General features: G+C 73.5%; 48 protein-coding genes and 1 tRNA gene. 29 read left to right on the top strand and 20 right to left on the bottom strand.

Annotated elements, in window-relative coordinates:
* Positions 1–283: 283 nt before the first annotated feature.
* Positions 284–1,099, top strand: coding sequence for a hypothetical protein (locus tag IE329_RS27020; protein ID WP_190213615.1), 816 nt, complete (start codon positions 284–286; stop codon positions 1,097–1,099).
* A gap of 66 nt (positions 1,100–1,165) precedes the next feature.
* On the opposite strand, the gene IE329_RS27015 is transcribed toward IE329_RS27020, so the two are convergent.
* Entirely contained in the window at positions 1,166–2,335 is a 1,170-nt protein-coding gene (locus IE329_RS27015; protein WP_190213594.1) for an NADH-quinone oxidoreductase subunit D, read from the bottom strand.
* Positions 2,332–3,345 (bottom strand): SAM-dependent methyltransferase, encoded by a 1,014-nt coding sequence (locus IE329_RS27010; protein ID WP_190213593.1) that lies wholly within the window; start codon positions 3,343–3,345, stop codon positions 2,332–2,334. Before IE329_RS27010 ends, IE329_RS27015 begins: the two co-directional genes overlap by 4 nt.
* A 118-nt stretch (positions 3,346–3,463) precedes the next feature.
* Between IE329_RS27010 and IE329_RS27005 the strand changes: the two genes are divergently transcribed.
* From IE329_RS27005 to IE329_RS26935, 16 genes are all read left to right on the top strand, one after another.
* Positions 3,464–4,681, top strand: a complete 1,218-nt coding sequence (locus IE329_RS27005; protein ID WP_229927787.1) for a sensor histidine kinase — start codon at positions 3,464–3,466, stop codon at positions 4,679–4,681.
* Between the two features lie 97 nt (positions 4,682–4,778).
* Entirely contained in the window at positions 4,779–5,468 is a 690-nt protein-coding gene (locus IE329_RS27000) for a response regulator (protein WP_190213592.1), read from the top strand.
* A gap of 165 nt (positions 5,469–5,633) precedes the next feature.
* Entirely contained in the window at positions 5,634–6,572 is a 939-nt protein-coding gene (locus tag IE329_RS26995; protein WP_190213591.1) for a Rossmann-like and DUF2520 domain-containing protein, read from the top strand.
* Positions 6,572–7,480, top strand: coding sequence for a pantoate--beta-alanine ligase (gene panC, locus IE329_RS26990; RefSeq protein ID WP_190213590.1), 909 nt, complete (start codon positions 6,572–6,574; stop codon positions 7,478–7,480). The genes IE329_RS26995 and panC overlap by 1 nt, the downstream gene beginning before the upstream one ends.
* A gap of 127 nt (positions 7,481–7,607) precedes the next feature.
* Entirely contained in the window at positions 7,608–8,087 is a 480-nt protein-coding gene (gene panD / locus IE329_RS26985) for an aspartate 1-decarboxylase (protein WP_190213589.1), read from the top strand.
* A gap of 17 nt (positions 8,088–8,104) precedes the next feature.
* Entirely contained in the window at positions 8,105–9,781 is a 1,677-nt protein-coding gene (locus IE329_RS26980) for an L-aspartate oxidase (protein ID WP_190213588.1), read from the top strand.
* Between the two features lie 3 nt (positions 9,782–9,784).
* Complete coding sequence (gene nadC / locus IE329_RS26975; protein WP_190213587.1) at positions 9,785–10,756, top strand: carboxylating nicotinate-nucleotide diphosphorylase; 972 nt, start codon at positions 9,785–9,787, stop codon at positions 10,754–10,756.
* A 39-nt stretch (positions 10,757–10,795) separates the two neighbouring features.
* On the top strand, positions 10,796–11,584 hold the full coding sequence (locus IE329_RS26970; RefSeq protein WP_073924463.1) for a type III pantothenate kinase: 789 nt from the start codon (positions 10,796–10,798) through the stop codon (positions 11,582–11,584).
* Positions 11,585–11,874: 290 nt separating this feature from the next.
* Positions 11,875–12,666 (top strand): hypothetical protein, encoded by a 792-nt coding sequence (locus IE329_RS26965; protein ID WP_190213586.1) that lies wholly within the window; start codon positions 11,875–11,877, stop codon positions 12,664–12,666.
* A 123-nt stretch (positions 12,667–12,789) separates the two neighbouring features.
* Complete coding sequence (gene lysX / locus IE329_RS26960) at positions 12,790–14,343, top strand: bifunctional lysylphosphatidylglycerol synthetase/lysine--tRNA ligase LysX (protein ID WP_190213585.1); 1,554 nt, start codon at positions 12,790–12,792, stop codon at positions 14,341–14,343.
* 4 nt (positions 14,344–14,347) lie between these two features.
* A complete protein-coding gene (locus IE329_RS41600) occupies positions 14,348–14,470 on the top strand; it encodes a hypothetical protein (RefSeq protein WP_266322869.1) in 123 nt (40 codons plus the stop codon).
* A gap of 131 nt (positions 14,471–14,601) precedes the next feature.
* Positions 14,602–15,141: a BlaI/MecI/CopY family transcriptional regulator gene (locus tag IE329_RS26955; RefSeq protein ID WP_190213584.1), complete on the top strand. Its 540-nt coding sequence runs from the start codon at positions 14,602–14,604 to the stop codon at positions 15,139–15,141.
* 59 nt (positions 15,142–15,200) lie between these two features.
* Complete coding sequence (locus IE329_RS26950; RefSeq protein ID WP_190213583.1) at positions 15,201–15,737, top strand: amino-acid N-acetyltransferase; 537 nt, start codon at positions 15,201–15,203, stop codon at positions 15,735–15,737.
* 93 nt (positions 15,738–15,830) lie between these two features.
* Entirely contained in the window at positions 15,831–16,184 is a 354-nt protein-coding gene (locus tag IE329_RS26945; protein WP_190213582.1) for a histone-like nucleoid-structuring protein Lsr2, read from the top strand.
* Positions 16,185–17,153: 969 nt separating this feature from the next.
* A complete protein-coding gene (locus IE329_RS26940) occupies positions 17,154–19,670 on the top strand; it encodes an ATP-dependent Clp protease ATP-binding subunit (RefSeq protein WP_190213581.1) in 2,517 nt (838 codons plus the stop codon).
* Positions 19,671–20,071: 401 nt separating this feature from the next.
* Positions 20,072–22,375, top strand: coding sequence for an immune inhibitor A domain-containing protein (locus tag IE329_RS26935; protein WP_190213613.1), 2,304 nt, complete (start codon positions 20,072–20,074; stop codon positions 22,373–22,375).
* Positions 22,376–22,922: 547 nt separating this feature from the next.
* On the opposite strand, the gene IE329_RS26930 is transcribed toward IE329_RS26935, so the two are convergent.
* A complete protein-coding gene (locus IE329_RS26930) occupies positions 22,923–24,068 on the bottom strand; it encodes a threonine aldolase family protein (protein ID WP_190213580.1) in 1,146 nt (381 codons plus the stop codon).
* Between the two features lie 708 nt (positions 24,069–24,776).
* On the opposite strand from IE329_RS26930, the gene IE329_RS40865 reads away from it, so the two are divergent.
* Positions 24,777–25,670, top strand: a complete 894-nt coding sequence (locus IE329_RS40865) for a M23 family metallopeptidase (protein WP_229927786.1) — start codon at positions 24,777–24,779, stop codon at positions 25,668–25,670.
* A 156-nt stretch (positions 25,671–25,826) separates the two neighbouring features.
* Here IE329_RS40865 and IE329_RS26920 read toward each other — a convergent pair whose 3' ends face one another.
* On the bottom strand, positions 25,827–26,504 hold the full coding sequence (locus IE329_RS26920; protein WP_190213579.1) for a TetR/AcrR family transcriptional regulator: 678 nt from the start codon (positions 26,502–26,504) through the stop codon (positions 25,827–25,829).
* A 185-nt stretch (positions 26,505–26,689) separates the two neighbouring features.
* Between IE329_RS26920 and IE329_RS26915 the strand changes: the two genes are divergently transcribed.
* Positions 26,690–28,318: an MDR family MFS transporter gene (locus tag IE329_RS26915; protein ID WP_190213578.1), complete on the top strand. Its 1,629-nt coding sequence runs from the start codon at positions 26,690–26,692 to the stop codon at positions 28,316–28,318.
* Positions 28,319–28,381: 63 nt separating this feature from the next.
* On the opposite strand, the gene IE329_RS26910 is transcribed toward IE329_RS26915, so the two are convergent.
* Positions 28,382–29,275 (bottom strand): A/G-specific adenine glycosylase, encoded by an 894-nt coding sequence (locus IE329_RS26910; protein ID WP_190213577.1) that lies wholly within the window; start codon positions 29,273–29,275, stop codon positions 28,382–28,384.
* A 315-nt stretch (positions 29,276–29,590) separates the two neighbouring features.
* On the opposite strand from IE329_RS26910, the gene IE329_RS26905 reads away from it, so the two are divergent.
* Positions 29,591–30,505, top strand: coding sequence for a hypothetical protein (locus IE329_RS26905; protein WP_190213576.1), 915 nt, complete (start codon positions 29,591–29,593; stop codon positions 30,503–30,505).
* An 86-nt stretch (positions 30,506–30,591) separates the two neighbouring features.
* Here IE329_RS26905 and disA read toward each other — a convergent pair whose 3' ends face one another.
* Together disA and radA are read right to left on the bottom strand one after the other, a co-directional pair.
* Positions 30,592–31,650, bottom strand: coding sequence for a DNA integrity scanning diadenylate cyclase DisA (gene disA / locus IE329_RS26900; RefSeq protein ID WP_190213611.1), 1,059 nt, complete (start codon positions 31,648–31,650; stop codon positions 30,592–30,594).
* Between the two features lie 179 nt (positions 31,651–31,829).
* Positions 31,830–33,380 (bottom strand): DNA repair protein RadA, encoded by a 1,551-nt coding sequence (gene radA / locus IE329_RS26895; protein ID WP_190213575.1) that lies wholly within the window; start codon positions 33,378–33,380, stop codon positions 31,830–31,832.
* A gap of 171 nt (positions 33,381–33,551) precedes the next feature.
* Between radA and IE329_RS26890 the strand changes: the two genes are divergently transcribed.
* Positions 33,552–35,705, top strand: coding sequence for a BACON domain-containing protein (locus IE329_RS26890; RefSeq protein WP_190213574.1), 2,154 nt, complete (start codon positions 33,552–33,554; stop codon positions 35,703–35,705).
* Between the two features lie 83 nt (positions 35,706–35,788).
* On the opposite strand, the gene IE329_RS26885 is transcribed toward IE329_RS26890, so the two are convergent.
* From IE329_RS26885 to IE329_RS26865, 5 genes are all read right to left on the bottom strand, one after another.
* Complete coding sequence (locus IE329_RS26885) at positions 35,789–37,123, bottom strand: DUF1254 domain-containing protein (RefSeq protein ID WP_190213573.1); 1,335 nt, start codon at positions 37,121–37,123, stop codon at positions 35,789–35,791.
* Between the two features lie 150 nt (positions 37,124–37,273).
* Complete coding sequence (locus IE329_RS26880; RefSeq protein WP_229927785.1) at positions 37,274–38,599, bottom strand: DUF1254 domain-containing protein; 1,326 nt, start codon at positions 38,597–38,599, stop codon at positions 37,274–37,276.
* A 418-nt stretch (positions 38,600–39,017) separates the two neighbouring features.
* Complete coding sequence (locus tag IE329_RS26875) at positions 39,018–39,776, bottom strand: bestrophin-like domain (protein WP_190213571.1); 759 nt, start codon at positions 39,774–39,776, stop codon at positions 39,018–39,020.
* Between the two features lie 311 nt (positions 39,777–40,087).
* Positions 40,088–41,137, bottom strand: coding sequence for a family 2 encapsulin nanocompartment cargo protein polyprenyl transferase (locus tag IE329_RS26870; protein ID WP_190213570.1), 1,050 nt, complete (start codon positions 41,135–41,137; stop codon positions 40,088–40,090).
* A 325-nt stretch (positions 41,138–41,462) separates the two neighbouring features.
* A complete protein-coding gene (locus IE329_RS26865; protein ID WP_190213569.1) occupies positions 41,463–42,890 on the bottom strand; it encodes a family 2B encapsulin nanocompartment shell protein in 1,428 nt (475 codons plus the stop codon).
* A gap of 557 nt (positions 42,891–43,447) precedes the next feature.
* On the opposite strand from IE329_RS26865, the gene IE329_RS26860 reads away from it, so the two are divergent.
* Positions 43,448–44,533: an ATP-grasp domain-containing protein gene (locus IE329_RS26860; RefSeq protein ID WP_190213568.1), complete on the top strand. Its 1,086-nt coding sequence runs from the start codon at positions 43,448–43,450 to the stop codon at positions 44,531–44,533.
* A gap of 58 nt (positions 44,534–44,591) precedes the next feature.
* Here the strand turns inward: IE329_RS26860 and IE329_RS26855 are convergent, their stop codons facing one another.
* From IE329_RS26855 to IE329_RS26835, 5 genes are all read right to left on the bottom strand, one after another.
* A complete protein-coding gene (locus IE329_RS26855; protein ID WP_190213567.1) occupies positions 44,592–45,155 on the bottom strand; it encodes a methylated-DNA--[protein]-cysteine S-methyltransferase in 564 nt (187 codons plus the stop codon).
* Positions 45,156–45,319: 164 nt separating this feature from the next.
* Complete coding sequence (locus IE329_RS26850; protein WP_190213566.1) at positions 45,320–45,553, bottom strand: hypothetical protein; 234 nt, start codon at positions 45,551–45,553, stop codon at positions 45,320–45,322.
* Positions 45,554–45,664: 111 nt separating this feature from the next.
* Entirely contained in the window at positions 45,665–46,795 is a 1,131-nt protein-coding gene (locus tag IE329_RS26845; RefSeq protein WP_190213565.1) for a hypothetical protein, read from the bottom strand.
* A gap of 30 nt (positions 46,796–46,825) precedes the next feature.
* Positions 46,826–47,602: a histone deacetylase gene (locus tag IE329_RS26840; protein WP_373311306.1), complete on the bottom strand. Its 777-nt coding sequence runs from the start codon at positions 47,600–47,602 to the stop codon at positions 46,826–46,828.
* Between the two features lie 14 nt (positions 47,603–47,616).
* On the bottom strand, positions 47,617–48,033 hold the full coding sequence (locus IE329_RS26835) for an SHOCT domain-containing protein (RefSeq protein WP_190213610.1): 417 nt from the start codon (positions 48,031–48,033) through the stop codon (positions 47,617–47,619).
* A gap of 305 nt (positions 48,034–48,338) precedes the next feature.
* Between IE329_RS26835 and IE329_RS26830 the strand changes: the two genes are divergently transcribed.
* The 3 genes from IE329_RS26830 (at position 48,339) to IE329_RS26820 (ending at position 51,320) form a co-directional block, all read left to right on the top strand.
* Positions 48,339–49,010: a GAP family protein gene (locus IE329_RS26830; protein ID WP_190213564.1), complete on the top strand. Its 672-nt coding sequence runs from the start codon at positions 48,339–48,341 to the stop codon at positions 49,008–49,010.
* Between the two features lie 106 nt (positions 49,011–49,116).
* Positions 49,117–50,838 carry a SulP family inorganic anion transporter gene (locus IE329_RS26825; protein ID WP_190213563.1) on the top strand — a complete coding sequence of 574 codons (1,722 nt, stop codon included), beginning with the start codon at positions 49,117–49,119 and terminating at the stop codon, positions 50,836–50,838.
* Between the two features lie 47 nt (positions 50,839–50,885).
* On the top strand, positions 50,886–51,320 hold the full coding sequence (locus IE329_RS26820) for a DUF7144 family membrane protein (RefSeq protein WP_190213562.1): 435 nt from the start codon (positions 50,886–50,888) through the stop codon (positions 51,318–51,320).
* Between the two features lie 179 nt (positions 51,321–51,499).
* Here IE329_RS26820 and IE329_RS26815 read toward each other — a convergent pair whose 3' ends face one another.
* Positions 51,500–51,991, bottom strand: coding sequence for an Lrp/AsnC family transcriptional regulator (locus IE329_RS26815; RefSeq protein ID WP_229927783.1), 492 nt, complete (start codon positions 51,989–51,991; stop codon positions 51,500–51,502).
* A 187-nt stretch (positions 51,992–52,178) separates the two neighbouring features.
* Between IE329_RS26815 and IE329_RS26810 the strand changes: the two genes are divergently transcribed.
* Positions 52,179–53,906 carry a PLP-dependent aminotransferase family protein gene (locus IE329_RS26810; protein ID WP_190213560.1) on the top strand — a complete coding sequence of 576 codons (1,728 nt, stop codon included), beginning with the start codon at positions 52,179–52,181 and terminating at the stop codon, positions 53,904–53,906.
* Positions 53,907–53,990: 84 nt separating this feature from the next.
* On the opposite strand, the gene IE329_RS26805 is transcribed toward IE329_RS26810, so the two are convergent.
* Together IE329_RS26805 and IE329_RS26800 are read right to left on the bottom strand one after the other, a co-directional pair.
* Positions 53,991–54,161, bottom strand: a complete 171-nt coding sequence (locus IE329_RS26805) for a hypothetical protein (RefSeq protein WP_190213559.1) — start codon at positions 54,159–54,161, stop codon at positions 53,991–53,993.
* 289 nt (positions 54,162–54,450) lie between these two features.
* Positions 54,451–54,524, bottom strand: a tRNA-Thr gene (locus IE329_RS26800).
* 284 nt (positions 54,525–54,808) lie between these two features.
* Here IE329_RS26800 and IE329_RS26795 point away from each other — a divergent pair.
* The 3 genes from IE329_RS26795 to IE329_RS26785 all read left to right on the top strand — a co-directional run bounded on the left by IE329_RS26795 (position 54,809) and on the right by IE329_RS26785 (position 57,467).
* Positions 54,809–55,900 carry an ABC transporter ATP-binding protein gene (locus IE329_RS26795; RefSeq protein ID WP_190213558.1) on the top strand — a complete coding sequence of 364 codons (1,092 nt, stop codon included), beginning with the start codon at positions 54,809–54,811 and terminating at the stop codon, positions 55,898–55,900.
* A gap of 240 nt (positions 55,901–56,140) precedes the next feature.
* A complete protein-coding gene (locus IE329_RS26790; protein WP_190213557.1) occupies positions 56,141–56,587 on the top strand; it encodes a hypothetical protein in 447 nt (148 codons plus the stop codon).
* A 97-nt stretch (positions 56,588–56,684) separates the two neighbouring features.
* A complete protein-coding gene (locus tag IE329_RS26785; protein ID WP_190213556.1) occupies positions 56,685–57,467 on the top strand; it encodes a nucleotidyltransferase family protein in 783 nt (260 codons plus the stop codon).
* Positions 57,468–57,671: the final 204 nt, after the last annotated feature.

Below are 57,671 nucleotides of genomic sequence, written 5' to 3'. Positions count from 1 at the left end.
TCCGGCGGCCGCCATCCTAGGGCGCCCGCCCCGGCCGCCGAGGGGCGCGGCGGCCTTTTCACCCCGCCTTCACGTCCGCCTTCACGTCCGCCGGCCGCCCGGCCCGGCCGGCGCTCCCCCGTCCGGCCGGTGAAATCGTGGCAAATGCCTCGGCCGGGAGCTGATCCGCACCCCCCGAAGGCTCTACCCTTGCCGAGTGGCAGCAGCAGAGACCTCGAAGAACGCCCCGCACGACTCCCCCGCCAAGTCCAAGAAGCCGAAGCCGGTCGCGGTCGATCTCGCGATGCCGACCCGGCGCCCGGAGGTGCCGCTCGACTTCCCGCGCGCCTGGGTGGAGTTCACCGACCCGGAGGACGACGAGCAGGTCTTCCGCTGCGACCTCACCTGGCTGACCTCCCGCTGGAGCTGCATCTTCGGCAAGGGCTGCCACGGCATCCGGCCGGGGCGCGGCGAGTCCGACGGCTGCTGCACGCTGGGCGCGCACTACTCGGACGAGGACGACGAGAAGCGGGTGGCCGGCCACGCCGCGCGGCTCACCCCGGAGACCTGGGAGCTGTTCGAGCACGGCACCGACGCCAAGGGCCGGATCAAGGTCGACGGCGGCATCACCATGTTCGACGAGGACGGCGACCGCCAGACCCGCCGGGTCGACGGCGCCTGCGTCTTCCTCAACCGCCCCGGCTTCCCCGGCGGCGAGGGCTGCGCCCTGCACACCCTGGCCCTGAAGGAGGGCAAGGAGCCGCTGGAGACCAAGCCGGACGTCTGCTGGCAGCTGCCCGTCCGCCGGACCTACGACTGGATCGACCGGCCGGACGACACCCGCTACCTCCAGGTCACCATCGGCGAGTACGACCGTCGCGGCTGGGGCCCGGGCGGCCACGACCTGCACTGGTGGTGCACCGGCAGCCCGGAGGCGCACAACGGCCCCGACCCGGTCTACGTCAGCTACCGCCCCGAGCTCACCGAGCTGATGGGCGCCGGGGCGTACAAGGTGCTGGCCGGCCTGTGCGAGGAGCGGATCGCCACCAAGGGCGACCGCAAGGTGGCGCCGCACCCGGCCGACCCGGCGCCCGCGCCGAAGAAGCCCAAGCACAAGTAGGCGCCCGGCCGAACGGCCGAACGGGCAGGTGACGGAGGGGCCGCTCCCCGGGGAGCGGCCCCTCCGTCACTTGTCGATGTCGCCGACCACGAAGAACATCGAGCCGAGGATCGCGACCATGTCGGCGACCAGGGTGCCGGGCAGCAGCTCGGTGAGCGCCTGGATGTTGTTGTACGAGGCCGAGCGGAGCTTCAGCCGCCAGGGCGTCTTGTCGCCGCGCGAGACCAGGTAGTAGCCGTTGATGCCGAGCGGGTTCTCGGTCCAGGCGTAGGTGGCGCCCTCCGGGGCCTTGAGCACCTTGGGCAGCCGCAGGTTGACCGGGCCGGGCGCCAGCGTGGCCAGCTTGTCCAGGCAGGCGTCGGCGAGGTCCAGCGAGTTGACGGTCTGCTCCAGCAGGCACTCGAAGCGGGCCAGGCAGTCGCCCTCCTCCCGGGTGACCACGGTCAGCACCCCGCGCAGCTCCTCGGAGCCGTACGCGAGGTAGGGCTCGTCGCGCCGCAGGTCGAGGTCGACGCCGCTGGCCCGGGCGATCGGGCCGCTCACCCCGTACGCGTGCACGTGCTCCTGGGAGAGCACGCCGACGCCGGCGGTGCGGGCCCGGAAGATCTCGTTGCCGAGCACCAGGTCCTCGAAGACCGGCAGCTGGGAGCGGACGGTGGCGACGGCCGCGCGGACCCGGCCGAGCCAGCCGGCCGGCAGGTCCTCCTTCAGGCCGCCGACCCGGTTGAACATGTAGTGCATCCGGCCGCCGGAGGCCTCCTCCAGCACGTGCTGGAGCTCCTCGCGGCCGTGGAAGGCGTGGAAGACCGGGGTGATCCCGCCGAGCTCCAGCGGGTACGAGCCGAGGAACATCAGGTGGTTCAGCACCCGGTTCAGCTCGGCCAGCATGGTGCGGATCCAGACCGCGCGCTCGGGCACCTCCATGCCGAGCATCCGCTCCACCGCGAGCACCACGCCGAGTTCGTTGGCGAACGCCGACAGCCAGTCGTGGCGGTTGGCGAGCATGATGATCTGGCGGTAGTCGCGGGCCTCGAAGAGCTTCTCGGCGCCCCGGTGCATGTAACCGATCACCGGCTCGGCGGAGACGATCCGCTCACCGTCCAGCACCAGCTTCAGGCGCAGCACGCCGTGCGTGGACGGGTGCTGCGGGCCGATGTTGAGCACCATGTCCGTGGTGCCCGGTTCGCCCGAAAAGTTTTCCGCACCCGCGCCGATGCCGACCGTGGTCTCCCTCATGGCACCAGAGTCTGCCATCCCGGCAGGCCCCCCAGGCTCTCCGGTACCGGGATGCGGACGGCCTGCGCCAGCCAGCCGAAGGCCCCCAGCCCCGCCGGGTCGGTCAGCTCGGCCGCCTCGCCCGCCCCGCCGAGCGCCCGCAGGTAGGCCGCCGGGTCGCTGGACGCCAGGGACAGCGGCGGCCGGGCGCCGCTCACGCCGAGGGCCCGCAGCGCCTCGCGCTGCGTCGTCCACAGGCTGTGGACACCGGGCACGGCCACCGCGTCCAGCGCCACGTGCGCGGTGACGTCGCAGGAGCCGTCCGGCACCGGGCTCACCTCCCGGCCGTCCCGGAACCCGGCGAGGGTGCCGAACGGCGGGCGCCGCCCGGCGGTGTGCGCGTAGTCCACCGCCACCGCCAGCCCGGCCGCCAGCGAGCCGACCGCGCCCGCCCAGGCCTCGTCCCGCGGTCCGCCCAGCTCGACGACGTCGCCCGGTTCGCGCACCGGCCACCAGCGCTCGGCCCAGCGGCGGTCGGCCTCGGAGACGGGGGCGCCCGGCCGCTGCTCCCCGCCGGCGGTGTCCACCTCGGTGTAGCGCAGCACGCCGTCCTCGCCGGCCTCGGCGAGGTCCAGCGGCACGTTGTCCAGCCACTCGTTGGCGAACAGCAGCCCGGTGACGCCGGCCGGCGGCCGGTCCGTCCACCGGACCTCGGCGGGCAGGCCCGGCGGCCGGGCCGCCAGCTCCACCCCGTACGGGCGCAGCCGCCCGGCCAGTCCGGCGGGCACCGCGGCCAGCACCCCGGCCAGCAGCTCGCCGCGCCCCGCGCCGACGTCGACGAAGGCCAGCTCCGCCGGGCGCCCGAGCGCCTCGTCCACCTCGCCGAGCAGCCGGGCCACCGCCCCGGCGTACAGCCCCGAGGCGTGCACGGACGTCCGGAAGTGGCCCGCCGGGCCCTCCGGCCTGCGGTAGAAGCCCTCCGCGCCGTACAGCGCCTCTTCCATGGCGGGCCGCCACCGCATCCAGGTCATAGGGGTCGACGCTACCGGGAGCCGGGCCCGGCCCGGGGTTCGTCTCCGACCTAGGGAGTAGAAGGGATCGCTCTCCCGGCGGACCTGGGAGCACTCCGCGACTGCCTAGGCTGGACACGTGCATCGACTCAACGCCTGGCTCCGCCGACACCCCATGGTGGCCGACTCCGCCTGGGCGCTGCTGTTGCTGCTGCTCGGCCTGCTGCCGGACGACAGCGAACACGGCTGGCGACTGGTCGTGCACTACCTGATCGCGGTCGCCGTCCCGCTGCTGATGGTGTTCCGGCGCCGCAACCCGGACCTCACCCTGGCGCTGGCGGTGGCCCTCGGGCTCGGCCAGATCGCACTGAACGTCAACCCCGCGGCCTCCAGCATCGGGTACCTGGTCTTCGCGTACACGGGAGCCGCCTTCGGCTCCACCTGGGCCTCCCGGCTCGCGCTCGGCGCCGGACTGGCCGCCGGCCCGCTGACCCTCTGGCGCTTCCCCACCGGCTCGGTGGACGACCAGGGCGAACCGATCGGGCCGCACTACAGCGTCCTGCAGAGCCTGCTGCTGGCCACCCTGATGTCCACCCCGTTCGTGCTCTGCTGGGCCTGGGGCCGGCTGACCCGGGTGCGCCGGGCGTACCTGGTCGAGCTGGAGGACCGGGCGGCCCGGCTGGAGCGCGAGCGGGACGCGCAGGCGAAGGTCGCGGTGGCGGCCGAGCGGGCCCGGATCGCCCGGGAGCTGCACGACGTGGTGGCGCACAACGTCTCGGTGATGATCGTCCAGGCGGACGGCGCCGCGTACGTGCTCGACAACTCGCCGCAGCAGGCCAAGGAGGCGCTCGGCACCATCGCCTCCACCGGCCGCCAGGCGCTGGTGGAGATGCGCCGGCTGCTCGGGGTGCTGCGCACGGCCGGCACCGCCGAGGAGTACATGCCGCAGCCCGGTGTGGAGGAGCTGCCGGAGCTGCTCGACCAGGTCCGCACGGCCGGCCTGCCGGTCGACTTCACCGCCTCGGGCGACTCCCGCGAGCTGCCCCGGGGCGTCGAGCTGACGGTCTACCGGATCGTCCAGGAGGCGCTGACCAACGTCCGCAAGCACGGTGGCCCGGACGCCCGGGCCAGGGTCGCGGTGGACTTCGGCGAGCGGGAGCTGGCCGTGCTGATCGAGGACGACGGCCGGGGCACCACCTCCGAGCAGCTCACCGGCGGCGGGACGGACGGTCTCGGGCATGGTCTGATCGGCATGCGGGAGCGGGTCGGGATGGTCAGCGGCAGTCTCGACGTCGGCCCCAGGCCCGGCGGCGGGTTCCGGATCCGCGCCGTCCTGCCGCTCAAGGCGGCCAAGTAGAGCCGGTGCGCCCCGTCCGGGCGTCCGTGTCACGGTCCGGGCGACGACGTCCGCGAACCAGTCCGAGCAAGAACCAGTCCGTGCAAGAGGGAGAGCCATGACCATCCGCGTGATGCTCGTCGACGACCAGGAGCTGCTGCGCACCGGCTTCCGGATGGTCCTGCAGTCGCAGGGCGACATCGAGATCACCGCGGAGGCCGGTGACGGCGCGCAGGCCCTGGAGGTGCTGCGGCACACCGAGGTGGACGTGATCCTGATGGATGTCCGGATGCCCCGGCTGGACGGCGTCCAGGCCACCCGGCGGATCTGCCTGTCCGCCGACGGCACGCCGCTGCCGGGCGCCCCGCACGTGCTCATCCTCACCACCTTCGACCTGGACGAGTACGCCTTCGCCGCGCTGAAGGCGGGGGCCAGCGGCTTCCTGCTCAAGGACGTCCCGCCGACCGAGCTGGTCGCGGCGATCCGTTCGGTCCACGCCGGTGACGCCGTGGTCGCGCCGACCACCACCCGCCGCATGATCGACCGCTTCGCGGAGGTGCTGCCCACGGTCGGCGCGGCCCCCGCCGCCAACACCCTGGCGCCGCTCACCGACCGCGAGCGGGAGGTCTTCCTGCTGGTCGCCCAGGGGCTGTCGAACAGCGAGATCGCCGCCCGGCTGGTGCTCTCCGAGGCCACCGTGAAGACCCATGTCGGCCGGATCCTGGCCAAGCTCGGCCTGCGCGACCGGGTGCAGGCCGTGGTGCTCGCGTACGAGGCCGGGCTGGTCCGGGCCGGCGCCGGGGAGTAGCGGGGGCCGGCCCGGCGGTCGGCTCCGGGCGGGCCCGGCGGACCGGTGCCGCGGACCGGTGCCGCGGGCCGCCCCGGCGGGCGGCTCCGGCGCGGCCGTAGAATGGCCCGGTACGTCTGGTACCCGCAGAGGACTGGAACGGAAAGTTAGGACGAACGCGAAGCCGTGAGCACGTCCAACCCCTTCGGAGCGCCCGAGCAGTCCGGCGGCCCGTCCGACCCCGGTGACCGTCCCGCCCGGCTCGCCGTCGGGGTGGTCGGCACCGGCCGCGTCGGGCCCGCGCTGGGCGCCGCCCTGCAACTGGCCGGCCACCGGGTGGTCGCCGCCTCCGGCGTCTCGGCCTCCTCCCGGCGCCGGGCCGGGGCCCTGCTGCCCGGGGTCCGCCTGGTGACGCCGCAGCAGGTGCTGGCCGCCGCCGACCTGGTGCTGCTGACCGTCCCCGACGACGCGCTCGCCGACCTGGTCCGGGGCCTGGCCACGACCGGGGCGGTGCGCCCCGGGCAGATCGTGGTGCACACCTCGGGCGCGCAGGGCGTGGCGGTCCTCGAACCGGCGACCAGGGCCGGTGCGCTGCCGCTGGCCCTGCACCCCGCGATGACCTTCACCGGGACGTCGGTGGACCTGGCCCGGCTGGCCGGCTGCCCGTTCGGGGTGACCGCCCCCGAGGAGCTGCGGCCGGTCGCCGAGGCCCTGGTGGTGGAGATGGGCGGCGAGCCCGAGTGGGTGCCCGAGGAGGTCCGCCCGGTCTACCACACGGCGCTGGCGCACGGGGCGAACCACCTGGTCACCCTGGTCGCGCAGGCGATGGAGCTGCTGCGCGGCGCCGGGGTGGCCGAGCCCGGCCGGCTGCTCGGCCCGCTGCTCGGCGCCGCCCTGGACAACAGTCTGCGGTCCGGCGACGCGGCCCTGACCGGCCCGGTCGCCCGGGGTGACGCGGGCACGCTCCGCCGTCACCTGGACCAGTTGCGTACGGTGTCCCCGGACATCGATCAGGCGTACCGCGCGATGGCCAGGGCCACGGCGCAGCGGGCGGTCCGAGGCGGATCGCTCAAGGAAGAGTCGGCGGCGGCGCTGCTGGACGTACTCAACGAGGAGAAGCACTGATGGCGGGCAAGAACCAGCGTGGCAGGCAGCCGGTCCGGGAGCCGAAGGTCCGCAAGGCGGCCCTCACCCACACGATCGCCGACTTCGAGCCCGCCTTCTGGCCGGACGAGCAGCCGGTGGACAACGCCGTCGTGATGACGATGGGCGCCCTGCACGAGGGCCACGCGGCGCTGATCCGGGCGGCCCGCAAGCAGGTCGGCGCGGACGGCCGGGTGGCCGTGACGGTCTTCGTGAACCCGCTGCAGTTCGGCGCCGGCGAGGACCTCGACCGCTACCCGCGCACGCTGGCCGCCGACGTCCGGCTGGCCGAGGAGAACGGCGCGGACGTGGTCTTCGCCCCGCTGGTCGAGGAGGTCTACCCGAACGGCGAGCCGCAGGTGCGGCTCACCGCGGGCCCGATGGGCGAGCGCTTCGAGGGCGCCACCCGCCCCGGCCACTTCGACGGCATGCTGACCGTGGTCGCCAAGCTGCTGCACATCACCGACCCGGACTTCGCCTTCTTCGGCGAGAAGGACGCCCAGCAGCTGGCGATCGTCCAGCGGATGGTCGCCGACCTGGACTTCGACGTCGAGGTGATCGGCGTGCCGACCGTCCGTGAGGAGGACGGCCTGGCCCGGTCCTCCCGCAACCGCTTCCTCGCCGAGGACGAGCGCGAGCGGGCCCTGGTGCTCTCCCGGGCCCTGTTCGCCGGCCGCGACGTGGCCGCCCAGGGCCCCAAGGCGGTCCGCGAGGCAGCCTCGGCCGTGATCGACGCCGCCGAAGGTGTCACCCTTGACTACCTCGCCCTGATCGACCCCGACGACTTCACCGAAGCGGCGGACGACTTCCAGGGCGAGGCGGTGCTGGCCGTGGCCGCGAAGGTGGGGACCACCCGCCTGATCGACAACGTCCGCATCATCGTCCGCTAGACCGCCGAACCGCCCGTCCCGCCAGACCGCCCGTCCCCAGGACACCGGTCCGCCAGGACGGGCACCCGCACCACCCGCACCACCTTCGACCCCTCAGGCATGCACTCACCTCTGGAGGCGTGACCCAGTGCTCCGCACCATGCTCAAGTCCAAGATCCACCGGGCCACCGTGACCCAGGCCGACCTGCACTACGTCGGCTCGGTCACGGTGGACGAGGACCTGCTCGACGCCGCCGACCTGCTCCCCGGCGAGCTGGTCCACATCGTCGACATCAACAACGGCGCCCGGCTGGAGACCTACACCATCGCGGGCCCGCGCGGCTCCGGCATCATCGGGATCAACGGCGCCGCCGCCCGGCTGGTCCACCCCGGCGACCTGGTGATCCTGATCGCCTACGGGCAGATGGACACCGCCGAGGCCAAGGGCTACGTGCCCAACGTGGTCTTCGTCGACGCCGACAACCGGATCACCGGCCTCGGCACCGACGCCGCCGAGGCCCGCGAGGGCAGCGGCCTGCTCAGGGGCGACCAGGCCCACGCCCCCGGGACGGTGGGCCGGCAGGCGTACGGTGGCCCCGACAACGCGGCCGCCACCGCCGCGCGCTGAAGGAGCAACTGAACGCCATGTCCGTCACGCACCGCCTCACCGCCCCCGCCCCCGGCTGGACGACCACCACCGACGTCGTCGTGGTCGGCTCCGGCGTGGCCGGCCTCACCGTCGCCCTCAACGTCCGCAAGGCCGGCCTGCGGGCGGTGGTGGTCACCAAGGCGATGCTGGACGACGGCTCCACCCGCTGGGCCCAGGGCGGCATCGCCGCCGCCCTGGGCGAGGGTGACACCCCCGAGCAGCACCTCGACGACACCCTGGTGGCCGGCGCCGGCCTCTGCGACGAGGAGGCCGTCCGCACCCTCGTCACCGAGGGCCCGGAGGCCGTCCGGCACCTGATCGCCACCGGCGCCGCCTTCGACCTCGACGAGGACGGCGAGATCCTGCTCACCCGCGAGGGCGGCCACCACCGGCGCCGGATCGCGCACGCCGGCGGCGACGCCACCGGCGCCGAGATATCGCGCGCCCTGGTCTCCGCGGTGCGCAGCGACCCGGGGCTGGAGCTGATCGAGCACGCCCTGGTGCTGGACCTGCTGACCGACGCCGAGGGCCACGCGGCCGGCCTGACCCTGCACGTGATGGGCGAGGGCCAGCGCGACGGCGTCGGCGCGATCCGGGCCCGCGCGGTGGTGCTCGCCACCGGCGGCATGGGCCAGGTCTTCTCCGCCAGCACCAACCCGGCGGTCTCCACCGGCGACGGCGTCGCGCTGGCCCTGCGGGCCGGGGCCGAGGTCACCGACCTGGAGTTCGTCCAGTTCCACCCGACCGTGCTCTGGCTGGGCCCGGAGGCCGAGGGCCAGCAGCCGCTGGTCTCCGAGGCCGTCCGCGGCGAGGGCGCCCACCTGGTCGACGCGGACGAGCACCGCTTCATGGTCGGGCAGCACGAGCTGAACGAGCTCGCCCCGCGCGACATCGTCGCCAAGGCGATCACCCGGCAGATGCAGCTCAAGGGCGCCGACCACATGTACCTGGACGGGCGGCACTTCGGCGCCGCCATGTGGGAGGAGCGCTTCCCGACCATCCTGGCGTCCTGCCGCTCGCACGGCATCGACCCGGTCACCGAGCTGATCCCGGTCGCCCCGGCCGCGCACCACGCCTCCGGCGGCGTCCGCACCGACCTGCTGGGCCGCACCACCGTGCCGGGGCTGTACGCCTGCGGCGAGGTGGCCTGCACCGGCGTGCACGGCGCCAACCGGCTGGCCTCCAACTCGCTGCTGGAGGGCCTGGTCTTCGCCGAGCGGATCGCCGCCGACCTGGCCGCCCGGCACCGGGCCGGCGAGCTGCCGGAGCGTGCCGTGGACGTCGCGGCGGCCCGGGCGGCGCGCGCCGTGCCGCTGCCCGCGCCGGAGGCCAGGGCCGACATCCAGCGGCTGATGTCCAGGGGCGCCGGCGTGCTGCGCTCGGCCGCCAGCATGGCCGCCACCGCCGCCGGGCTGGCCGCGCTCGCCGAGGAGGCGTACGCGCACCTGGCCGACGAGAAGCCGGCCGACCCCCGGGTGGAGACCTGGGAGGCGGCCAACCTGCACCTGGTGGCGACCGCTCTGGTGGCGGCCGCGGCCCAGCGCGCGGAGACCCGCGGCTGCCACTGGCGCGAGGACTTCCCCGAGCGGGACGACGCCACCTGGCGGCGCCACCTGGTCACCACTCTCGCCGGCCCGGCCGGCACCCCCGTCAGTACTCCCGAGGAGCAGTAAGCCATGTCCCACACCCACGAGGAACTCCCGCTGGCCGACCAGGGCGGCGGCTGCGGCGACGGCTGCGGCTGCGGGGACGGCGAGGGCTACGAGAGCGGTCTCGACCCCCAGCTCGCCGAGCTGCTGGAGGAGGCCGGCCTGGACCCGATCGAGGTCGAGGACATCGCCACCCTGGCGCTGGCCGAGGACCTGGCCGGCGGCGAGGACGTCACCTCCGTCGCGACCGTGCCGGCCGAGGCCGTCGCCACCGCGGACTTCACCGCCCGGGAGGCCGGCGTGGTGGCCGGCCTGCGGATCGCCGAGGCCGTGGTCTCGCTGATCTGCGAGGAGGAGTTCGAGGTCGAGCGGCACGTCCAGGACGGCGACCCGGTGGAGGCCGGCCAGGTGCTGCTCTCCGTCCGCAGCCGCACCCGCGACCTGCTGACCGCCGAGCGCAGCGCGCTCAACCTGCTCTGCCACCTGTCCGGCATCGCCACCGCCACCCGCGCCTGGGCCGACGCCCTGGCGGGCACCGGCGCGGTCGTCCGCGACACCCGCAAGACCCACCCGGGCCTGCGGGCGCTGCAGAAGTACGCGGTCCGCTGCGGCGGCGGCGCCAACCACCGGATGGCACTGTCGGACGCCGCGCTGGTGAAGGACAACCACGTGGTCGCGGCGGGCGGCGTCGCCGAGGCGTTCCGGGCCGTCCGGGCGGCGTACCCGGATCTCGCGGTGGAGGTCGAGGTCGACACCCTGGAGCAGATCCCGCCGGTCCTGGAGGCGGGCGCCGACCTGATCCTGCTGGACAACTTCTCGGTGGCCCAGCTCAAGGAGGCCGTGGCGCTGGTGGCCGGGCGGGCGAAGCTGGAGGCTTCCGGCGGACTGACCCTGGCCACCGCGCGCGAGGTCGCCGAGACTGGTGTCGACTACCTGGCGGTGGGGGCGCTGACGCACTCCTCGCCGATCCTCGACATCGGCCTGGACCTGCGTCCGTAATCCCTCGTCAGAGACCCCTTCTAGCCGTTACGGGACCTCATGCTCCTCACCATCGACGTCGGCAACACCCAGACCACGCTCGGCCTGTTCGACGGCGAGGACGTCGTCGAGCACTGGCGGATCTCCACCGATCCGCGCCGCACGGCGGACGAACTGGCGGTGCTGATGCAGGGGCTGATGGGCTCTCACACCGCGGTCTCCGAGGCCAAGGTGGACGGCCTGGCGATCTGCTCCTCCGTCCCCGCCGTGCTCCACGAGCTCCGCGAGGTGACCCGCCGCTACTACGGCGACGTCCCCGCGGTGATCGTGGAGCCCGGCGTGAAGACGGGCGTGCACGTCCTGATGGACAACCCCAAGGAGGTCGGCGCCGACCGGATCGTCAACGCGCTGGCCGCCAACCACCTGTACGGCGGCCCGTGCATCGTGGTCGACTTCGGCACCGCGACCACCTTCGACGCGGTGAACGAGCGCGGGGACTACGTCGGCGGCGCGATCGCCCCGGGCATCGAGATCTCGGTGGACGCCCTCGGGGTCCGCGGCGCCCAGCTGCGCAAGATCGAGCTGGCCCGGCCGCGCAACGTGATCGGCAAGAACACCGTCGAGGGCATGCAGTCCGGCATCCTGTACGGCTTCGCCGGCCAGGTCGACGGCCTGGTCAACCGGATGTCCCGGGAGCTGGCCAAGGACCCGGAGGACGTCCAGGTGATCGCCACCGGCGGCCTGGCCTCCCTCGTCCTCGGCGAGGCGACCACCATCGACGTGCACGAGCCCTGGCTCACCCTGATCGGCCTGCGCCTGGTGTACGAGCGCAACCGGCCGGCCGCCTGAGCCGCCCGGCCCCGCCGGACCCGGCCCCGGGACCGGCCGCGGCCCCGGGTCTTCCCGGCCGTCCGCCGGGCCTTCCGCCCGGCCTTCACACGACGTAGCCCCGGCGCCCGGCGCGCCGGGGCCGTCGCCGTCCCGGGCCCGTCCTGCGGGGACGGCGGAGCCCGGCCGCCGGGCCGCCGCGCCGCTGGTCATGGCCGTTGCGGCGACGCCGCGGTGATCGTTTCGGGCCAAACGGGGGGCTCGGCGCGACACTACCGACAAATCGGATATTCCTCACGTAGTGTCAACCCATGCCTACGCCACACGGATCGCGCGGCGGCATGGCCTTCAGCTCCGACGAAGTCCGCGTGCTGCGCCGCGCCCTCGCCCAAGCCCTGCACCCCGCCGTGCCCGCCCAGCTGTCCGTCCTCGGCCACCAGTCCCCCGGCCTGTGGGCCGAGGACGTCCAAGAGGCCCTGCGCCTCACCGAAGCGATCGACGAGGCCGTACGGGAGGGCGGCCGGCTGCGCGCCTTCCTGCTCGCCGACCTGGCCCGCTACCGCGACGCCCTGCCGGGGAGCGCGGGCGGCTACCTCGAACGCCTGGAGGAGGCCGTCTCCGACGGCTACCTGCCGGGTCCCGACGACCTCACCGCGCTGCGCACGCTGTCCCGGCTGCCCTGCGGGAGCGCCGAACGCTCCCGCCGGTCCCGCCTGGCCGGCCGCTGTCACGCCCTCGCCGAGGCCGCCGTCCGCGAGCGTCTCGCGCTCACCTCCGGGCAGCGCCACCTCATGGCGGTCCCCAACCCCGCCGCACCACCGAGCGCCCAGCTCGTCTTTGCTGGGCCCATCCCTGCTGGAGGACGGATTCCGATGAGCAGCCCCGCCGACTCCCCCACCCCGAAGGCCGCCCCCGGCGGCAAGGCCGCGCCGGCGCCCAAGGCCGCCCCCGGCACCAGGCCCGGGCCCGCGGCGCCGGCTCCGCAGGGCGGGCAGCCGCACCGGATGCCGACCCCCGCCGAGCTCTTCGGCCGCCGCCCCAAGCCGCCGGCCCGTCCGGAGCCCGCCGACGAGGCGTTGGAGCTGGCCACCGGCACCGGCTGACCGGCCCGGCGCGCACGAGGGGGAGGCCGTCACCGCGGCCTCCCCCTCACCGCGTCCCCGGGCCGCGGCGCACCGGGGACATCCCGTGGCCGAACACCCCCCGGGGCTGGCTACCCTGGTGGGGTGAGCGATCAGAGCACCGTCCCCGCGACCGACGACCTTCCCGAGCAGATGCGCGTGCGGCGCGAGAAGCTGGACCGGCTCCGGGCGGCCGGCGTCGACCCGTACCCGGTCGGCTTCCCCCGCACCACCACCATCGCCGACCTGCGTGCCAAGCACCCCGACCTGGAGCCGGACGTCGCGACCGGCGAGCGGGCGGGCGTGACCGGCCGGGTCGTCCTGGCCCGCACCGGCGGCAAGCTCTGCTTCGCCACCCTGCGGGACGGCTCCGGCGACCTCCAGGTGATGCTCTCCCTGGACAAGCTCGGCCCGGAGCGGCTGGCCGCCTGGAAGTCCGACATCGACCTCGGCGACCAGGTCGGCGTCGAGGGCGAGGTGATCACCTCCAAGCGCGGCGAACTCTCCGTGATGGTCGACCGCTGGGAGCTCACCGCCAAGTGCCTGCGTCCGCTGCCGGACAAGCACAAGGGCCTGACCGACCCGGAGGCCCGCGTCCGCCAGCGGTACGTCGACCTGATCGTGAACCCCGAGGCGCGGGAGATCCTGCACCTGCGCAGCAAGGTGGTCCGCTCGATCCGCCGTACCTACGAGGACCGCGGCTACATCGAGGTCGAGACCCCGATGCTGCAGCCGGTGCACGGCGGCGCCAACGCCCGCCCGTTCAAGACCCACATCAACGCGTACGGCATCGACCTGTTCATGCGGATCGCCCCCGAGCTGTACCTCAAGCGGCTCGTGGTCGGCGGCGCGGAGAAGGTCTTCGAGATCAACCGCAACTTCCGCAACGAGGGCGCGGACTCGACCCACAACCCCGAGTTCACCTCGCTGGAGTCGTACGAGGCCTACGGCGACTACGACACCCAGGCCGAGCTGATCCGGGCGACCATCATCAACGCCGCCCGGGACGCGCTGGGCACCACGGTGATCCGGGGCCTGGACCCGCACGGCGTCGAGCACGAGATCGACCTGGCCGAGCCGTGGGCGGAGGTCGGCGTCTACCCGGGCATCTCCGAGCACCTGGGCACCGAGGTCACCCCGGAGACCGGCGTCGAGGAGCTGCGCAAGCTGGCGGCCGAGCACGGCATCCCGTTCGAGAAGGAATGGGGCCACGGGCAGATCGTGCTGGAGATGGTCGAGCGCCTGCTGGAGGAGAACGCCGTCCGGCCGACCTTCATCAAGGACTACCCGACCGAGGTCTCCCCGCTGACCCGCCAGCACCGCTCGATCGCGGGCGTGGCCGAGAAGTGGGACCTGGTGATCTTCGGCACCGAGATCGGCACCGCCTACTCGGAGCTGGTCGACCCGGTCGAGCAGCGCGCCCGCCTCACCGCCCAGTCGCTGCTCGCGGCCGGCGGCGACGTCGAGGCGATGCAGGTGGACGAGGACTTCCTGCGGGCCCTGGAGTACGCGATGCCGCCGACCGGCGGCCTCGGCCTCGGGGTGGACCGCCTGATCATGCTGCTCACCGGCAAGAACATCCGCGAGACGGTGCTCTTCCCGCTGGTGAAGCCTGAGCCCAAGGCCGCCCCGGCGGCGCCGAAGAGCGACGAGGAGTGACCCGATGGACTACGTGAGTGCGATCGTGCCGCCGCTGGTCATGGCGGTCGGGTTCGGCTTCCTGGTGCGGGCGATCATCCGCAGCCAGGGCGGTGCCCAGAAGGCCAAGGAGGACATCGCCGACTGATCGTCCGCGATCGGCCCGCGACCACCGCGGAACCAGGCCCGCGCGCCGTCGTCCCATTCCGGGCGGCGGCGCGCCGGTTTGCTCCGGCTTAGCAAGATTTGCCCGATTCACTCCCCTATCCTGGCCCCACTATGGTCCGGCAACTCGGTGAACTAGAGAACGACATCATGACCAGGGTCTGGCAGTGGAACCGCCCGGTCACGGTTCGCGAGGTTCTGCTCGACCTGCAGACGGAACGCGATATCGCCTACACCACGGTGATGACGGTGCTCGACAAGCTCTACAGAAAGGGCTGGTTGCGCCGGGACCAGGTGGGACGCGCCTATCGATATGAACCCGTCTCCTCGCGCGAGGCGTACACCGCCGCTCTCATGAACGACGCCTGGGGCACCAGTGACAATCCGGCGGCCGCACTGGTGCACTTCTTCGGTCTGATGTCACCGGAGCAACGGGAGGCACTCCGGGACGCACTCCGTGTCGCGGCGCTCTTCCCCGCCCCCACGGATCCCGCGCCCGCGGATCCCGGCCCCGCCCCGGCCGGCACCGAAGCCGATACGGCGGGCGAACCCGATACCGCGGCCGAAACCCGGCCCGATACCGGGGGCCATAGCGGGGCGCATAGCGGGGGCCCGGGCGGGGCGGATAGCGGCGGGCTTAGCACCCCCCCATAGCCGGCGCGGGCGGCTAAACGCGTGCGCCCCCGGGGGCCCGGACGCGATAACGTCCCGCCATGGAGGTCACCATCCGCCGGGCGCGGACCACTGACGTACGGGCCGTGCGGCGGCTCATCGACGGCTACTCGCGGGACGGCATTCTGCTCGACAAGCCCACCGTCACACTGTTCGAATCCGTCCAGGAGTTCTGGGTCGCCGAGCGCGACGACACCGGCCTCGTGGTGGCCTGCGGCGCCCTGCACGTGATGTGGGAGGACCTGGCCGAGGTGCGCACACTCGCGGTCGACCCGTCCTGTCTGGGACTGGGCGTCGGGCACATGCTGCTGGAGAAGCTGCTGCAGACCGCACGCTGGCTCGGCGTACGTCGGATTTTCTGCTTGACGTTCGAGGTCGCGTTCTTCGCGAAACACGGTTTCGTCGAGATCGGCGAGCTCCACGAAACCGACGATGGTACGACAGACCCGGCGGCGATCGCTACGGATGTCTATGAAGAACTTCTCCGCTCGTACGATGAAGGCGTCGCGGAGTTCCTCGACCTGGAGCGTGTGAAGCCGAACACGCTGGGCAACTCGCGCATGCTGCTGCACCTGTGAACCCGTCCCGCCGGGCGTAGGGGTTTGTGTTTTCTGCAGAAAGGCGGTTTCCTTTCCTCAGGCAATGGGTCGTTTACGCGGAAAGGGAAGCCCGTGGCGCAGAGGGTGCAGGTCATTCTTGAAGACGATCTCGACGGTGGTTCGGCGGACGAGACGGTGACGTTCGCTCTCGACGGCGTTGCCTACGAGATCGACCTGAAGAGCACGAACGCAGACAAGCTCCGCGGGCTGCTGGCCCCGTACGTGGAGAAGGGCCGCAAGCAGAGCGGCCGGCTCACCAGCGCCCGCCGCAGCAGCGGCCGGGGCGCGGCGGCCCGGCCGGCGGCCGGGGCTCCGGACACGGCGAAGATCCGTGCCTGGGCGAAGGAGCAGGGGCTGGAGGTCAACGACCGCGGCCGGGTGCCCAGCACCGTCCGCGAGGCGTACGAGAGCGCCAACGCGTCCTGAGCCGGCTCGGGACACCGCACCCGGTGTCCCGGGGGCCGTGGACCCGGCAGGGCCCGGAGAACGGCTTCCGGCGCCCTGGGCGGGGCGGCCACGCCCTCGGCGGGCGGCCGGCCGACCGTCGCGGCGCACAGGGCACCTTTTCGGGGCGTGGAGGACATCCTCCGCGCCCCGCGGTGCTGAGGGCGCGCCCCGCGCGCGCCGCCGGCGTCCCGTCCGCCGCCCCCGGGCGGCACGCCCGCCCCGGCCGCCCCGGCAGCTGCCGGCGGGCGGCCCGGGACCTCCGTACGGGCGGCGGAACACTCATGGGCTGTGCAACGCTGTAGGAGCGAAGCGGTAACGCGGGTGCCACCTGATCGGCCGCACCCCGGGCCCCGGCCGTACCCGGCCGGCGGCGCCCCGCCCGTCCGCACCCCGGAGCCGGGGTCACCCCGACCCGGCGCCGCCCGGACTCCGGCCGCACCCGGCCGCGGGGCCGCCGGGCCCGGTGCGCGGACGGGCGACCGGCCACTGAGCCGCCGTCACCCCGGGCGGACCGGGCGGCGGCCGGACCGGGCGGCCCGTCAGCCGACTTCTCGCCAGGCGAACACCGCCACCGCGGAAACTGCGCGAGATCCGGCGGAATACCGGGTATGAATGCAGGTGGGACGGGCCGTGAGGCCCGGCCGGGGCAGATCGTGTGACCAGCCGCAGCCGGTGCGGCCGCGCCGAGGCGGGCGTTGTTCGCCGATGGCGTAGCGGTATCGGGTGCATCGGGACCACCTGTGGGAACACCGTCTCCCAACATCAGGTTGGGATTGGTGTCTGCTGGTCGCGCAGCACGACTTCCCACGAGAGTGGGGCTGATCCACCCTTCTCGTCCACTTTCGGACAGGAGGGGCCCATGCCGCGCCGCTGAGCGGGACTAGCATGCGGAAGGACAGGGCGGGGACCGACCCCGAACTGCCCGACCGCTCTGAGGAGCGATAAACGATGTTCGAGAGGTTCACCGACCGCGCGCGGCGGGTTGTCGTCCTGGCTCAGGAAGAAGCCCGGATGCTCAACCACAACTACATCGGCACCGAGCACATCCTCCTGGGTCTGATCCACGAGGGTGAGGGTGTCGCCGCTAAGGCCCTGGAGAGCCTCGGGATTTCGCTCGAGGCTGTTCGCCAGCAGGTCGAGGAGATCATCGGCCAGGGCCAGCAGGCCCCCTCCGGCCACATCCCCTTCACCCCGCGGGCGAAGAAGGTCCTGGAGCTCTCGCTCCGCGAGGCCCTCCAGCTCGGCCACAACTACATCGGCACCGAGCACATCCTGCTCGGCCTGATCCGCGAGGGCGAGGGCGTCGCCGCCCAGGTCCTGGTGAAGCTGGGCGCCGACCTCAACCGTGTCCGCCAGCAGGTGATCCAGCTGCTGTCCGGTTACTCCGGCGCCAGCAAGGAGTCGGCCACCGCGGGCGGCCCCGCCGAGGGCACCCCCTCCACCTCGCTGGTGCTGGACCAGTTCGGGCGCAACCTCACCCAGGCCGCCCGTGAGGCCAAGCTCGACCCGGTGATCGGGCGCGAGAAGGAGATCGAGCGGGTCATGCAGGTGCTGTCCCGCCGCACCAAGAACAACCCCGTGCTGATCGGTGAGCCCGGCGTCGGCAAGACCGCCGTGGTCGAGGGCCTGGCCCAGGCGATCGTCAAGGGCGAGGTCCCCGAGACGCTCAAGGACAAGCAGCTCTACACGCTGGACCTGGGCGCCCTGGTGGCCGGTTCCCGCTACCGCGGTGACTTCGAGGAGCGCCTGAAGAAGGTTCTCAAGGAGATCCGCACCCGCGGCGACATCATCCTGTTCATCGACGAGCTGCACACCCTGGTCGGCGCGGGCGCCGCCGAGGGCGCGATCGACGCCGCCAGCATCCTCAAGCCGATGCTGGCCCGTGGTGAGCTGCAGACCATCGGTGCGACCACCCTGGACGAGTACCGCAAGCACCTGGAGAAGGACGCCGCGCTGGAGCGCCGCTTCCAGCCGATCCAGGTCGCCGAGCCGTCGCTGCCGCACACCATCGAGATCCTCAAGGGCCTGCGCGACCGCTACGAGGCGCACCACCGGGTCTCCATCACGGACGCCGCCCTGGTCGCCGCCGCGACCCTGGCCGACCGGTACATCTCGGACCGCTTCCTGCCGGACAAGGCGATCGACCTGATCGACGAGGCCGGCTCCCGGATGCGCATCCGCCGGATGACCGCGCCGCCGGACCTCCGCGAGTTCGACGAGAAGATCGCCGACGTGCGCCGCGAGAAGGAGAGCGCGATCGACGCGCAGGACTTCGAGAAGGCCGCGTCCCTGCGCGACGACGAGAAGCAGCTCCTGACCGCGAAGGCCAAGCGCGAGAAGGAGTGGAAGGCCGGCGACATGGACGTCGTCGCCGAGGTGGACGAGGAGCTGATCGCCGAGGTGCTGGCGACGGCCACCGGCATCCCGGTCTTCAAGCTCACCGAGGAGGAGTCCTCGCGCCTGCTGCGCATGGAGGACGAGCTCCACAAGCGCGTCATCGGCCAGAAGGACGCCATCAGGGCGCTCTCCCAGGCCATCCGGCGCACCCGGGCCGGCCTCAAGGACCCGAAGCGCCCCGGTGGCTCGTTCATCTTCGCCGGCCCGTCCGGTGTCGGTAAGACCGAGCTCTCCAAGACGCTCGCCGAGTTCCTTTTCGGTGACGAGGACGCGCTCATCTCGCTCGACATGTCGGAGTTCTCGGAGAAGCACACCGTCTCCCGGCTCTTCGGTTCTCCCCCCGGCTACGTCGGGTACGAGGAGGGCGGCCAGCTGACCGAGAAGGTCCGCCGCAAGCCGTTCTCCGTCGTCCTCTTCGACGAGGTGGAGAAGGCCCACCCGGACATCTTCAACTCGCTGCTGCAGATCCTGGAGGACGGTCGCCTGACCGACTCCCAGGGCCGGGTGGTCGACTTCAAGAACACCGTCATCATCATGACCACCAACCTCGGCACCCGGGACATCTCCAAGGGGTTCAACCTGGGCTTCGCGGCCACGGGCGACTCCGCCACCGGGTACGAGCGGATGAAGGCGAAGGTCGGCGAGGAGCTCAAGCAGCACTTCCGCCCCGAGTTCCTGAACCGTGTCGACGACATCGTGGTCTTCCACCAGCTGTCCGAGGAAGACATCATCCAGATCGTCGACCTGATGATCGACAAGGTGGACGGCCGCCTCAAGGACCGCGACATGGGCCTGGAGCTCAGCGTCGAGGCCAAGAAGCTGCTCGCCAAGCGCGGCTACGACCCGCTGCTCGGTGCCCGTCCGCTGCGCCGGACCATCCAGCGCGAGATCGAGGACAACCTCTCCGAGAAGATCCTCTTCGGTGAGCTGCGGGCCGGCCACATCGTGGTCGTCGGCGTGGAGGGCGAGGGCAAGGAAGCCAAGTTCACCTTCCGCGGCGAGGAGAAGTCCGCGGTCGCGGACACCCCCGCGGCCGTCGCTTCGGCCGGGCCGGATCTGACGAAGTAACAACAGTTAACAGTTAACAAAACGGTCCAGGCCCCCGGCATTCTTGCCGGGGGCCTGGACCTTTTTACGTGACGTCACAATATCTGTGACCTGGCGCACCAGAGGGCCCCTCCGGACCGGCAGCGGCGGCCCGTGCGGATGCGATGCACCCCTTTACTGCCGTCATTCCCAAGGATTTTGACCGATCATCAGCTGATCGAAGGCGGCGGAGGATAGCGCCCTGTTCATGTCATGGTCAAGGTCTATCTTTTCTGCGTTCCCTTGGATCAAATGACGTCCACCTGTCTTCATTGGTTTGCCGGGAAGGCCATGAGCCCGACCGGTTTGGGGAGGACGTCACCACGTTGAAGAAGACCACGAAAGCCGCCTCGGTCCTCGCGACCGCTGCGGTCATAGCCACGATGGGAGCGGGCCTGCTCCCGGGTACGGCCGTTGCGGCCGGCGCCGCTCCCGTGCCGCGCGACCCCGCCGACGCCGTCCAGTCGCTCAAGACGGACGACGTGCTGCCCGGCCCGCTCAGTGGCAAGGTCGAGGCCGAGCAGAAGGCGGCCACCGAGCAGCTGCTCGCCGGCACCGCCAAGGTCGAGACCCACGGCAACAGCACCAGCGTCAAGCTGGGCAAGGACAAGTACGTCGAGCTCGGCCGTGAGCGCACCGACAAGATCTTCACCATCCTGGTGGACTTCAGTGACCAGGTGGACAACACCACCAAGCTGCCGAACGGCCAGCTCAAGTACGGCGGCCAGCCCGGCCCGGCGCACAACCAGATCAAGCAGCCGGACCGCGCCACCAACAACTCCACCGCCTGGCAGGCCGACTACAACCAGGCGCACTACCAGAACCTGTACTTCAGCAAGGACCAGGACTCGCTGAAGACCTTCTACGAGAAGCAGTCCTCCGGGCGCTACTCGGTCGACGGTCAGGTCACCGACTGGGTGAAGGTCCCGTGGAACGAGGCCCGTTACGGCTCGGACTACTGCGGCCAGCACGTCTGCAACAACGCGCAGGACCTGATCCGCGACGGCGTCAACGCCTGGGTCGCCGACCAGAAGGCCAAGGGCCAGACGGACGCTCAGATCAAGGCCACCATCGCGCAGTACGACCAGTGGGACCGGTACGACTTCGACCACGACGGCAACTTCAACGAGCCCGACGGTTACGTCGACCACTTCCAGATCGTGCACGCCGGTGAGGACCAGTCCGCCGGCGGCGGCGTCCAGGGCACCGACGCGCTCTGGGCCCACCGCAGCTACGCCTACGGCACCGCCGCGGGCCAGACCGGCCCCGCCGACAACAAGCTCGGCGGCACCCAGGTCGGCACCTCCGGCCTCTGGGTCGGCGACTACACCATGCAGGCGGAGAACGGCGGCCTCGGCGTCTTCGCGCACGAGTACGGCCACGACCTCGGTCTGCCGGACCTGTACGACACCAGCGGCAGCGGCATCGACAACTCCGTCGGCTTCTGGTCCCTGATGTCCTCCGGCTCCTGGCTGGGCGACGGCAAGAACGAGATCGGCGACAAGCCGGGCGACCTCGACGCCTGGAGCAAGCTGCAGCTCGGCTGGCTGAAGTACGACAAGGCCACCGCGGGCAAGGGCTCCAAGCACCACATCGGCCCGGCGGAGTTCAACACCGCCCTGCCGCAGGCCCTGGTCGTCGACCTGCCGAAGAAGACCGTCACCACCGAGATCAACACCCCGTTCGCGGGTGCGAACGAGTGGTGGAGCGGTAGCGCCGACGACCTCAACGTCTCGGTCACCCGCGACGTCGACCTCACCGGCAAGACCTCGGCGGCGCTGACCGCCAAGGGCTGGTACGACATCGAGCAGGACTACGACTACGGCTACGCCGAGGTCTCCACCGACGGCGGCGCCCACTGGACCGCCCTCGACGGCACCTACAACGGCGTCGCCATCCCGGCGGACCCGGCCGGCAAGGCCGGCCTGACCGGCACCTCGGGCGGCAACTGGGGCGACCTCGCCTACTCGCTGAACGCCTACGCCGGCCAGTCCGTCAAGGTCCGGTTCCACTACACCACCGACGGTGGCGTGCACCTCAAGGGCCTGGCCCTCGACAACATCGCCATCACCGCCGACGGTGCCACCGTCTTCTCCGATGACGCCGAGAACGGCGACAACGGCTGGACGGCCAACGGGTTCTCCCGGATCACGGGCAAGTTCTCCAAGGACTACGCCCAGTACTACATCGCCGAGAACCGTCAGTACATCTCGTACGACACCACGCTGAAGACCGGTCCGTACAACTTCGGCTTCGCCAACACCAAGCCCGACACGGTTGAGCACTACGCCAACCAGGACGGCCTGCTCATCTGGCTGTGGGACACCTCCCAGAGCGACAACAACGTCACCAACCACCCGGGTTCGGGCCTGATCCTCCCGATCGACTCGCACCCGGCCCCGCTGAAGTGGTCCGACGGCGCCCTGCTGCGTCCGCGCGTCCAGGGTTACGACTCCACCTTCGGCTCGCAGAAGACCGACGGTCTGACCCTGCACAAGAACGGCGTGGAGACGGTCATCCCGAAGGCGAAGGGCGTTGACTCGTTCAGCGACCTGAAGTCCTACTACGACGCGACCAACCCGTACAGCAGCGTCATCGTCCCGAAGACCGGCACCAGCATCGAGATCGAGAACGAGTCCTCGAACTACCTCGAGACCTGGATCCGCGTCCGCCCGGTCGACAACTGACCGAGCCGTTCGGCCGAGCGATCGGCTGACCGGTCGGACCGTCCGACGGTCCGGCACTGACACACCCCGTCCGGCCCGGCCCCGCACCTCGTGCGCGGGGCCGGGCCGGATGCGTTTCCGGTCACCCGTGGTCCCCGGCGGGACGCCCCTCCCCCGGGAATCGCGTCCGGTCCTGTCACCGGCTTCCCGAGCTGTCCGTGAGCTTCCTCCCGATGTCGCGGGACGGCGATGTCGAGCACGATCCGGGCGCCCCCGGGGCCGGCGAACGTACGCCGGACCACGTGAGTGATCGTCAGGCCTGGCCGTGACGACGGCCGGTGGCCACCGCCCCGGCCGTCGCCCCGGGCCGTCGCGTCGAGGAGTCCCTGCCGGACCGCCTCGATCCCGTCGGCCGGTTCGATGCCCGCTCCGTGCGCCCCGGGGTCAAACGGCCGCGCGGTGCGGCGGACCGGGCGAGGAGCAACCGGTCGGGACCGGGCGAGCCCGGGACCGTACGGGGTCGGAGCAGAGCGGGGTCGGAACAGGGCGGGGTCGGAACAGGGCGGGGTCAGAGCAGGGCGAGCAGGGCCTCGACGCCCGCCGTGACGTCCTTGGCGGTCCACTCCAGGGCGGGCCCGGCGACCGTCACCTCGGTCATCGCCAGGCCCGGCAGCGCGGAGTCCCGCCAGCCGCCGAAGAGCCCCAGGCCGGACTCCTCCGCGAGCCGGAGGCCCGCCTCGTCCAGGGCCCGCGCCGGGTACGGCAGCCAGACCTGGAACTGGTGGGTGTGCGGCGGCTCGGGGAAGACCCGGGCGCCCGGCACCGCCGCGAGGGCCTCCGCGAGTGCGGCGGCGACCACCTTCGCGTGCGTCACGTACGACTCCAGGCGCGGGAGTTCGCGGTCCAGCCCGGCCAGTGCGGACAGCGCGGCCGGCCACTGCTGGAACAGCTGGCCGCCGTAGCGGTGGCGCCAGGCCTTGGCCGTCCGCACGAACTCGCGGTCGCCGGTGAGGGCGGCGCCGCTGACGCCGCCGAGGGTCTTGTAGAAGGAGACGTAGACCGAGTCCGCCAGGGCGGCGATCTCCGGCAGCGAGTGCCCCAGGTGGAAGGTGGACTCCCACAGGCGGGCGCCGTCGAAGTGCACCGGCGCGTCCTCGGCGGAGACCGTGGCGGTCAGCTCGTCCCAGGTCGGCAGGACGAACCCGGCCTCGCGCAGCGGGAGTTCCAGGGTCAGCACGGCGTACGACTCGTCGAAGCCGCGGATCTCCTCCGGGGTGGGGATCCGCGGCTCGGTGGTCGGCCAGACGCTGTGCAGGCCGCCGAGCGTGGCGTAGGCGCGCCGCTCGTGCCGCTCCGGGTGGGACAGCGGGTGCAGCGCGACGTTGCGCTCACCGCGCCGGTCGGCCCAGATCCGCATCGCGATCTGCTGGGCCATCGTGCCGGTGGGGAAGAAGGCCGCGTCCGCGGCGCCGAGCAGGGCCGCCACCCGCTCCTCCAGGGCCCGCACGACCCCGTCGCCGTAGAAGTCGGGCCGCCGGTCGAGGTCGTGGGCCTGCTCCGCCTCCGCCGTCAGCGCCGCCAGGCGCTCGCGCAGGTTCTGCGGCCGGGTGCCCGAGAGCAGCCGCTCGCAGCCCCGCAGGGCTGCGAACCGGCGCTCCTGGACGCTGGGCCCGGCCACCGCGGCGGCCGGGTCGTCGTTCTCGTTGACATCCATGCGTCGATGGTCGCCCAGAACTCCGGACAGGTCAGCGGGACGGGTGGAGCAAGTAGGGCGGGAAGTCGCCGGACGGCTCCCCCTCCGCCCCTTCCGGCCCCCGGGTGACGGCCTGCCCCAGGAGGCCGCCACGGGGTGCCCGTCCGGGAGGCGCCGGGGCCGACGGAGCGGCCGGGGCCGCCGCGCGGCCGCCCCGGCCGCGCGGCTCGCCCACCCCGGCCCCCGGGGGGCCCTGCGGAGGGCCCGGGAGGCCGACGGGGCCCGGAGGCAGGCTGGGCCGGGCGGTTCCGCGCCCGCCGGAGCCCGCCCGCCCCGCGCGCGGGTGACCGGGCTCACGCCCGGGCCCCGCCGGGGCCCGGGCGGGCGGCCTTCTGACGGTGAGCCACGGCACACCGCGGGCGGGGCCGCCGGTGGCACTGGTCACAGGGCGGGCGCCGGTACTAGCGGCGGTAGGAGGCCGCCCGGCGGGCGGCCCGCGACGGGCCGCCGGGCCCGCAGGTCGCCCCACCGACCATCCGACCATGATCAAATACGCCGATCATTACTCCGACAGCCTGAAGTTCGGACCTCACGATGACTACACGCCGTAGTACGTCACACCGTTTGGGACTCCGCTCGGTAACGGTTTACACCTGAGTGGTCCCCCGCTCTGCACGCCCTACCGGGCTCAGTGCTGTCCCCGTACGCCCCGTGAGGTTGAGCATCCCGATGTCCACCGTCCCGAACCTGGGGCCGGCCCTGCGCCGCCTCGCCACCACCGCAGCCACCCACGCGGTGTCCTGGCAGCCCCGACTCGGCCAGGCCGCCCGTACCCACCTCGCCCCGCTGCGCACGCTCCACGCGCCGCTGTCGGCCCTGCCCCGCACCCGCGTCCGGGCCGCCACCGCGGCCGGCGCCGCCGCGGTGATAGTGGGCGGCGTCCTGGTCGCCGGGGTGCCCGCCAACGCGTCGGCCCAGACGGTCATACCCACCACGCCGGGCATCTCCGCCTTCACCTCCCCGCACGGGGAGGCGCCCGCCGCCGGGCTGGTCCAGGTCGCCGGACCGAGCGCGTACCAGGTCAAGCATGCCCCCGCGCACGACTCGGTCGCGGTCGCCGCCAACCTCGCGGCGCCGGTCCCGATCCCGGTGCCCGCCCCGGCCCCCGCGCCGGAGCCCGCGCCCGAGCCCGCACCGGCCCCCGCGCCGGCCCCGGCCTGGTCCGCCCCCGTGCCGAACGCCCCGACCAGCAACCCGTACGGGGTGGCCAACCCCGAGTACGCGGCCGGCTACCACACCGGCGTGGACTTCGCGGTGGACCCGGGCACGCCGCTGCTCGCCGTCGGCGAGGGCCGCGTGGTCTCGGCCGGCTGGGACGGCGCGTACGGCAAGGAGGTCGTCCTGAAGCTGGCGGACGGCCACTTCGCGCAGTACGCCCACATGTCGGAGCTCGACGTCAGTGCCGGCGACCACGTGACGGCCGGGGAGCAGATCGGCGCCTCGGGCAACACCGGCAACTCGACCGGGCCGCACCTGCACTTCGAGATCCGTTCCAGCAACCACTACGGCGCCGTGATCAACCCGATCGCGTTCCTGTCAGGGCACGGCGTCACCGACTTCTGACCGGCGGCGGCCGGCCCGCCACGCGGGCGCCGGGGACAGCGCCCGCGGCCGCAGGAGGACGGCGAACGGCCGGCCGGGTACCCACCCGGCCGGCCGTTCGGCCTCGTCGCCCCCGTCACCCGCCCGGGCGCCGTGACGGATCCCGCCGACGCCCGGTCAGGCGTCCTTCGGCTCGATCAGGGCCGCGATCTCCAGCGCCACCGTCAGGGCCGCCGACAGGCTCTCCGCGAGCGCCTCGGGCTTCGCCTCACCGCAGGCACCCCCGGCCTCGCCGTTCCGGGCGAGCGGCTCGGCGGGGCCCTCGGTCGCGCCGTGCTTCAGCAGGAACATCGCCGAGTTGATGGTGAACAGCGACATGGTGGCGCGCAACCGGTCCTCGAAGGTGGCGCCGGGGCCGTGCACCAGGCGGATCATCGCGACCATCCGCTCCTTGAACTCCAGCCCGGCCGGGGAGTCACGCATCGCGGGCTGGTTCTCGTGGAAGAACCGCAGCAGCGGCGCCCGCTCGGACATCCCCGCCCCGAAGCGCCGGACCAGCTCGTCCCGCAGCTCGGGCGACCAGGGCTTCTGCTCGCCCCAGGCGATCGCCTCGTCGATCGGCGCCGACATGGTGTCGACGATGCCGTGGACGATGTCGTCCTTGGTCTTGAAGTGGTAGTACAGCGCCGCCTTGGTCACGCCGAGCCGGTCGGCGATCTCGCGCAGCGAGGTCTGCTCGTAGCCCTGCTCGGAGAACAGCTCCAACGCCACGTTGATGATGCGCTCCCGGGTGTCACTGCGGGGGCTCTGCGTCGTACCCATGGCGTCCTGGCCTGCCTCAGACTGCGTTGACATTCGGCGAGTACCGGTCCCGGACGCTCACCACTGGGTCCATTCTCCCTGCCCAGGGCTTCCGCTCCGAAACCGGCTTGACGCCCGGCTCGGGACAACCTACCGTGCCGACGAAAGTATAACTAGCCGGTCGTCAAGTAAGTTCCCTCGGAACCGGGCGTCCGGCACCCTCTCCTGGGAGAAGCGTCATGCCACACAAGCAGGTCGGGAGCGCGGAGGACAGCTCCGCCGCCGCAGCCGAGGAGGTCCCCTCGGACGCTCCGGCAGCCGCCGCGAAGGACTCCGAGCCGCAGTTCCGCTCGCCCCGCGAGATCCGGCTGGTGATGATCGGCCTGGTCGTCACCATGCTGCTCGCCATGCTCGACAACCTGATCGTCGGCACCGCCATGCCGACCATCGTCGGCGACCTCGGCGGCGGCGAGCACCTGTCCTGGGTGGTCACCTCGTACACCCTGGCCACGGCGGCCTCGACCCCGATCTGGGGCAAGCTCGGCGACCTCTACGGCCGCAAGGGCACCTTCCTCACCTCCATCGTGATCTTCCTGGTCGGCTCGGCGCTCTCCGGCCTCTCCCAGAACATGAACGAGCTGATCGGCTTCCGCGCCCTGCAGGGGCTCGGCGCCGGCGGTCTGATGGTCGGCGTGATGTCGATCATGGGTGCGCTGATCCCGCCGCGCGACCGCGGCAAGTACCAGGGCATGTTCGCCGCGGTGATGGCCCTGGCCACCATCGGCGGCCCGCTGCTCGGCGGCTTCATCACCGACCACTTCAGCTGGCACTGGATCTTCTACATCAACCTGCCGCTGGGCATCGTCGCGCTCGGCGTGGTCGTCGTCACCCTGCACCTGCCGAAGGTCCGCTCGACCGCGCGGATCGACTACGTCGGCGCCGTCCTGCTCACCACCGGCATCACCGCGCTGACCCTGATCACCACCTGGGGCGGCCAGGAGTACGCCTGGGGCTCGAAGCAGATCCTCGGCCTGGCCGCGCTCGCCGTCGCCTCGCTGATCGCCTTCTGTTACGTCGAGCAGCGGGTCGAGGAGCCGATGCTCCCGCTCAGCCTGTTCACCAACCTGAACTTCACGCTGGTCTCGGTGATCGGCTTCATCGTCGGCTTCGTGATGTTCGGCTCCACCGTCTTCCTGCCGCTCTACCAGCAGACCGTCCAGGGCGCCTCGGCGACCAACTCGGGCCTGCTGCTGATGCCGATGATGCTCGGCATGCTGGTGATCTCGCTGGTGGTCGGACAGGCCGTCACCAAGACCGGCAAGTACCGGATCTTCCCGATCATCGGCACCATCGTGATGACCGGCGGCATGCTGCTGCTCTCCACGATGGGCACCGGGACCAGCACCTTCACCTCCGCCTGCTTCATGGTGGTGCTCGGTGCGGGCATGGGCTTCCTGATGCAGATCACCATGCTGGTCGCGCAGAACAGCGTCGAGCTCAAGGACATGGGCGTGGCCAGCTCCACCGCCACCCTGTTCCGGACGATCGGCGGCTCCTTCGGCGTCGCGCTGTTCGGCGCGCTGTTCAACAGCCAGGTCACCGCGACCATGAAGGACCGGCTCGGCGACCAGGCCGGTGCGGGCGCGGGTGCCAACCCCGGCCAGATGACCCCGGCCGCGCTCCGGACGCTCCCCGCGCCGGTGCAGGACGCCTACCACCACGCCGTCGCCAACGGCATGCACACGGTGTTCCTGTGGGGGGCCGCGGCCGCCCTGATCGCCGTCGCCGCCGCGGTGTTCATGCGTGAGGTGCCGCTGCGCGGCACCGGCGAGCCGGCCGAGAAGAACCTTGAGGCCGCCGCCGTCTGACCCACCCCGAAGGCCCCGTCGCGACACCTGTCACGACGGGGCCTTCGGCCTGCTCCCGGCCCCCTACCGGGGCAGCCGGTAGACGCCCTGCTCGACCGGCTCGACCAGCCCGTCCGCCACCAGGCCGTCCAGCGCCCGGGCCCGCTGCACCGGCTCCGGCCAGACCTCGTCCAGCCGGGCCTGCGGCACCTCGCCGTGGGCCTCCCGCAGCACCGCGAGCAGCTTGCCGCGCACCTGCCGGTCGGTGCCCTCGTACGTCTGGCCGCGCCGGGCCGGGCCCTCGTACGGCGGCCGGCCGGCCAGCTGCCAGGCGCAGTGCCGCCTCAGCGGGCAGGCACCGCACTCCGGGCTCCGCGCCGTGCAGACCAGCGCGCCCAGCTCCATCACGCCGACCGCCCAGGTCGCGGCGGTCTCGGCGGCCTCCGGCAGCAGCGTGGTCGCCGTCCGCCGCTCGGCCGCCGTGGTCGCCTGCGCGGGGTACTCGACACCCGTCACGGCCCGCGCGAACACCCGGCGGACGTTGGTGTCCAGCACCACGTGCCGCTGGCGGAAGGCGAAGGAGGCGACCGCCGCCGCCGTGTACTCGCCGACCCCGGGCAGGGCGAGCAGCGCGGCGTGGTCGTCCGGCACCTCGCCGCCGTGCGTGGTGGTGATCGCGGTGGCGGCGCCGTGCAGCCGCAGCGCGCGCCGGGGGTAGCCGAGCCGCCCCCACATCCGGACGGCCTCGCCGGGCGCGTCCGCGGCCAGGGCGGCGGGCGTGGGCCAGCGCTCCAGCCAGGCCTCGTAGACCGGCAGCACCCGCTTGACCGGCGTCTGCTGCAGCATGAACTCGCTCACCATCACCGCCCAGGGCGAGGCGTCCGGGGTGCGCCAGGGCAGGTCGCGCGCGTGGGCCTCGTACCAGTCGAGGACGGTCGCGTGCAGCAGCGGGGCGGGGGCGGTGGAAGTGGTAGCCATGACCCCCCGATCCTCCCACGGGCGCGCCCCACCGTGTGCCCGTCCCGGGACGGCCGCGGGCGGGCCGCCGGGCACCGGCCGGCCGCACCGGCGCCCGGCCCGGAAGGTTCCGCGAAGTCGTCCGGGACCGGGCTCCGGAGCCGTCCGGACGCCCCGGCCGCACCCTCCGTGCACCAAGGACCCGCCCGCCGGCGCCGGCGGGCGCCGCGCCGGACGGCTCCCCCATCCGGCCCAAATTGCGGATCATGTGAAGGAAGGGGCGACAGTGAGGTGTTGGTGCATCAAGGGACGCACACTCTCTCGTAGAGTTTGCGCGTGCCTTCTCTGCGTCAACCCGTGGGACCGCTGCCGGCCTCGATCTACTGGCGTCGGCGAGTCGTCGTGCTCGCGGCCCTGGCCGCGGTCCTCGCCCTGGTCCTCTGGCTGACCTCCGATCAGGGGGGCGGCGGGGGACAGCACAAGACGGCCAAGCCCCTCCCCTCCCCCGCCCAGGCGATCACCCCGGGCGCGGCTCCGACCGGCCCGGCCGTCACCGGCCGCCCGGGCGGCCCCGGCGGCGGCTCCGGCAGCGCCGGCACCGGCTCCGGAGGCGTGTCGGGATCCGGCGGCGGCGACGTCAGCCTGACCGGCGGCGCGGACGGCGGCAGCACCCCGGCCCCCGGCGGCGGCACCGCCGCGGGCGGAACGACCGCCCCCGGAACCGCCGGCGGCGGAACGGCCGGTGGCACCACGGGCGGAACCACCGGTGGCGGTACGGCCGGCGGCACCACGGGCGGCGGCACCGGGGCCCCGCCGGTGAACACCGCCGAGGTGATGGCCCTGCCGGTCTGCGCCTCCTCCCAGGTGACGCTGGAGCTGTCGAGCGCTCAGAACGCCTACCAGCCCAAGGACAAGCCGCGGCTCGCCCTGACCGTGCGCAACGCCGGCACCGCCGGCTGCCGGGTCGACCTCGGCCGGGTCAGCTCGCTGATCACCCTGACCGCGAGCAACGGCGAGCGGATCTGGTCCTCCGGGGACTGCCCGACGGACCGTCAGAGCACCTGGGTGCAGATCGCGGCCGGCAGCGGCCTGACCGAGACCTTCACCTGGGACCGCAGCCGCAGCAAGCCGCAGTGCGCCTCCCCCGACGCGACGGCCGCGCCCACCGGCAACTACCTGGTGGTGGCCGACCTGTCCGGGCTCTCCGGCGGCCAGGTCTCGGCCCGCTCCTCCATCCGCCTGGAGAGCTGACCGGCCACGGCCCGTACGACGGACGAAGGGTCCCCGGGGGAGCTCCCCCGGGGACCCTTCGCCGTTCGGCCGGACGGCACGACCGGTCAGACGTAGCGCTCCAGGATGGACGACTCCGCGAGCCGCGACAGGCCCTCGCGGACCGAGCGGGCCCGCGTCTCGCCGACGCCCTCGACGGTCTGCAGGTCGTCGATGCTGGCGGCGAGCAGCTTCTGCAGCCCGCCGAAGTGCTCGACCAGCCGCTCCATCACGGTGTTCGGCAGGCGCGGGATCTTCGCCAGCAGGCGGTAGCCGCGCGGGGAGACCGCGGAGTCCAGCGACTCCGGGGTGCCCGAGTAGCCGAGCGCCTTGGCGACCGTCTGCAGGTCGAGCAGCTCGGAGTGGGTGAGCGCCTCCAGGTCGGCGAGCACCTCCGGCACCGTCCGGCCCCGCTTGGCGGCCCGCTCGGGGAAGTAGTCCCGGGCGACCAGCTCGCGCTCGGGCTCGACGCCCTGGATCAGCTCGTCCAGCTGGAGCGAGAGCAGCCGGCCGTCGGTACCGAGCTCCAGCACGTAGCCGGCGATCTCGGTGGCGATCAGCCGGACCATCTCCAGCCGCTGGGCGACGGCGGTGACGTCCCGGACGGTGACCAGGTCCTCGATCTCCAGGGCGGAGAGCGTGCCGGCCACCTCGTCCAGGCGCAGCTTGTAGCGCTCCAGGGTGGCCAGCGCCTGGTTGGCCCGCGACAGCACCGTGGTCGAGTCCTCCAGGACCCGCCGGGTGCCGTTGACGTACATCGCGATCAGCCGCATCGAGTGCGAGACCGCGACCACCGGGAAGCCGGTCTGCTTGTTGACCCGCTCCGCGGTGCGGTGCCGGGTGCCGGTCTCCTCGGTGGGGATGCTGGGGTCGGGCATCAGGTGCACACCGGCCCGGACGATCTTGGTGATGTCCTTGTCCAGCACCACCGCGCCGTCGAGCTTGCACAGCTCGCGCAGCCGGGTGGCCGAGAACTCGACGTCCAGGACGAAGCCGCCGGTGCACACCGACTCGACGGTCTTGTCGAAGCCGAGCACGATCAGCCCGCCGGTGTTGGCCCGCAGCACCCGCTCCAAGCCGTCGCGCAGCCCCGTCCCGGGCGCGATGGCACTGAGGGAAGCCCGCAACAGGGCCTCCTCACGGGAGGACTTGTCCGCCCGGTCGCTGGCTGCCACGTGACTCCTCCGGTCGACCTGCCGTGCGCCTCGCGCCGTGCGCCGGCCTACGGTCTATCGCGCTCATTACTGCCTTATTGCCAATTAGACAGGGGAAAGTCTAACTGCGTGCGGCAATAACAGGGCCTGGGTCAGCCCAGTTCGTCGGAGTCGACCGGCTCCCAGCCCTCCATCAGCTCCTCGGGGTAGGCCGCGACGGGCGCCCGGCGGGGTGCGGGGGGCGCTTCGCCCCGGGCCCCGGCACCGGTGTCGGCACCGGTTTCGGCGCCGCCCCGGGAGCGTGCCTCGGTGCGCGGCTTGGCCGCCGCCCGGCGCCGGCCGGGGATGGCCCGCAGCGCCTCGCCGATGTCGGCCACCTCGACCACCTTCATGCCGGGCGGCACCTTGCCCGGGTCCGGCGGGACGAGCGCGTGGGTGAAGCCGAGCCGGTGAGCCTCCGCCAGCCGGCGCTGGACGCCCGTCACCCGGCGGACCTCGCCGGCCAGGCCGACCTCGCCGATCGCCACCAGGTTGCTCGGCAGCGGGGTGTCGGAGGAGGAGCTGGCGACGGCCAGCGCGATCGCCAGGTCGGCGGACGGCTCGGTCAGCTTCACCCCGCCGACCGTCGCGGTGTAGATGTCCTGCTTGCCGAGCTTGACCCCGCCGTGCCGCTCCACCACGGCCAGGATCATCGCGATCCGCGGCGACTCCAGGCCGGAGGTGGTCCGCCGGGGCGAGGGGATCTGCGAATCCACCATCAGCGCCTGCACCTCGGCGACCAGCGGACGGCGGCCCTCCAGCGTGACGGTGAGGCAGGTGCCGGGGACGGGCTTGTCACGCCGGGTCAGGAAGAGGCCGGACGGGTCGGCCAGCCCCACGATGCCCTCGTCGTGCAGCTCGAAGCAGCCCACCTCGTCGGTGGCGCCGTACCGGTTCTTGATCCCGCGGATGATCCGGAGCCGGGCGTGCCGGTCGCCCTCGAAGCTCAGCACCACGTCGACCAGGTGCTCCAGCAGGCGCGGCCCGGCGATCGAGCCGTCCTTGGTGACGTGCCCGACCAGCAGGGTGGCCATGCCGCGCTCCTTGGAGACCCGGATCAGCGCCCCCGCCACCTCCCGGACCTGGGACGGGCCGCCGGGCGAGCCGTCCAGCTCGGCGGAGGCGATGGTCTGCACCGAGTCCAGGATCAGCAGCCCGGGGTTGACCTGGTCGATGTGGCCGAGCACCGCGCCGAGGTCGGACTCGGCGGCGAGGTAGAGGTGGTCGGAGAGGGCGTTGATCCGGTCGGCGCGCAGCCGGACCTGTCCGGCCGACTCCTCGCCGGTGACGTACAGCGTGCGGTGCTGGTCACTGGCGGCCTTGGCCGCGACGTCCAGCAGCAGGGTGGACTTGCCGACGCCGGGCTCGCCGGCCAGCAGCACCACCGCGCCGGGCACAATGCCGCCGCCGAGCACCCGGTCCAGCTCCGGCACGCCGGTCGTCCGCGCGGTGGCGACCTGGCCGTCCACCTGCCCGATCGGCCGCGCGGGCGCGCTGACCGGGCCGGCGGCCGTCGTCCGGATCGGGACGGCGCCGTACTCCTCGACCGTGCCCCAGGCGTTGCACTCGGGGCACCGGCCGACCCACTTGGGGAGCTGGTTGCCGCACTCCGTGCAACGGTAGGCCGGGCGCGGCTTGGCGGTGGTCTTGGTACGGGCTGCCATGCGGCCCACCGTAGCGCCTGCCTCCGACAGTCCCGGCCGGCCGCCGGGGGCCGGCCCGGCGCGACGGCCCCGGTGCGGCCGGGACACGGGTGGGTGGTGTTGTTACCCGAAAGAAGTACAGCGGGCCCGAATCGCCCGGCCCGGGCCCGCCGGCTGTCTACCGTCGGGCGGGTGACTACGCGTGTGGAAAGGTCCCGCAACCCGGTGCTCGCGGCCTACGACAGCAGGCTGGACGGACTGTTCACCTACTGCCTGTCGGTGCTGTGCGAGCACGAGGCGGCCGTCGAGGCGGTCCTGGACGTCCGCGAGCTGGCCCTGCGGCACGGCGAGCGGCTGGCCGAGCCCGGCCTGCTCCGGGCCTGGCTCTACTCGCTCGCCCGGTACTGCTGCCTCCGACGCCTGGAGCGCGGCCCGGTGGGCGCCGCCGAGGACCGGCCCGACGGCCCCGCCGCCGAGGCCCGGGCCCGCACCGGCGACCACCGCGAGGAGCTGGCCGCGCTGGCCTGGCCCGAGGCGGCCGGGACGGACCCGGAGCAGCGGGAGGCGCTGGAGCTGGCGGTGCGCCACCGGCTCAGTCCGATCGAGGTGGCGGCGGTGCTCGGGGTCCCGGCCGACACCGCCAGGGCGCTGCTGGCCTCCGGCGGCACCGAGGTCCGGCGGACCAGGGCGGCCCTGCTGGTCCTGCTGGTCGGCAGCTGCCCGGAGCTGGATCGGCTGGCGGGCGCGGGCGCGGAGAGCTGGTGCGGTCCGGTCTCGGCCGGGCGCGGTCCGCAGCCCGACGGCGGGCGGGTGCTCGGCCCCGGGCTGCGCCGCGAGCTGGTCCAGCACGTGGTCGACTGCCCGACCTGCCGGGGGACGTCGGAACGGGTCGCCGGCGAAGTACGGGAGGGGCTCACGGGTCTGCCGGGGCTGCCGATGCTCACCGCACCGGCCGCGGCCCGCTTCGCGCCGGCCGGCCCCACCGGCGCCACCCGCACTCCCGACCGCTTCGGCCCCGGCCTGACCGCCGTGCCCACGCCGGCGGCGGCCGGCCCGCATCCGGCACCCGGCACCACGCCGTCGGCCCCGGCCACGCCCCCGCCCGCGCGCGCGGCCCGGGCGGCCCGCGGCGGCCAGGGTGCGCCGGCCGGCCCCGCCCGCAACGGCGCGCCCGCCCGGCCGCGGGGGGCCTCCGGGCCGGCCGGCGCCGCGTTCCTGGCCGGCGCCGCCGCCGGGCGGCGGGCGGCCCGGGCGGCGGGCCGCCACCAGCCGGAGGAGCCGGGCCTGCGCTTCGACCAGCGGGGGTTCCCCCGGCACCGGGCACCCGCCCCTGGGCGGTCCGGGGCGGTCCGCCAGCGGGTGCTGACCACCGGGGTCCTCGCGGCGGTGCTGGCCGCGCCGGTGGTCGCGCTCTGGGCCGGCCACCAGAACGGCGGGGGCGCCGACGCCGCCGCCACGGTCTCCTCGGTGCGCGTCGACGACGACGCCCGCTCCGCGGGCCGGGCGGCCACCGGCGAAGCGCCGCAGGTCCCGGCGCCGGCCGACGGGCCAGGGGCCGGGGACACCACCGGGCAGACCGGCGGTGCGCTCGAACTGGCCGGGGCCCTGCCCGCAGAAACGTTGTTCCCCAAGATCCAGGGCCCCGCCGTGCCCGTCCCCGCCCTCGGCTCGACCCCGATCGCCAGCCCGGCCCTGCACTCGGCGCCGATGCCGATGCCCGCCGCACCCGGGCCGGCTCCGGCCGGGCTGCTCACGGTGGAGGCCGCCGAGTACGGCAGTCGCACCGTGATCACCATGACCAACTCGGGAGGGACCGAGATCCACTGGCACGCCGTCCTGGACGTGGACTGGCTGCGCCTCAGCCGCGACGCCGGGACGCTGGCACCGGGCCAGCGGATCACCGTCACCGTGACGGTCGACGAGGACCGCGCCCCCACGGGGGCCTGGACGGCCCGGATCGCGCTCCCGCCGTCCCAGGCCGTGGTCACCCTGGAGGGAGGCCCGCACCAGCGCGGCGGGAGCCCGTCGGCCCCCGCCGACCCGGCCACCGGCACGGGCAGCGGCACGGGCCCGTCCACCGGGCCCACCCCCGGGACGCCGGCCGGCACCCCGACGGGTTCGCCCGGCACCGCACCCGCCACCCCGGCCCCCACCGGCACGCCCTCCAGCACCCCGACCGGCACGCCGTCCTCCGGGCCCACCACCGGCCCGGCGCCCTCCCCCGGCGACGGCGGCCCCACCGCGTCCCCCTCGGCCCCCGCCGCCTCGCCGTCCGCCGGGCCGCCCTCCCCCGCGGGCACCGGCGGCCGCCACCAGCGGACCGGGGACGGGACGGCCCGCCGATAGGCCGGGCCGGCGGCGGGCCGGGGCCCGCGGGCCAGGGCCGCCGCCGACCCGGCAGCGGCCCTGTGGCGGCCCGGCAGCGGCCCTCAGCGGGGCCGGATCGGCGGCAGCCGGTACGTGCCGTCGAGCACCGCGGCCTGCGGCTGGTACAGCCGGATCATCGGCCGGAAGTCACCGGCCGGGGTGGGCAGCCAGTTGGCCGCCTCGGCCCGGTCCGCCGGCCGCTCGCGCTGCAGGACGAGGGTCAGCGAACCGTCCTCGCCGCGGACCAGCCCGGGGGTGCGGTCACCGATCGAGTACCGCTCGGCCGGGTTCGCGACCAGGTAGTAGTCGGGCAGGGCGTACATGGTGACGGACCAGAAGGCGTCGACGGGCGGCGGCTCGTCGAACCGCATGGTGTACGAGCGCTCGCCGGTCAGCTGCCGGCCCTCCTCGTCCAGGAACGCGGTCGCGTACACCGCCTCGTACGCGTGGTTGCCCCAGAGACCGGCCCGGGCCGCCGCCGCCCGGGTCAGGTAGGCCGCCCGGCGGTCGGCGATCCGCCACCGCGGGTCGTCCAGGGTGCCGGGGCCGAGGTGGTCGAGGTTGTAGTCGAAGAGGTGGAGGTTGGCGCTCCAGTCGCCGCCCGGCCGGCCGTCGGCCGGGCGGGTCGCCTCCTCCACCCGCTGCTTGCCCGCGGCCAGCCCCTTGACCAGCGCGGCGGTCCACTCGGGGGCGGCCGCGCGGTAGGGCGACGGGCCTTCGTCCAGGAGCCCGAGCGGCGAGAACCGCCGTTGGTACTCGACATCCGCGGCGGCCGGCGGGAAGGCGGCCTGCCAGACCCGCAACCGCTCGAAGAAGGCCAGCTCCGCCGGGACGGCCGGGTCCGGCTCCGGCAGGCCGGCCGGGATCCCGCCGGGCTCCGCCGGAGCGACCGTCAGCAGCTCCTGGAGCGCCTTGATCCGGGGCAGGTCGGCGGGGCCGTCGCAGGCGATCCGGCCCACCACGGTGGCGACCGTGGTCGGCGAGGTGATCACCCGGGCCCCCTCCGGCGGCGATCCGTGCCATCCCGGCGGCACGATCAGCCAGTGCTGCTCGGCGGTGCCGGTCGCCCGGCGGCCCACGTAGGCGAAGTTGTTGCTCCAGGCGTCGACGAACTGCAGCACGTAGTACCCGCCCGCGGTGTCCGGGACGTGCAGCTCCAGCGGGCCCACGGAGAGGTCGAGCTGGGCGATCGAGTAGACGGTGTCGTTGTTGACCGAGACGAACTCGTCCGCCGGGGCGGCCAGCTGCGAGGCGTGGCTGAACCGGTTGAACGGCGCGGGCGGGAGGCTGCCGAGGCCCTCGGCACCCACGTGGCCGACCATCGAGAGGTCGGCGACCAGCGGATAGCCGTAGATGTAGGCGTCGGCGGCGAGGGCTTCGAGCGCGGGCTCGGTCATACGAGGTCCTTCCGGGCGGGGCGGCCGGCCGGGGCATCCGCGTACGGGCCGCGGGTACGGGGGTGCGGGCTGCGGGGGTGCGGGCTGCGGGGGTGCGGGCTGCGGGGGACGGGGACGGGCCCGCCGGGGCGGGTGGTCCCGGCGGCGGGGTCAGCGCGGGGTGAGTTCGGGCAGCGTCCAGTCCCCGTCCAGGACGGACCGGTCCGGGCCGTACAGCCGGAGCACGATGCTGAACGGGCCGTCCGGCGCGGGCAGCCAGTTGGCGCTGTGCTCGGCGTCGGCCGGCCGCTTCACCTGGATGTACAGGGTGAGGCCGCCGTCGGGGTCGCGGACCAGCCCGGGGGTGCGGTCGCCGATCGACCAGCGCCCGAGCGGGTTGTCCACCAGCAGCCGGTCCGGCAGCGCGTACATGGTCGCCGACCAGAAGAACTCGGCCGGGGGCAGCGCGCCGGGTGCGAAGCGCAGGACGTAGTCCCGGTCGGCGGCGTCCGGCGGCCGGTTGCCCTCGCTGTCGGCCACCCACCCGCCGTACCAGGCCTCCTCGACCGGCAGGCCGTACAGGCCCTTCCTGGCGGCGACGGCCCGCCCCAGTGGGTCGTCGCCGATCTGCTCCCGGGTACCGAAGAGCCCGTCAGCCCTGGTCACCACGGCGGCGGCGTGGTCCAGCTCGGCCCGGCCGTCGGCGATCCCGCGCTCGATCTCGGCCCGCACCCCGACCGGCAGCGCGGCGGGCTCGAACTCGCCCCGGCCGTCGACGCCCAGCGCCGCCAGCCGGCGGCGCAGGTCGGCCTCGGCGGGCAGCACCGGGAAGAAGCCGAGCAGGAAGTCCAGGAAGCTGAAGAACTCGACGGTGCCGAGGACCTCCTCGCGCCAGACCGGCCACACCGGCTGCGGCGCGGGCGGCGGGGCCCCGGTGCCCGTGTACTCGTGCAGCGGGCGGAGCCGGTACTGCTCCTGGACCGCCCTCAGCTCCGCCACGTCCTCGGGGGACGTCCCGGCGAGGTAGGTCCGGCCGAGGATCCCGGCCAGCTGGGTCACCGTCCGGATCACCCCGTCCACGCCGGCCGGCACCTCGCCCTGCCAGCCCGGCCCGGCGATCAGATGGTCGCCCGCCCCCGGGCCGGTCGCGCGGGAGCCGACGAAGCCCGCGTACACGGTGTCCAGCTCGTGCACCGGAAGCACGTAGTAGCGGTCCTGGGCGGGCACCGAGATCACCCACGGCTCGGCGCGCAGGTCGAGCCAGGCCCACGAGTACGGGGTGTCGTTGTTGGGCGTCACCACGTCCGTGTTCGCCGGGGTGGACGGCTGGGAGTAGTGCCGGAAGACACCGAAACCGCCGACGAAGCGCGGATCGGCGTCGTCGACGGCCTGCGGGTACATGGTGCGGTAGTTCTCCAGGAGGGCGTAGCCCCAGACCCAGGCCTCCGCGGCGGTCGGGCGGATGGTGTCCGGGTCGACGAGCGTCGGGTTTCCCATGGCGACGGTCTCTCCTAGGCAGGGCACCGATGCGGACATAGCAGTACAAAAGGATGCTATGTGCCGCCGAATGGATCAGCACTCTGCGCGCCGCGGACGGGCGTGGCGGAGACCCGCCGGGCCGGAACAGGCCGGAGCGGGGCGGAGCAGGCCGGAGCGGGGCGGAGCAGGCCGGAGCGGGGCGGAGCAGGCCGGAACGGGCCGCCGCCCGGTGGCCCGGAGGTGACCGGACGACCCGGCCGGCGCCTCGGTAGCGACCCGCGGCTCGACGCCCCCGCCGGAACGCCGCCGGCCGGGGCGGCGGGCGGCCGGAGCCGGTCCACCGCCCCGGCTCGTGGCTCCGGACGCCACCGAGGACGTCCGCCGACCTGGCCGGCGGACGTCCTCGGTGCGCGCCGGCCGGGCCGGTACGAGCTGGTCAGCGCGGGGGTGGCAGTCGGTTGAGGAAGACCTCGAAGGCCGTCGGCTTCACCGCCGTCACCCCCGTGAACGGGAAGTCCATCTCCTTGATGACGATCAGTGAGATCACCACCAGGCCGCTCAGGGCCAGCACCATGAGCGTATGGGAGAGCGTGTTGGAGAGGCCGAACAGGAAGGTGAAGCCGACCGTCAGGACCGCCCCGGCGATCAGCGCCACCCAGAGCAGCGTCGGCACCTCGTCGTCCACCTGGTTCAGCCGCTGGCGCCGCTCCGAGGCCAGCTTCTCCAGGTGGCTGACGGCGTGCTCGTAGAGGACGTTCTGCTGCTCGTTCTCGGGCTTGATCGAGAAGACGTCCGAGCGCATCCCGTACACCAGCTGGGTGGCGTCGGAGCTGCTGCGGTGCTCGGCCATCAGCGGCCACTCGGTGTCCATCACCAGGCGGGCGTAGTCGAGGGTCCGCTTCTCCAGCTGGGGGCCGAGCGGCGCCGGGAGCTCGCGGGAGATCCAGTAGATGCCGGCCAGCGAGTCGGCCTCCTGGAAGGTGGTCTTGCGGGCGGAGTCGTTGTTCTCCCAGACGGCGATCACCACGAAGGCGAGCAGCACGGCGTAGAGCACGCCGACCGCGGCGAAGATGAAGCCGGCCACGTCGTTGTGGGCCTCGCGGACCGGGTGCGGGACGTAACGCTGCAACAGTTTCAGGGCAGCGGCCAGGCAGAGCAGGACGATGACCAGGGTGCCGATGTCCATCCAACTCATGGGCTGTTCCTCGTGATCGGGCGGACTTTCATGATCAGGTGGAGCGGGGTGCCGGCCGGGGCGGCCCGGGGGCCGTCACAGCGGCCGTCACAGCGGCCGCCGCACGGCGGGCGGGCGGGCGGAGGTACGGCAGGGCGGGCCGGGGTACGGCCACGCGGGACGCGCCACGGCGGGGCGGGCCCGCCGGCCGGACCGGGCGGCCGGGAGGGCGCAGGGGCCCCGCCGGGCGGCTCGGGACGCGGGCCGGTGGGCGCACACGGTCGGTGGGCGCGTACGGTCAGCAGGCGCGTACGGTCAGCGGCCGCGCACGGTCAGTGGCTGCGCCGGGTGACCAGTTCGGCGAGCGCCAGCAGGTCGTCGGCGTCGGCCGGCTCGGGCACCGCCGCCGCCAGGTGGGCGATGGCGGCGGCCATCCGCTCGCAGGACTCGCCCTGGGCCCAGGCCCGGCCGCCGGACACCTCCACCGCCCGGGCGCAGCGGGCGAGCTCCTCCTCGGTCAGCCGGCGGTCCAGGCCGTAGAGACCGGCGAGCACCGCGGCCTCGGCCGTACCGGTGCCGAGCGCGGCGACCACCGGCAGGGACTTCTTCCGGGCCACCAGGTCCGCGCCGACCGGCTTGCCGGTGACCTCGGGATCGCCCCAGATCCCGATCAGGTCGTCGATCAGCTGGAACGCCAGGCCGATCTCGCGGCCGAAGGCGTCCATCGCCTGCGCGACCTCCTCGCCGGCCCCCGCGTACAGGGCGCCGACCGCGCAGGCGCAGCCGAGCAGGGCGCCGGTCTTGGCCTCGGCCATCGCCAGGCATTCGGCGAGCGAAACGTCACTGCGCTGCTCGAAGGCGCAGTCCGCCTGCTGACCGGCGCACAGCTCGACCACGCAGTCGGCGAGGCGCCGGACGGCGGCCTGCGCCGCCGGGTGGGGGTCCTCGGCGAGGGTGCGCAGGGCCAGCGAGTGCAGGGCGTCACCGACGAGGATCGCCTCGGTGGTGCCGAAGACCCGCCAGGCGGTGAGACGGTGACGCCTGGTGTCGTCGCCGTCGATGACGTCGTCGTGGAGCAGCGTGAAGTTGTGGATCAGCTCCACCGCGGCGGCCGCGCGGGCCGCGGCGGCCGGATCCCCGCCGAGGGCCTGGGTCGCGGCCAGCACCAGGGCCGGCCGGATCGCCTTGCCGGACGGCCCGGCCGCCGGGGAGCCGTCGGCCTCGGACCAGCCGAAGTGGTAGGCGGCGACGCGTTGCAGTGATGGTGGCAGGGTGCCGACGGCCGCGCGCAGAGCGGGATCGACGGACTCCCTGGCCCGGGCGAGCACGTCGTCGACGTCGCTGCCCTCCCGATGGTCCCGTTCCACTGCGAAGATCCCCATGGTTCCTCCCCTGCTGCGAGAACGCTGTCCTGGTGGTGCGCCGCACCGGCGGTTCGCGCGCCGGCGTGCTGTGCGGTCGGGCCGGCCCGGGTGGCGGTGGACCGTGGAGACGGTGGGGTGCGCTTCCGGCGGACTGTGCTGCCGGCGGGCTCCGGCGGGCTGTCGGGCCGACGGGCTGTTGGGCCGCCCGGGCGCGGCTCGCGGCCCGGCCCGGGCGCCCCGGGGTTCAGGACGGCCCGGGCCGGGCCGGTGAATCCGGCCGGCGATCGGCGGAATCCGGGAATTCGGCGCCCGGCACCATTCGGCGGGCGCCGGTAAACGGCTGTCAGTCCCTGGGCCGGGCGACGTCGACGTTCTCCAGCACGCCGATCGCGTCGGGCACCAGAATGGCCGCCGAATAGTAGGCGCTGACCAGGTAGGAGATGATCGCCTTCTCGTTGATGCCCATGAAGCGGACCGAGAGGCTGGGCTGGTACTCGTCGGGAATGCCGGTCTGGTGCAGGCCGACCACGCCCTGGTTGTCCTCGCCGGTGCGCAGCGCGAGAATCGAACTCGTGTGCCCGTCCAGGATCGGAATCTTGTTGGACGGGAAGATGGGCACCCCCCGCCAGGCCGGGACATGGTGCCCCTGCACCTCCAGCGCGTCCGGGTAGAGGCCGCGCCGGCTGCACTCCCGGCCGAATGCGGCGATCGCCTTGGGATGGGCCAGGAAGAACTTGGTGCCCCGGCGCCGGCTCAGCAACTCGTCCATGTCGTCGGGGGTGGGCGGGCCGGAGTGGGTCTGGATGCGCTGGTCGTAGTCGGCGTTGTGGAGCAGGCCGAACTCGCGGTTGTTGATCAGCTCGTGCTCCTGCGCCTCGCGCAGGGCCTCGATCGTCAGCTTCAACTGCTGCTCGATCTGGTTCATCGGCTGGTTGTAGAGGTCGGCCACCCGGCTGTGCACCTGCAGCACCGTCTGGGCGACGCTCAGCTCGTACTCGCGCGGTGCGAGTTCGTAGTCCACGAAGGTGCCGGGCAGCTCGTGCTCGCCCTCGTGGCCGGCGGACAGCTCGATCTCCGCCTCGCCGTGACGATTCTGCGCGGCCTGGGAGCCCGCCAGGTAGGCCAGGATCTGCCCGCGCAGGGCCTCCGAGCGGTCCGCCAGCTCCTGGAAGGCGGGCCAGGGCAGCGCGAGCACGGTGCCGGCCGTGGCCGCCTTGACGGTGTACTCCCAGCCGGCGTCGGCCTGCAGCAGGGCCTCGTCGCCGAGGTGGTCGCCGTCCGCGAGGAAGCCGACCACCGTCTCGTCGCCGTACTTGCCCCGGCCGATCTTGTTGACCTTGCCGTGGGCGATCAGGAAGACCTCGTCGACCGGGCGGCCGGCCTCGACCAGCACCTCGCCCGCGGAGAAGTCGCGCTGGACGAAGCGGGCCGCCAGCTCCGCCAGCAGGCCGTCGTCCTCGAACCCGCGCAGCACCGGCAGCTCGCGCAGCGAGGGCGGGACCAGCCGGACGTCCGCCCCCGTCTTGACGAAACTCACCCGGCCACGCCCGACCGCGTACGTGAGGCGCCGGTTGACGCGGTACGTACCGCCGGCCACCTGCACCCAGGGGAGCATCTTCAGCAGCCAGCGGGAGCTGATGCCCTGCATCTGCGGCGCGGACTTGGTGGTGGTCGCGAGGTTCTTCGCGCCCGCCGTGCCAAGGCTCTGCTGCTGCCGGGTTTGCGCCTGCCCGCCCTGCGCAGGAATACCGACATTGGTTTCGGTCGACATACGGGAACCCTTCGTGCTAACCGAATGAAGTGTCGCCTTGCACCAATCATGGTGGGGCCGTTCGAGCTAACCTGCAATCACTCTTTCGAGTGGTCGAGATCGCAGGATAATTAGTACGACTGGATCAGTTGAGCGATTACGGTTCGACCCCCGTTCGAGCCGCGGGAAGGACGGGCGGACGCCGTCCGGCACTCGCCGCTAAATCGCCCGGAGGGCTTTCGAAATCCCGTCGAAAAGCACCCGGAAATACCATTCGACCCATTCGGTTCACGCTCCGGAAATTCCCCGGAAAACCTGCCGCGGCCAATCGGCCGGCCCCCTTCGGCAAGGAGCGCCTCCCCGCCCGCGGGCCCGCGTCGGGGGGCAACCGTCCCGGCCCCCACCCGGCGTTCACGAAGACGCCGAAGGAGCGCTAAGGTGCCACCTCAAGGGCACGTCCAAGGCGCCGAAGTCACTGAAGCCGTTGGCCGACCGCCGGGTTTCGTATGCCTACGCACCGAGCGAGCGGCCGGACCGGATGCCCTCCCGAACGTTCACTCCTGCCCCGGGAGACCTCCGTGAGCGCACCCGTACGCGTCTGGCTCAACCGCACCTACGCCGAGAACGTGTTCTTCATCGAGCAGTTGCGCGCCGCGCCGCGCCAGGTCGAGGTCCATGCCACCCATGTCGACGCCGACTCACCGGTGCTGGCCGCCGCCGATGTCGCCTCCCTGGAACCCGACGGCCTGGCTCCCGACGAGTACGTGGCCTTCGCTCTCGAATACTGCGCCCGCAACGCCGTCGACGTCTTCCTGCCCCGGCTCAACCAACTCGCCATCTCCCTGCACCGCAAGGACTTCCAGGAGGTCGGCACGGCGCTGGCCTGCCCGCCGGCCACCGCCATCGCGGCCTTCGACAGCAAGGTCGACGGGTACGCGGCCATAGCCTCCGCCGGCCTGCCCACTCCCCCCTGGTGGCAGGTGCGGACGGCCGACGAGCTGCTGGCCGCCGTGACCGCGATCGAGGCGGCGGACGGCGTGCCCTGCCTGAAGCCCGCCTCCGGCGCCGGCGGCGAGGGGTTCCGGGTGCTCACCCGCGAGCCCTTCGGGCTGCACGCGCTGTCCGGGTGGCCGAGCGGACACGTCCAGCTCGACCAGGTGCTGGCGGCCATGGACGGCTCCGACACCCCCGTCGACCTGCTGGTCATGCCGTACCTGGAGGGCCCGGAGGTCTCGGTGGACTGCCTGGCCGACCTGGACGGCCGGCTGATCACCGCCGTGGGCCGCACCAAGCACCGGCGGCGGCGCAGCTTCACCACCGCCGCGCGGTACCTGGAGCCCGCCCGCCAGCTGGTCGAGACGCTCGGCGTCGCCTTCCTGTCGAACGTGCAGTTCCGGCACCACCACGGCGAGCCGGTGATCATCGACGTCAACACCAGACCGTCCGGCGGCCTGCACCAGCTGAGCCTCGCAGGCCTCAACCTGCCTTGGAACGCCGTGCAGTTGGCGCTCGGCGAGATTCCCGTCCCGGGGCCCGCCGACCGGCTCGCGGGCATCGAGTACACCTTGGTGTCCGGCGTCCACCCGGTCCTGCCGCGCCAGGTGCCGCCCGCGCTGGAGCGCATCCCGGTGGCCTTCGACCTGGTCGACGCCCTGCCGGGCTGAGCCGGGCGAGCGCGAGGCCGCCGGGCCCGGCCCGGCCGTTCCCGCCGGGCGGGGACGGTCAGCCGCGCCCGGCGGCCTCGGCCCAGTCGGGGCCGTTCCAGTCCAGGGTCGGCTCCAGGACGCCCTCCAGGGTGAGCAGCCAGCGCTTCACCTCGATGCCGACCCGGCCGCCGCCGAAGCCGCCGATGCCGTCCGCCGCCACCACCCGGTGGCAGGGCACCAGCAACGGCACGGGGTTGGCGGCCATCATCTGCCCGACCGTCCTGGCGGCCAGCCCCGGCTCGGTGATTCCTTCGAACACCCCACTGAGAGCGGCGAGTTCGCCGTAGGTGATGGTCCGTCCGTACGGGACTTCGGTGAGCAGGGTGCGCAGCACGACCCGGTGCGCGCCACCGGCCCGGGACCAGTCGATCGGCAGGTCCGGCGCCCGGCGGCGCCCGGCCAGGTACTCGGTGATCCGGCCGGTGACGGCGTCGATCTTCGCCGGGTCGGTGCAGGCCGGCACGGACGCTCCGGTGTCGCCCGGCAGGTAGTCCGACGTCACGACGCCGGCCGGGGTCACGGCGATCCGCATCGGACCGCTGGGCAGCGGTGTCCCGACCGTGATCCAGGTGGTCGACATGCCGGCCGCCCCGCTCCCGTCCGCCCGTTCCGTGAGGCCCGCGCCCGGGTCCGCCCGGCGCAGAGGCCCCGGGGGCGGACTCCCGCGACCGCCCCCGGGGCCATCGTACGACCGCCCCGCGGGCCCGCGGGGCGGTTCGCCGCCGGTCGTCGCCGGTGCCTCGGTCAGTGCCGCGCCTTCAGCTCCGCGGCGAGTTCGCGCGCCCAGTGCATGACCTCGTCCCGGTCGGCGGCCTTGCCGTCGCAGAGGATGCTGAGCTGCGGGTCGCTGAGGCGGTTCGGCCCCGGGATCTCCAGCAGGTAGGCGATCTCCGCCAGCATCGACGCGAGCCGCTGGGCGTCCGGGGCGCCGATCGCGACCGTCGTCTCATGATGGCTGATGTTGACAGAACCGGGCATCGCAGCCTCCTCCGTAGGCCCCCTTGTGCCCTCCACGGTACGGCCGCCGGCGCCGGCGCGCGCAGGGGCGGCGCCGCCCCCGGGCACACCCGCGGTCACGGGGCGGCGCCGTCAGCGCGCCGGCGCCGGCCCCGGGCTCATCCCGGCCAGCTGCAGCCAGAGCCCGAAGCCGGTGCGGTCCGCCGCACCGGCCGAGTGCTCGGGCTCCGCCCGCCGGTACCGGCCGATGTAGTCGTGGGCGGCGCTGACCGTCCAGGCGGGCAGCTCCTGGTCGATCAGGCGGTCCCACTTGGTGGTGGTGCGCTCGTCGTGGAGCTGGTGCAGCGGGAGGTGCCGGCAGGCGGCCCAGCAGATCAGGTCAGGTGCGTCGTCGAGCAGCCGGCCGGGGCCGGTCCTGACCGCCTTGGGGATCCCGGCCAGCGCCCGCCGCGCCGTGCGCCGGGCCTCCAGCGCCCGGAGCACCCCGAGCGGGTGGACCCGCGGGTGGATCAGCGCGGCGTAGTGCGGCGAGGTGATGTCCGCCCACAGCGCGTCCAGCCCGCTGTCGGTCGAGACCAGGTGCGGCAGGTAGGGCGTGGGCGCGGTGGAGAGGCAGGCCAGCGCCCGGGTGACGTCCGCCATCGAGAACCGCGGCAGCCAGCCCTCGCGTTCGAACTCCTCGGCCAGTCTGCGCAGTTCCGGGCAGCGCCGGAGGCAGTCCTGGGCGGTGGCCGGGTTCAGGTAGAGGTCCGCGATGTCGTGCAGCCGCCGGACGTGCTCGCGCTCCGGGCTGGTGAAGACCTCCAGCCGGACGGTCGACCCGGCCAGGTGGGACAGCCCCGACCGGGCCGCGGCCTGCGCCAGCAGGGTCAGCCGCTGGAACCCGTCGATGGACTCCGGCCGGGCCAGTTCGACCAGGCCGCCCCGGATCCGGATGCTCTCGGCGCCGAGCGCCAGCTGCCCCGCCCGGCCGAACTCCTCCGGCCGCTCCCTGAGCAGTTCGGCGAGCACCCGGTTGTGGCCGCTGCCGTGCAGGAAGCCGCGCCGGGCCCGGAGCGAGCGGGCGGCCTCCGGCCCCGCCGCCAGGCCGGCCAGTTCACCGGCCGGCACCTGGAGCGACCAGCCCCGGTCGAACCGGGTCAGCCGGCCGGGCCGCAGGGCCAGCACCGGCCCGGCGAAGGCGTCGTACCCGCCGGCGCCGGCTGCCCCGACGACGCCCTCGGCGCTCCGGTGGCCGCCGGGCGGCGGAAGTAGTTTGTCCACGTATCTGCCAACGGGCCGTGAGCCGATCGGTTATGGCACCCGCCCCGGAATCTTGCGGGCCGGGCGCACGGGCACCACCGGGCCGTCCGCCGGAGCACCCGGCGCCGGCCGCGGGTCCGGGCCGAGAAGGGCCTCGACGTCGGCCGGACGCCAGGCCCCGGCCGCCCCCGGACGGCCGGCGAGGTAGCCCGCGATCCGCCGCGGCGACCAGCCGTGGCCCTCGCGCAGCCCCCTGGCCAGCTGGCGCAGGTACCCGGCGGCCGGCCGGGTCGGTTCGGCCTCCGCGCGGCGCCAGGGCGCGGTGAGGGTCAGCACCGGCAGCCCGTCCAGCCATCCGGCCCGGAGCAGGGTCTCGTAGCGGCCGGGCCCCAGCCGGGCACGGCCGTCGGCCAGCACCCCGGCCAGGTCGAGGTCCGCCCCGGGCGGGCGGGCCATCTCCTGGGCCGCGACGTCCGCGAACTGCCCGGCCGACAGCAGGTAGGCGCGGGCGGGCATCTCCCCGGGGTCGAGCGGGTCGTAGAAGCCGCTGCCGCCGGTCCAGACGGCGGACTCCAGGGCGAAGTAGAGCTGCCCGGGCAGCAGGAGGGGCACCGCGCGCTCCGGCGGCCGGGCGTCCCGGCAGCCCGGGTAGGTGCGTGCGGCCCCGGGCGGCCGGCCCCCGGCGAGGTAGCAGGTGAACCGGTCCAGGCACATGTTGGAGGCGTAGGCGGCGTACCAGACCCGCCCGCCGGGGGCGGGACCGGGCCGGACGGGCCCGGCCGCCCGGCCCGGGTCCCGCGCCGGACGCCGCGCACCACCGCTTGCCACCGGACCCACCGCCCTCAGGCGAGCAGCTTGTCCTTCGCCCGCTGGTACTCCACCTCGGTGAGGGCGCCGCTGTTCTTGAGGTCCGCGAGCTTGGCGAGCTCGTCGACGTGACTGGACGGTCCGCCCCCGCCCCCGCCCCCGCCCGGCGAGGCGGCCGCGTCCCGCACGTAGGCCTTGAACGCGGCATCGGTGCGCCGGGCCTGCTCCAGATCGCGCTCGCCCATCGAGCGGCCGCGCGCGATCACGTAGACGAAGACGCCGAGGAACGGGAGCAGGATCACGAAGATCGTCCAGCCCGCCTTGCCCCAGCCGCCCAGGTCCTGACTGCGGAAGATGTCGGTGATGATCTTGAAGAGCAGGAAGAACCAGAGGACCCAGAGGAAGAACTCCAACATCGTCCAGAACAGATTGAGCAGCGGGTAGTCGTCCATGGTGCTCCCGTCCCAGCCGGTCACCGTATCTCGGTGGCCGCTCAGCCAACTGCGCCGCCGGTGACGCACGGACGGCACTGAAACGAGTCATATCACCACATTTCTCTCACAGCATTTCACCGTGTCCGGTACCGCGGGGGACGGGAACCGGTTCACCCGTAAGGCCCAGGCCACCGCGCCGATCACGCCGCCGGCACCGGGAATGGGAGCAGCACACCAACCCGGTCGGCCCCACGTCCGCCGGACCGACAGCCGGACCGCCCGAGGCGCGGGGCGGGAATCCGACCAGTTCCAGGGAGGGCTCCGTGGGCGACGCAGTCGGCCAGATGCTGGCCTCCGCGGTCGGCATCGCGATCAGCCCGCTGCCGCTGATCGCGGTGATCCTGATGCTGGCCACGCCCAAGGGACAGGCGAACGGGGCCGCGTTCACGGCCGGCTGGACGCTCGCTCTGGCGGCGGTGGTGGCCGTGGTGGTGCTCGCGGGCTCCGGTGCGGGCACCGACAGCGGGAAGCCCACCTGGTCGTACTGGCTGAAGCTGGCGCTCGGCGTCCTCTTCCTGCTGCTCGGCGCCAGGCAGTGGCGGGGCCGCCCGCGGGAGGGCCACGTCACCGAGCCGCCGAGGTGGATGCGGGCGGTCGACCGGTTCACCCCCGGGAAGGCGGCCGGCCTGGGGGCCGCGCTGGTCGTCGCGAACCCGAAGAACCTGGCGCTCGCCGTGGGCGGGGCGGCCTCCATCGCGACCAGCGGCGCCGCGGCCGGCGGAAAGACGGTGGCGGCGGTCCTGATGGTGCTGGTGGGGTCGCTGTGCACGCTGTTACCACTCGGCGTGCAGCTCCTCGGCGGCGACCGGTCGGCCCGGGTGCTGGGCGGCTGGAAGGCGTGGACGGCCGCCCACAACGCGGCCGTCATGATGGTCGTCCTGGTCGTCCTCGGCGCCAAGTACGTCGGGGACTCGATCTCCGGTCTGACCACGTGACGCCCCGGCGCACCGGGACGGGCCGGCACCCGGCCACCCGTCACCGCAGCGGCGGACCGGGCCCCCACGGCCGGCGTGCCGCCGGCCGCCGCCCCGGCGGGGTGCCGTGAAGGGGCGGGGCGGCACGCGGCCGCGCCCCGGCGCCGGACCGCCCCGGCCGCCGTTCGGCAGGCCGACCACGGCCGACGTCACGTCAGGCTTCGTGACCGGCCTGTTCTCGATCCCCGAAGGCATGGCGTACGCGTCGATCGGCGGCTTCAACCCGGTGGCCGGGCTCTTCTCGGGCGTCGTCCCGGCGATCGTCGGCTCGCTGACGGCCCGTACCGTCCTGATGGTCACCACCCTGACCAGCGCGATCGCGCTCACCGCGCAGAGCGTGCTGGACGAGGCCGGGCTGGACCCGCTCGACCCCGGGAACGTGGCCCTGATCTCGGTGATGGCCGGCGTGGTGATGCTGCTGATGGGGCTGCTGCGGTTCGGCGTGGTGCTGAGCTTCGTCTCCAACGCCGTGATGACCGGCTTCTCCACCGGCATCGCCGTCCAGATCATCACCGGCGTGCTCCAGGACGCCACCGGGTACCAGCCACAGGGCCACAACCGGCTCGCGCGGCTCTACGACTGGCTGGCCCACGTCGGCAGCTGGGACCTGGCCACCACCCTGGTGGCGGCCGTGACCATCGGCGTCTGGGCGCTCGCCCACGCCGTACCGCGGCTGCGGGCGGTCGCCCTGCTGGTCGCCATGGTCCTGGTGAGCGTCGGGGTGGCGCTCCTCGGCACCGGCGTCGACCTGGTCGGGAGCATCGCCGACATCCCCTCGGCGCTGCCGCACTTCACCGCCCCGCACTGGTCGGCGCTCCCCACCCTCGCCGGCGGGGCCCTGTCGATCGCCCTGGTCGCCCTCGCGCAGGCCGCCGGCATCTCCCCGACCGTGCCCAACCCGGACGGCTCGAAGCCCGACATGAACCGGGACTTCACCGCCCAGGGCCTGGCCAACCTGGCCGGCGGCCTGTTCCAGGCGCTGCCGACCGGCGGCTCGCTCTCCCGCACCGGGGTCGCCGTCGCGGCCGGCGCCCGGACCCGCTGGGCCGGCGTCTTCTCCGGGGTCTGGCTCGCCCTGATCGTGCTGACCCTCGCCCCGGTGGCCGAACGGATACCGATGCCGGTGATCGGCGGCCTGATCCTGGTGGTCGGCGGCGAGCTGATCTGGGGCAAGCGCCACGACATCCTGCTGGTCGTCCGCACCTCGTGGACGTCCACCGCGGCGATGGTGCTCACCTTCGTCCTCACCACGCAGCTGGCGCTGCAGCAGACGATCATCATCGGCGCCGTGCTGTCCCTCCTGCTGTACTGCGTCCAGGCGGCCCGGCAGGCCCGGTTGCGGGCCGTCCTCCCGACCGGTGACGGCCGCTGGCGCACCGCGCCCCCGCCGTCCCGGCTGCCGGCCGGCGAGGTGACCGTCCTCGAATACACCGGCATCAGCCTGTTCGCCGAACTGCCGCACATCCAGGCCGACTGGCCCGACACCGCCGGGGCCGAGCGGGCCGTCCTCGTCCTCACCGTCAGCGGCCTCCCGGACGTCCCGTCCTCCGCGGTGATCAAGTGGCTCGGCCGCCGGTCGGACGAGCTGGAACGCCAGGGCGGCCGGCTGGTGCTGGCCGGCGCCACCCCGGCCTTCGAGCACGTGATCCGGGCCACCGGCCTGATCGGGCGCCTCGGCGAGGACGGCGTCGTCCCCGCCGACCCGGTGCTCGGCGCCTCCCTCCAGGAGGCCGTCGGCCGGGGCGAGCGGTGGATCGCCGAGGGCCGCGACCCGGACCACCCCCCTTGACCGCCTCCCCCAGAACCGCCGTCCGGCTCCCCGAGAAAGGACCCACCATGACCACCAACCCCAACGCGCCCTACCGGGACACCCCGTCCGCCTCGCAGAACAGCGGATGGGTCACCGGCCTCGCCCTGTTCGCCGGTGTCGTGATGCTGGTCAACGGCATCCTCGACATCTTCCAGGGGATCGTCGCCGTCATCGACAACGACCTCATCGTGACCACCCCCAACTACGTCTTCCGCTTCGACGTGACCTCCTGGGGCTGGGTCCACATCGTCATCGGCGCCCTGGTCGTCGTGGCCGGCGCCGGCGTCCTGCGAGGTGCCCTCTGGGGCCGCATCGCCGGTATCGTCCTGGCCTCGGTGAGCGCGATCAGCGCCTTCATGTGGCTCCCCTACTACCCGGTGTGGAACATCATCGTGATCGCCCTGGACGTCTTCGTCATCTGGGCCCTGTGCGTCTACCGCGACGACGACCGGGCCTTCTGACCGGACGTCCGCTCCCGACAACCCCGCCGGCGTCAGGGCCGGCCCCGCAGGACGCCCCGGGCCCGCCGGCCCGGGGCGTCCGCCGCTCACGGGACGGCCGCCGCTCCCGGGGACGGCACGGGCGCCCCGCACCCACCGGCCCGAGGCCACCGGCCCGGGCGCGGGTCACCGGCCGGCGCTCACCCGCCGGGCACCAGGTGCCGGCGCCCGGCGATCTGCTCGAAGATCAGGTTGGTCCGGGTCTGCGCCACCGCCGGGTGGGTGGTGAGGTGGTCCACCACGAAGTCGCGCAGGGCGTCGGGGTGCGCGAGGGCGACATGGAGCAGGTAGTCGTCGGATCCGGCCATGTGGAAGACCGCCACCACGCCCGGCATGTCGGGGGCGCTGTCGCGGAAGCTCTCGTTCTGCTCCCGGGTGTGGGCCCGCAGCCGGACCGAGATCATCGCCTGCAGCGGCAGCCCGATCGCGGCCGGGGCGATCTCGGCCCGGAACGCGCGGATCACCCCGCGCTCGCGCAGCGCGCGCACCCGGGCCAGACAGGTCGAGGGGGCGATGCCCACCGCGTCGGCGAGGGCGTTGTTCGGCGTCCGGGCGTTGTCGGCGAGGATGCGCAGGATCGCCCGGTCCACGTCGTCGAGGGGCGCCTGCCGGGTGTGAGGATTGTTCGGCACGAGGCCCAGGGTCCCCCGCCCTGCCGATGATTCGCAAGGATTCAGCCGCCCTTTCCGAATCTTCTGCGGATGACTTCCCCTCCTACCGTCACAGGTTCCATCCTGGCCCTCGATCGGATCGGCCCTCGCCGGCCACCGGAGTCCTCCCGGCGGATCGTCCGACCCAGCCCACCGGGAGCGCCGCAGCATGAGCCGAACCGACACCCTGACCGTGCCCGCGGGCCACGACCGGCCGGACGTCCGCCCGCCCGCCCCGGACACCGCCGCCCTCCCCGCGGCACCGGGCGAGGCCGTCGGGACGGCGGGCCCGGCCGAGGAGCCGGACGCCCTCGCCTTCGAGCTCCCGGCCGGCGGGCTGGACGACGATCGGCGCCTGCGCGCCCTGGACAGCATGGACGCCTACCTGACGAGCAAGCGCCGCCACCTGCTCGGCTACCAGGCCACCCAGGAGATGGGCGGCGGCGCCTTCGACCTCGGCCGGTTCATGCACCACAACATCAACAACCTCGGCGACCCGTTCCGGAGCGGTGGCTACAAGCCGAACACCAAGGTGGTCGAGCGCGCCGTCCTCGACTACTACGCCGCCCTGTGGCACGCCAAGGGCCCGTACGACCCGGCCGACCCCGAGTCCTACTGGGGCTACGTCCTGTCCATGGGCTCGACCGAGGGCAACATGTACGCGCTCTGGAACGCCCGGGACTACCTGAGCGGCAAGGCGCTGATCCAGTCGCCGGCCGCCGGCCCGCACTACGTCCGGGCCGCGCCCGGGGCGGGCAACCCCAACGCCTACCGGCCGGTGGCCTTCTACTCCGAGGACACCCACTACTCCTTCGCCAAGGCCGTCCACGTGCTGGGCGTGGAGACCTTCCACGCCGTCGGCACGGAGCAGTACCCGGACGAGTGCCCGCTGGCCGGGCCGGCCGGGGAGCAGCCGCCGGCCTGGCCCGCCGAGGTGCCCTCCCGCCGGGGCCCCTCGGGCCACACCTGGGACGGCACTGGCGAGATCGACGTCGACGCCCTGGCGGTGCTGGTGGAGTTCTTCGCCGCGAAGGGGCACCCGGTCTTCGTCAGCCTCAACCTGGGCAGCACCTTCAAGGGCGCCCACGACGACGTCCGGGAGGTCTGCGAGCGCCTGCTGCCGATCTTCGAGAGGCACGGCCTGATCCAGGGCGAGGTGGCGTACGGCAAGGACCCGGGCACCGGCGAGCCGTTGACGGACCTGCGGCGGCGCTTCTGGATCCACGTCGACGGCGCGCTCGGCGCCGGGTACGCGCCCTTCCTGCGGATGGCCGCCGCCGACCCGGCCGGGTTCGGCTGGACGCCCGACGGCGGGCTGCCCGAGTTCGACTTCGGCATCACCCTGCCCACCCGGGAGTTCGGCGACCTCGACATGGTCTCCTCGATCGCCATGAGCGGCCACAAGTGGCCCGGTGCGCCGTGGCCGTGCGGCATCTACATGACCAAGGTCAAGTACCAGATATCACCGCCGTCCCAGCCGGAGTACATCGGCGCGCCCGACACCACCTTCGCCGGCTCCCGCAACGGCTTCTCGCCGCTCATCCTCTGGGACCACCTCGCCCGGCACTCCTACCAGGACCAGGTCGACCGGATCCGCCGGGCCCAGGAGCTGGCCGCCTACCTGGAGCGGCAACTCCACCTCCTGGAGCAGGAGAAGGGCATCGAGCTGTGGCCGGCCCGCACCCCGGGCGCGATCACGGTGCGGTTCCGCAAGCCCAGCCCCGAGCTGGTCGCGAAGTGGTCCCTCTCCTCGCAGGAAGTCCTGCTCGTCCCGGGCGACGAGCGCACCCGGCGCAGCTACGTGCACGTCTTCCTGATGTCCTCGGTCGACCGCGCCAAGCTGGACGAGCTGCTGGCGGACCTCGCCGAGGACCACGCCCTCCTGGCGCGGGCCTGACCGCCGGGGCGGCCGGCCGGCCGGGGACGGCCCGGGCCCGGGGCAGGCGGACCTGATCACGACCGCGCGGGGCGGCCGGAAGTCTCAGGCCGGGTCGGCATCCCGCTGCCGGCCGGCCACCGCCACGGCGAGCGCGAGGAGAGCCTCCACCTGGGCGGCCGCGATCAGCTGGTCCACCGAGTGGCGGCCCGTCTTCTTCTCGCTCTCGTCGAGCAGCTTCCGGGCCTTGTGCGCGTGATCGGAAAAGTCAGCCATGGCGCCACCGTAGCGGCCTCCCTGCCGTGGGGCAGCCGGTTCGGCGGACGCGCTCCCCGGTCCGTGCGCAGGGCCGCGGACGGGGCAGCCCTCACTGCTGATGATCCGTCACGGCCGGTCGCCCCGAGCGTGGTCGGGCCGGAGCCCCGCAGCCGGTCCGGCACGGGCGGGCCGACCCGATGCCGCCCGGCGGGTCGCCGCACCGCCCACGCGAACGGCCCCGGACGAAGTCGTCCGGGGCCGTTGCCACGAAGGGCCGCGTCCGCAGCTCGTCCGGGTTGGCGCACTGAGCCCCCTGTCGGATTCGAACCGACGACCTTCGCTTTACAAGAGCGGTGCTCTGGCCAGCTGAGCTAAGGAGGCATGGTGACCGTCCGCGGCGGACCACGGCGGCACCGGGTGGCAGTCTACCGGGACGGGGTGGCGCGTTGTCTGCATATCGCCGACCCCGCCCGGGCGGCCGGGGGGCGTGACCGAACCGATGCGGAAATCGGGGGCGGGAGGGGGCTGACAAGGGACGGAGCCGGGAGGTAGCGTCGCCTGGAGCTGGTTCGCGCAGTGGTTCAGACCACCGGGGCCGGCCGAGCAGACATCCACCTTTACTCGGATCGTCCGGCACGTTCCTGCCGGTGAAGGAGAACACAGCCATGGCTTCTGTCACGTTCGACAAGGCGACCCGCCTCTACCCGGGCGGCACCAAGCCCGCCGTGGACGCCCTTGAGCTGCACGTCGAGGACGGCGAGTTCCTCGTCCTCGTCGGCCCCTCGGGCTGCGGCAAGTCGACCAGCCTCCGCATGCTGGCCGGCCTGGAGGACGTCAACGGTGGCGCCATCCGCATCGGTGACCGCGACGTCACGCACCTGCCGCCGAAGGACCGGGACATCGCGATGGTGTTCCAGAACTACGCGCTGTACCCGCACATGACCGTCGCGGACAACATGGGCTTCGCGCTGAAGATCGCCGGCGTCAACAAGGCCGAGATCCGCAGCAAGGTCGAGGAGGCCGCGAAGATCCTCGACCTGACCGACTACCTGGACCGCAAGCCGAAGGCGCTCTCCGGCGGTCAGCGCCAGCGTGTCGCGATGGGCCGCGCGATCGTCCGCGAGCCGCAGGTCTTCCTCATGGACGAGCCGCTGTCGAACCTCGACGCCAAGCTCCGCGTCTCGACCCGTACGCAGATCGCCAGCCTGCAGCGCCGCCTGGGCATCACCACCGTGTACGTGACCCACGACCAGGTCGAGGCCCTCACCATGGGCGACCGCGTGGCGGTCCTCAAGGACGGTCTGCTGCAGCAGGTCGACAGCCCGCGCACCATGTACGACCGCCCGGCGAACCTGTTCGTGGCCGGCTTCATCGGCTCCCCGGCGATGAACCTCGTCGAGGTCCCGCTGGTCGACGGCGGCGTGAAGTTCGGCGGCTCGATCATCAACATCTCCCGTGACGAGCTGGCCGGCGCCGGCACCGACAAGACGGTCACCGTCGGCATCCGCCCGGAGCACTTCGAGATCGTCCCGGCCGGTGGCATCGAGGGCGTCGCCGTCACCGTCAACGTGGTCGAGGAGCTCGGCGCCGACGGCTTCGTCTACGGCACCACCAAGATCGGTGGCGACGACAAGGACATCGTCGTCCGCGTGCACGGCCGTCAGATCCCGGAGCGCGGCGAGACCATCCACGTCGTGCCGATCGGTCACGAGACCCACGTCTTCTCGACCAGCACGGGTGCCCGCCTGAGCGCCTGACGCTCCGGGGCCCCGGCCCCGCGGTACCAGAACTGACATACGGGTGAGCCCTGCCGGACGGCGGTCCGGCAGGGCTCAGTCGTGTCCGCGGCCGGCTGCGGCCCGGGCCGGGCCGCAGCGCACCCGACGGCCCGCCGGCGCCCGACCCGTCAACACGGTGACGGGACGAAACGGGACACGGCTCACTCGATGGAGTAACGGAATGCGATACCGGGCATACCCAGCGCTACGCTCCTGAGCGTGAATCAGCTTGTGCGCCGCATCGGCCAGACCGTAGCCCTCACTCTGCCCGTGATCCTGGTGACCACCGGCACCCTCGCCGTGACCCGGGTGCCCTGGGCCCCGCCGACCTCGCTCGACCAGCAGGTCGTCGCGGCGTCCAGCAACGACGGGGCCGGCATCGGACGCGCCCCCGCCGGCCAGGCCGCCAACCCGGGCCTCGCCCCGCAGGACGCCCTGCGCGCCGACCTCCTCGACGAACTGCGCGCCAACAACCCGGGCACCGCGCTCGACCTGCTGGAGCGGACGATGCGCGAGAAGCCCGCCCTCACCCCGTACTGCAGCACGCTCGCCGCCGACCTGGGCAAGGCCGCCGTGCGCAAGTACCAGGGCGACGTCCAGCGGGCCCGTTCCTTCGCCCGCCCGGTCTGCGACGGCTCCTTCGCCTCGGGGGCCACGGCCGGCTGACGGCCGCCGGCCGCCCCCGGGGACGGCCGGGCACCCGGGGACCCGGGCCGGGGCACTCGTACCGGCCCCGCCGGACCCCGGCCCTATTGTTCTCGGCATGACCGCTGACTCCGCTTCCCTCGTAGCCCCCGTCGTCACCCAGGCGGTGATCCTGGCCGGCGGGCAGGGCTCCCGGCTGCGCCCGTACACCGACGACCGTCCCAAGCCGCTGGTGGAGATCCCCGGCACCGGCACGCCGATCGTCGGCCACCAGCTGGCCTGGCTGGCCGCGGAGGGCGTCACCGACGTGGTGATCTCCTGCGGCCATCTGGCCGAGGTGCTGCAGGAGTGGCTCGACAAGGCCGACCTGCCGCTGAACGTCAGCACCGTGGTCGAGAGCGAGCCGCTGGGACGCGGCGGCGGGCTGAAGTACGCCGCCCGGGCCCTCCCCCGCCCGGCGGAGCCCTGGTACGCCACCAACGGCGACATCTGGACCCGTTTCAGCCTCCGCGACATGGCCTCCTTCCACCACGAGCGGGACGCCGTCGCGACGCTCGCGCTGGCCCGGCCGCGGATCCCCTGGGGCGCGGTGGAGACCGACCAGTTCGGCAACGTGCTCGACTTCATCGAGGCGCCGCCGTCGCCGTTCCTCATCAACGCGGGCCTGTACGTCTTCAGCCCGGAGTTCGCCGCGCTGCTGCCCGACGTTGGCGACCACGAGCGCACCACCTTCCCCCAGCTGGCGCGCGGGAAGCGACTGGCCGGCTACCAGCTGCCGCAGGGCGTGTACTGGCGGGCGATCGACACCGCCAAGGACCTCACGGAGGCGGCCAAGGAGCTGGCCTCCGGCGCCGGCCTGAGCCCGGTGGCGCCCCGGAGCGCGCCGGTCTCCCCCGAGTAGGTCCCCGGGCGGCCCGAACGGCCCGGGCGGCCTTCAGCGGCCCTGCGGCCCCGTCCGGGCCGGGACACCGGCCGGCAGCCTCCCACGGGCCGGGTACGGCCCGTCATCGCCTTCCTGGTGGCCCCGCAGTGGCCCGCAAGGGCCCGACGCCGGCCCCGCGACGGAACGAGCCGGCCGGGACACTCCCCACGGAGTGTCCCGGCC

This window comes from Kitasatospora indigofera (assembly GCF_014655955.1).
GTDB classification, from domain to species: Bacteria; Actinomycetota; Actinomycetes; order Streptomycetales; family Streptomycetaceae; genus Kitasatospora; species Kitasatospora indigofera.
This window is presented reverse-complemented; position numbering and strand designations above follow the sequence as displayed.

Coding starts and splice junctions, on each gene's coding strand:
- IE329_RS27020 (WP_190213615.1), top strand. CDS start 284: ATGCCGACCCGGCGCCCGGAGGTGCCGCTCGACTTCCCGCGCGCCTGG.
- IE329_RS27015 (WP_190213594.1), bottom strand. CDS start 2,335: ATGAGGGAGACCACGGTCGGCATCGGCGCGGGTGCGGAAAACTTTTCG.
- IE329_RS27010 (WP_190213593.1), bottom strand. CDS start 3,345: ATGACCTGGATGCGGTGGCGGCCCGCCATGGAAGAGGCGCTGTACGGC.
- IE329_RS27000 (WP_190213592.1), top strand. CDS start 4,779: ATGACCATCCGCGTGATGCTCGTCGACGACCAGGAGCTGCTGCGCACC.
- panC (WP_190213590.1), top strand. CDS start 6,572: ATGGCGGGCAAGAACCAGCGTGGCAGGCAGCCGGTCCGGGAGCCGAAG.
- IE329_RS26980 (WP_190213588.1), top strand. CDS start 8,105: ATGTCCGTCACGCACCGCCTCACCGCCCCCGCCCCCGGCTGGACGACC.
- nadC (WP_190213587.1), top strand. CDS start 9,785: ATGTCCCACACCCACGAGGAACTCCCGCTGGCCGACCAGGGCGGCGGC.
- IE329_RS26970 (WP_073924463.1), top strand. CDS start 10,796: ATGCTCCTCACCATCGACGTCGGCAACACCCAGACCACGCTCGGCCTG.
- IE329_RS26965 (WP_190213586.1), top strand. CDS start 11,875: ATGCCTACGCCACACGGATCGCGCGGCGGCATGGCCTTCAGCTCCGAC.
- IE329_RS41600 (WP_266322869.1), top strand. CDS start 14,348: ATGGACTACGTGAGTGCGATCGTGCCGCCGCTGGTCATGGCGGTCGGG.
- IE329_RS26955 (WP_190213584.1), top strand. CDS start 14,602: ATGGTCCGGCAACTCGGTGAACTAGAGAACGACATCATGACCAGGGTC.
- IE329_RS26950 (WP_190213583.1), top strand. CDS start 15,201: ATGGAGGTCACCATCCGCCGGGCGCGGACCACTGACGTACGGGCCGTG.
- IE329_RS26940 (WP_190213581.1), top strand. CDS start 17,154: ATGTTCGAGAGGTTCACCGACCGCGCGCGGCGGGTTGTCGTCCTGGCT.
- IE329_RS26935 (WP_190213613.1), top strand. CDS start 20,072: ATGGGAGCGGGCCTGCTCCCGGGTACGGCCGTTGCGGCCGGCGCCGCT.
- IE329_RS26930 (WP_190213580.1), bottom strand. CDS start 24,068: ATGGATGTCAACGAGAACGACGACCCGGCCGCCGCGGTGGCCGGGCCC.
- IE329_RS40865 (WP_229927786.1), top strand. CDS start 24,777: ATGTCCACCGTCCCGAACCTGGGGCCGGCCCTGCGCCGCCTCGCCACC.
- IE329_RS26920 (WP_190213579.1), bottom strand. CDS start 26,504: ATGTCAACGCAGTCTGAGGCAGGCCAGGACGCCATGGGTACGACGCAG.
- IE329_RS26915 (WP_190213578.1), top strand. CDS start 26,690: ATGCCACACAAGCAGGTCGGGAGCGCGGAGGACAGCTCCGCCGCCGCA.
- IE329_RS26910 (WP_190213577.1), bottom strand. CDS start 29,275: ATGGCTACCACTTCCACCGCCCCCGCCCCGCTGCTGCACGCGACCGTC.
- radA (WP_190213575.1), bottom strand. CDS start 33,380: ATGGCAGCCCGTACCAAGACCACCGCCAAGCCGCGCCCGGCCTACCGT.
- IE329_RS26885 (WP_190213573.1), bottom strand. CDS start 37,123: ATGACCGAGCCCGCGCTCGAAGCCCTCGCCGCCGACGCCTACATCTAC.
- IE329_RS26880 (WP_229927785.1), bottom strand. CDS start 38,599: ATGGGAAACCCGACGCTCGTCGACCCGGACACCATCCGCCCGACCGCC.
- IE329_RS26875 (WP_190213571.1), bottom strand. CDS start 39,776: ATGAGTTGGATGGACATCGGCACCCTGGTCATCGTCCTGCTCTGCCTG.
- IE329_RS26870 (WP_190213570.1), bottom strand. CDS start 41,137: ATGGGGATCTTCGCAGTGGAACGGGACCATCGGGAGGGCAGCGACGTC.
- IE329_RS26865 (WP_190213569.1), bottom strand. CDS start 42,890: ATGTCGACCGAAACCAATGTCGGTATTCCTGCGCAGGGCGGGCAGGCG.
- IE329_RS26855 (WP_190213567.1), bottom strand. CDS start 45,155: ATGTCGACCACCTGGATCACGGTCGGGACACCGCTGCCCAGCGGTCCG.
- IE329_RS26850 (WP_190213566.1), bottom strand. CDS start 45,553: ATGCCCGGTTCTGTCAACATCAGCCATCATGAGACGACGGTCGCGATC.
- IE329_RS26835 (WP_190213610.1), bottom strand. CDS start 48,033: ATGGACGACTACCCGCTGCTCAATCTGTTCTGGACGATGTTGGAGTTC.
- IE329_RS26820 (WP_190213562.1), top strand. CDS start 50,886: ATGACCACCAACCCCAACGCGCCCTACCGGGACACCCCGTCCGCCTCG.
- IE329_RS26810 (WP_190213560.1), top strand. CDS start 52,179: ATGAGCCGAACCGACACCCTGACCGTGCCCGCGGGCCACGACCGGCCG.
- IE329_RS26805 (WP_190213559.1), bottom strand. CDS start 54,161: ATGGCTGACTTTTCCGATCACGCGCACAAGGCCCGGAAGCTGCTCGAC.
- IE329_RS26795 (WP_190213558.1), top strand. CDS start 54,809: ATGGCTTCTGTCACGTTCGACAAGGCGACCCGCCTCTACCCGGGCGGC.
- IE329_RS26785 (WP_190213556.1), top strand. CDS start 56,685: ATGACCGCTGACTCCGCTTCCCTCGTAGCCCCCGTCGTCACCCAGGCG.